This is a genomic window from Microbulbifer sp. S227A (assembly GCF_049800935.1).
This window is the reverse complement of record NZ_JBNAFZ010000008.1, coordinates 113,440-169,890: the sequence shown is the minus strand read 5'-3', so window position 1 is coordinate 169,890 and position 56,451 is coordinate 113,440. Positions and strand designations below refer to the sequence as shown.

Sequence of the window (56,451 nt, the reverse complement as noted above, 5' to 3'; positions counted from 1 at the left end):
CCTCGAGCGAGCGGAAGCTGGCATTCAGCTCATATCCTGTGCCCGCGCCGGAAAGCCCCGTAGCCTGACCGGCATACAAGGCAAAGGCGAGCGCCCCGGCAAGAACAGCACCGCCAACGGCGATTTCAGTTGTGTTATGCGACATGTCGCGCTCCGTTGATGTGACGGCCCTATTCCGGGGTCCACGCGTCATAGTCGCGCCGGGGTGCCGGTTCCGCCCGACGAAGCGATCCGGATGGCGCGTAGGCCAATGTGGTGCCAGTCAGGTTTTCTTGATGTGGTTTTTCCCAAGGTTTGTGCGCCAGCGGCCGGTCGGTAGGCGGTTCATTCCATGTGTGGTGCAGCCAACCGTGCCAATCCGGGCTAACCCGGCTTGCCTCGACTTCGCCATTGAAGATCACCCACCGTTTGCTGTCATCGCTGTTCCGATAGAACACATTACCCTGATCATCTTCGCCGACCCGAACGCCTTTGCGCCAGGTAAAGATCTGAGTGTTGAGTGTCTGCCCGTTCCACCAGGTCACGGCACGTAGCATTGAATTGAGGATACCCATGGAATTCTCCGTGAAGTCCCGTTTGGTATGCCGCATCCATCGAGAAAGGTCCAGATGCTCAGCGCGTAGTCCAGCATAAGGTCGCTTCTCCGGTGAAGCTCAATTGAACTGGTTGCAGCAGGATTCAGCCGACAAAGCCGCTTCGAAGCGGCTTTTCGGAAACGTCTTTAAAGACGTTTACACGCGAATTTCAATTCGCGTTGGCAAGCCCGTTCGAACGGGCTTGTTGCCATTGCAGGCCAAGCCCGTCACCTTGCAGTCACGAAGAAGCAGGAGCCCCCATGACCAAAACAAAAATCGGCATTATCGGCGGATCGGGAATTTATCAGATCGATGGGTTGCAAAATGCAGCATGGCATCAGGTCGATAGCCCATGGGGCTCGCCTTCCGACGCGATTTTGACTGGCGTTCTGGCAGGGGTCGACATGGTGTTCCTGCCTCGCCATGGGCGAGGCCACGTGCATTCTCCCAGCACGGTACCCTACCGGGCCAATATCGACGCCCTAAAGCGCCTGGGTGTTACCGACGTCATCAGCATCTCTGCCTGTGGTTCCTTCCGCGAGGAAATGGCTCCGGGTGATTTCGTGATCGTGGATCAATTCATCGACCGCACCATTGCCCGCGAGAAGTCTTTCTTCGGTTCTGGATGCGTGGGCCATGTTAGCCTCGCCCATCCGACTTGCCCTCGCCTGGGCGATGCCTGCGAAACCGCTGCGCGCGACACTGGCATCACGGTGCATCGCGGCGGCACCTACCTGGCCATGGAAGGACCGCAATTCTCCACATTGGCCGAATCACGCATGTACCGGGAAAGCTGGGGCTGCGATGTGATCGGTATGACAAACATGCCCGAGGCCAAGCTGGCCCGCGAAGCAGAGCTTTGCTATGCCTCCCTCGCCATGATCACAGATTATGACAGTTGGCATCCCGATCACGGAGAAGTCGACATCTCCGACATCATCGCCACTCTGACCGGCAATGCCGACAACGCCCGATCGCTGGTTCGCCGCCTGCCCGCCCTTGTCGGGGCCGAGCGCCAGCCCTGCCCCCACGGGTGCGACCGGGCGTTGGACCATGCGATTCTGACTGCCCCCGATGCACGTGACCCCGCATTGGTCGCGCGGCTGGACGCAGTGGCGGGCCGCGTTCTGAACCGCTGACCTCTGCGGCAGGCGCTGATTCGCCTAAGCAATTCTGAAACGGCGCTTGTCCGTGAGCAGGTTTTGAGGATCGATCAACTCTGACGCTCTGGACATCTTCGCCCCGGCGTGATGCCTTGCGCTGTCACGACTCGGAGAAGACCATGTCCTTTGATCTCTGGCTTGCCTTTGCCGCGGCCTCGACCGCCTTGTTGCTTATCCCCGGACCAACCGTGTTGTTGGTGCTGAGCTATGCGCTGTCCAAGGGGCGAAGCGTTGCAATTGCTTCGGCCAGCGGCGTTGCCCTGGGCGATCTGATTGCAATGACGGCCTCGCTCGCGGGCCTTGGGGCGCTGGTGGCGACCTCGGCAACGTTGTTCTCGATACTGAAATGGGTTGGAGCGGCCTATCTCGTGTATCTCGGCATCAAGCTGGTGCGCAGCGCACCATCGGAAGGGCTCGATACCATTGCAACCGAACGCAAAGTCACCCCCGGCAGCGTGTTCTTGCATGCTGCGGGCGTTACGGCGCTGAACCCGAAATCGATTGCCTTTTTCATCGCCTTCGTTCCGCAATTCATCCAGACCGGTGCGCCCATGCTGCCGCAATTCGCGATCCTCATCAGCACTTTTGTCGCGCTGGCCGCGATGAACGCGCTGGCCTATGCGCTGTTGGCGGACAAGCTGCGCAAAACCGTGCGCAAGCCAGGGGTGATCACCGCGTTGACGCGCGGCGGCGGTGTGACGCTGATCGGGATGGGCCTGTTCACCGCGTTGCTGCACCGTCCGACCTGAGCCAGCGGTTGCACCACATCGTGCAATAGGCCAAACGGTTGCCCAGCCACTGCAAACCGGAGCCGTCATGCCCAGGAACACCTCTGTCCGCGACTATATCCGCACGATCGTCGATTTCCCCAAAGAGGGAATCATGTTTCGCGACGTCACCACGCTCTTTGCCGACCCTCGCGGATTTCGCATGGCCATCGACCAGATGCTGCACCCCTATGCGGGCGAGCGGATTGACAAGGTTGTCGGCTTGGAAGCACGGGGGTTCATCCTTGGCGGTGCCATTGCCCATCAGCTCAGCGTCGGCTTCGTGCCCATCCGCAAGAAGGGCAAGCTGCCCGGCACCACGATCAGCCAAGATTACAAGCTGGAATACGGCGAGGCGATCGTTGAAATCCATGACGACGCCATCCGGTCCGGGGAAAAGATCCTGGTGGTCGATGACTTGCTTGCCACCGGAGGTACCGCGGCCGCCGGCATCAAGCTGATCGAGCGGCTGGGCGGAGAGATCGTCAGCTGCGCCTTTGTTGTCGATCTGCCCGACCTGGGTGGCCGAAAGGTACTGGAAGAGCTTGGCATGGATGTTCACGCGCTCTGCACCTTTGAGGGCGCGTGAACACGGATCATCACAACCTGTTGATTGGAAATCCCGAACCGCCCTTGCTTAGGCGCAAACCGGGCCGGGTCAAGGCGGATGGCATGGGAAAAACGCTGATCCGTTTGCAGCCAGGGCACGTAATCCTCGCGATGTCATTCACGGCATCGATCACAAACCGAGGATTTTGCCCATGTTCCGTACTACCGTTTTCTCGCTGACTTCTGCCATGCTGCTCGCCGGGACGGCGTTTGCCGACGGCCACGCCAAGGATATCGTGGACACCGCTGTCGGGGCCGACGACTTTACCACGCTGGTCGCCGCCGTCGAGGCCGCCGGGCTGGTTGAAACCTTGAAGGGCACCGGCCCGTTCACGGTTTTCGCGCCCACGGACGCAGCCTTTGCCGCCCTGCCCGAGGGCACCGTCGAAATGCTGCTCAAGCCCGAGAACAAGGATCAACTGGTTGCGATTCTCACCTATCACGTGGTAGCGGGCAAGGTCATGTCCAGCGATCTGGGCGACGACATGACCGCAACCACCGTTCAGGGCAGCGCCATCATGATCGACCTCGACAACGGCGTCATGGTCAACGATGCGACGGTTGTGTCCGCCGATATCGAGGCCGAGAATGGCGTCATCCACGTGATCGACAAAGTCATCATGCCCAAGTGACCCGGCGTGGCGGCAACAGATCGGCGACCCCAACCGGGTCGCCGGCTGTTGTCACGCCCGCAGCACCGCGCCCGGATTCATGATGCCCATCGGGTCCAGCGCCGCCTTGATGGCGCGCATGGCAGCGAGCTTGGCAGGATCGCCATAGCGTTCCAGATCCCCCACCTTGATCCGCCCGATCCCGTGTTCGGCGCTGATCGATCCATGGAACTCCGAGACCAGGTCATGCACCGCGCGCTTGACCTGGGGCGCTTGTTCGGCGAAATCCGCGCGGTTGGCACCCTTTGGCGGGAACACGTTGTAATGCAGGTTGCCGTCACCCACATGCCCAAAGCAGTTGATGCGGAAATCCCCGATCGCGGCAATCCGTTCCGCTCCGGTTTCGATAAAGCCGGGCAGCGCTCCCAGCGGGATCGAAACATCATGGCTCGACACCGAGCCGATCCTGCGGTTTGCCTCGGGGATCTGTTCGCGCAGGATCCAAAAGGCATCACGTTGGGATTCTGACTGGGCGATCAGCCCATCAACCACCAGCGCGCGCTCAAGCGCGGCCTCGAACAAGTGTGCAAGCTGCTCTTGCGGGTCAAGGTCGGCGACCAGGCCCAGATCGACCAACACGCACCATTCCGGCGGGGTGTCAAAGGGCTGGCGCACATCCGGCAAGGTCTCGGCCAGGAAATCGAAGCCGCGCCGGTGCAACAGTTCAAAGGCGCTGATCCCCTCTCCGACCCTGTCCCGCGCCAGCGACAATAGGTCGATCGCGGCGCGCGGCGAGGGCACAACGAAAATCGCGGTCCCGCTGCGTGCCGGGATCGGGGCCAGCTTGAGCGCCGCCGCAGTTATCACCCCCAGCGTGCCTTCGGACCCGATCAGCAGATTGCGTACATCATACCCGGTATTGTCCTTGCGCAGCCGGGTCAGCCCGTTCCAGACACGCCCGTCGGGCAGCACCGCTTCGAGCCCCAGACACAGATCGCGTGCATTGCCATAGCGCAACACATTGACGCCGCCCGCATTGGTGGCAAGGTTTCCGCCGATCCGTGCCGATCCTTCCGAGGCCAGCGACAACGGGAACAGGCGATCCGCCGCCAGCGCCGCCGCCTGGAGATCCGCCAGGATCGCGCCGGCCTCGGCGACGATGACATTCTCTTCGGGGTGAACCGCGCGTATGGCGCGCATCCGTTCCAGCGACAGGATCAGCGGTTTGGGGCCCTCGGTCATCACCTGCCCGCCGACAAGACCGGTGCCGCCGCCATAAGGCACAACCCCCACCCGCGCGGCATTGGCGGCCGCGAGCAGTACCGCGACCTCTTGCTTGTCATGCGGACAGGCGAGCACGCCGGCCCGCCCCTTGAGCCGCCCGCGCGGCTCTTCGAGATAGCGGGGTTCGATGTCGCGAAACACCGTGGGCGGCACCTTGCCATCCAGCGCGGCGACAAATTCGGCATCCGCCGGTTTCAACCCCATGCCAGGCCCCCACGCGCGACCGGCAGAGGATCAGTCATCGTCAGACAGGTAGGACGGCCGCAAGACAACAACCGTGGGCCGGTCCGGCAGGTCGCGCAGCGACAGTTCGATATGCGATGTGCCGGGGCGTTGGATTGCGAATTCATCTGCCATGCCACCCAGAAATGTGTCGAGGGTAAAGTTGCTGAACCAGTGCATCGGAATGACCACCGATGATTTGAGCCGCTTCAGGATACTGATCATCTCGGGGAGCGGCAACGTCATACCGCCATCCACCGGTGCCATGACCACGTCCAGCCGGCCAATGGCGGCGAATTGCGCGTCATTCGGAACGTGATGCAGATGACCCAGATGACCAATGCACAGCCCCGCCACCTCGAAAATGAAGATCGAGTTGCCGTTCTCTTCAACCCCGCTGAACTGCGAGCGGATGTCGGTGGAAACATTGCGAACCAGCATTTCGCCCAGGTCCAGATGATGCTCGATTCCTTCGCCAAACGGCCCCCAGCCGGGCAACACATGCGGGATCGCCGGATCGGGAAAGGCGGTCCAATGGGTTTCGTGCGCGTGGTTCATGGTGACCACGTCGGGGATCATCCGGGTCGCGCCGATAAAACCGGTGAAATCCGTCACCGCATTCAAGCCACCGGGGGTTTGCAGCAGGAAACTGGCATGGGCGACATAGGACAGCCGCACAGAGTATTCCGAGAGCGGCTCGCGCCACGCGGCCTTGTGCACATAGGCCAGACCGGGTGTGGCATCCGCGATGGCGATACAATGGCTTGGCCTGCGCTCCTGCGCCAGCAGGGGTGCCATACACAGAACCAGCAGCATCGACAATATGGCGCGCAGGATCAGCATCGACCGAAAGGATAGGCCAAGCGGAGAAAAAGTCAGCCCCCGTCGCAGGATTTTCGCCGCGGCCCCTATCCCGCGTCGGTGCGCCCGCGCCGGTCGCTGCGCAGCGAGGCATAGAGCACATGGGTGCGCCAGCGACCGTTGATCTGCAAATAGGATTGCGCCACGCCTTCGTATTTGAAGCCGGAATTCTCCAGCAACCCGCGCGAGGCGGCGTTTTCCGGCAGGCAGGCGGCTTCGATCCGGCTCAGGTCCAATTGCGAAAAGGCGTAGTGCACCACCGCTCCGATGGCCTCGCGCATGTAACCCTGGCGGGCAAAGGGTGCCCCGGTCCAGTAACCCAACGTGCCCGCCTGCGCCGGGCCGCGCCGGATATTGTCGAGCGTGATCGCGCCAACCAGCCTCTGGTCATCGCGGCGAAACAGGAACAGCGGCACCGCGGAACCGTTGCCGATGGATCGCTGCGCCCAGTACACCCGGTTGGTAAAGCCCTTGCGGCTCAGGTGGTCGGTTGCCCAGCTGGGTTCCCACGGAACCAGGAATTCGCGGCTGGCCGCGCGCATGTCCGCCCAGTCGCGGAAATCCGCATGCACCGGCGGGCGCAGGGTCAGCCGCTCGGTTTCCAGCTTGAGCTTGCGTTTGGCCAGCAGCATCAGAGCGTCATCAGGCGGCGCGCCTTCCCTGCAATTCGGCCAGGGTCGGGGCCGCATCGATCGGCCCGTATAGCGCCAGCGCAACACCCGCATGTGCGGCGATGGTCTCGGCAAATTCGCGCACATCCCCGGTCGAAACGGCGTCGATGCGGGCAACCGTATCATCCAGCGACGGAACCTCGTCCCAGATCTGGACCAGGCGCGCCAGCCGCTCGGCGCGGTTGGACGGGCTTTCCAGCCCCATCAGCATCCCGGCCTTCATCTGGGCGCGGGCACGGGCAACCTCTTGCGGGCTCATGTCCTCGGTGGCGCGTTTCATCTCGTCAAAGGTGATGTTGGCAAGTTCACCGATCTGTTCGGCGCTGGTTCCGGCATAAATCGTCGTCGTGCCGGTATCCGCATAGGCGCCGGTCTGGGCAAAGATGGTGTAACACAGGCCGCGCTTTTCGCGCACTTCCTGGAACAGCCGTGACGACATGCCGCCGCCCATCGCGCTGGAATAGATCTGCGCGGTATAGATGTCATCGTCGCGATAGCCGGGGCTTTCAAAGGCCAGCGCGAAATGCGCCTGCTCCAGTTCCTTGGAACGACGGGTTTCCCCACCGGTAAAGCGGGCGATTTCCGCCGCGAGCTGGGGCTTGGGATCGAGATGGCCAAACAGCTCTTCCGCCATGCGCACGATCTCGGCATGGTCGACCGCGCCGGCCGCCGACAGGATCATCTGGCCGGGCCCGTAATGCTCGGCCACGAAATCCGAGAGATCCGCACGCGAGAAGCTGCGCACCCGCTCGCTCGGCCCCAGTATCGTGCGCCCCAGCGGCTGATCGCGATAGCTGTCTTCCTGCAGCCAGTCAAAGATCACGTCATCGGGCGTATCATGGGCCTGGCCGATCTCTTGCAGGATCACTCCGCGCTCGACCTCGATTTCCCTGGGATCAAAGATCGGGTTGAGCACGATATCCGAGATCACATCCATCGCCAGCGGCACATCGCCCTGCAGGACGCGCGCATAATAGGCGGTTACTTCGCGGCTGGTATAGGCGTTGATATAGCCGCCCACATCCTCGATGGCCTCGGCAATCTGAACCGCCGTGCGCTTGCGCGTGCCCTTGAAGGCCATGTGTTCGAGGAAATGCGCGATGCCGTTCTGTTCGATCCGCTCATGGCGGCCACCGGCAGACACCCAGATGCCGATGGCGGCGGATTGCAGGCCGGGCATATGTTCGCTGACGATGCGAAACCCGTTGGCCAAAGTATGCTGTTCAACCGTCACTTGGCGATATGTCCCCTGATAAACTCTTTCATGGCCGCGAGATCATTGGCGATCCGCGTCACCCGTTCCGGCCTGTCATACAGATCGGACATGCGCGGGGGAAGAGGCGGATGAATGCCGCTGGCCTGCTCGACCGCAGCCGGGAATTTCGCCGGGTGCGCGGTGGCGAGCGTGATCATGGGCACCCCGGCGTCCCGCTGTTCATTGGCCACCTTGACGCCAACGGCGGAATGCGGGCACAGCAATTCGGTGCTTTGTGCCAGCGTCCCGGCAATGGTGGCCAGCGTTTCCTCTTCCGAGGCACGGCCGGATGCGAAATGCTCTTGCAGATAGCCAAGCGCGCCTTGCGAGATGTCAAAACCGCCCTGCCCCAGTTCGTCCATCAATTGCGACACCGCGCCGCCGTCGCGCCCATAGGCGTCAAACAGCACCCGTTCGAAATTGGAGCTGACCTGGATATCCATCGACGGGCTGATCGAAGGATGCGTCGGCCCCTTGTGATAGCCCTGCCCGCTCAGGCAACGATGCAGGATGTCGTTCTGGTTGGTCGCGACCACCAGTTGATCAATCGGCAACCCCATCTGCTTGGCGATATAGCCCGCGAAGATGTCGCCGAAATTGCCGGTCGGGACGGTAAAGCTCACCTTGCGATGCGGCGCCCCCAGGCTAACCGCCGCGCTGAAGTAATAGACCACCTGCGCCAGCACACGCGCCCAGTTGATCGAGTTCACACCGGCGAGTTTGACACCGTCGCGGAATTCGAAATCGTTGAACATGTCCTTGAGCGCGGCCTGGCAATCGTCAAAGTCGCCATCCACCGCCAGCGCGTGGACATTTGCGTCGGAGGGCGTGGTCATCTGGCGGCGCTGCACCTCGCTGACGCGGCCATGCGGAAACAGGATGAACACGTCGACATTGGACAACCCCTTGAACGCCTCGATCGCCGCAGAGCCGGTGTCGCCGCTGGTGGCGCCGACAATCGTCACCCGGTCGCCCCGCCGCGCCAGCGCCGCCTGGAACAACTGGCCGATCAGTTGCATGGCGAAATCCTTGAACGCCAGGGTCGGGCCGTGGAACAGTTCCAGCAGGAAATGGTTCGGGGACAGCTGCACCAGCGGCGCGCGGGCGGCATGACCGAAACCGGCATAGGCCCGTTCGATGATATCGCGAAACTCGTCATCGGTGAACGTGTCGCCAATAAAGGGCCGCATGACGCGGAACGCGGTTTCCTCATAGCTCAGCCCGGCCAGCGCCGCGATGTCATCGCGGCTCATCCGTGGCACATCCGATGGCACGTACAGCCCGCCATCGCGGGCCAGACCGGACAGCATCGCCTCTTCAAAGCTCAGTTCGGGCGCGCCAGCGCGCGTGGATACGTATTTCATTGGCCTCGGCTCTCGGGTTTTGCGCGGGTGCGCCACAGGAAATATGCGGTCATCGCAGCCCAGATCAGGGCCAGTGAAAACCAGGTGATTGCGTACTGCAAGTGATCGTTGGGCACCCCGGCGGAATCAACCGGCAACGGCGTGATACCGGGATCGGTTGGCGACCGTGCGATCAGCAGAACGGGTTCGGTGCCCAGGGCCTCGGCCATGCGCGGCACGTCTCGGGCGAACCAGGTGTTGCCAGCCACATCCGGCTCGGGCGTATAGCGGTCGATCTCGTCCGGCCAGTGCAGGTTGCCGGTGACCGTCATCGGGCCAATCCGGCGCGCGCGGTCCTTGTCCTCGGTGGCGACAAAACCGCGATCCAGCAGGATCATCCGCCCCGCCTCGGTCTTGAATGGCGCAATGATGCGGTAGCCGGGGCCCACATGCTTGACGGAAACAAGCACATGCAGTTCTGCCGCGCCCAGGCTTCCCGTGACGCCGACCGGCATGTACTTGTCGCTCTCGGCGGTCGGCGAGGCCGGCAGCGGCAGCGGATCGGCGGAGATGCGGCTGTCGATCTCGGCCAGAACGCCCCGCTTCCAGTCGAGCCGCTGCATCTGCCAGGTGCCGAGCGCAACCAGGATGGCGCATCCGGCGACACCAAAGAACAGCAGAAAGACAGTTCGAGCCATTGTCGGCACTACCCCGAAAAGAAAGATGGCGCGCGGTAAGCCCGCGCGCCATGCTTGATACGATCTGTCAGCGGAGATTCAACCGCAATCGACCTAGCCGAGATGCGAGGTACCCCAGATGTAGACCACGAAGAACAGGAACAGCCAGACCACGTCGACAAAGTGCCAGTACCAGGCCGCCGCTTCAAAGCCCACATGCTGCTTGGGCGTGAAATCCCCGCGCTTGGCGCGCACGAGACAGACAAACAGGAAGATGGTGCCGATGATCACGTGAAAGCCGTGAAAACCCGTCGCCATGAAGAAGTTGGAATAAAAGATGTCCTCGCCGAACTTCCAGCCTTCGTGCAGCAGGTGGATGTATTCATAGGCCTGCAAGCCGGTAAAGGCGACGCCCAGAACCACGGTCAATGCCAGCCCGGCAATCAGGTCCTTGCGGATGTTGCCATGCACCAGCGCGTGGTGTGCCCAGGTCACGGTGCAACCCGACAGCAGCAGGACGACGGTGTTGATCAGCGGCAGGTTGAACGGATCGACCGGGTAAATGACCGGGATCACGTATTCGCTGCCCTGATAGTCGCTCATCGAATAGATCAGGTGCTTGAACACCGACCAGAACCACGCGGCAAAGAACATCACCTCGGACATGATGAACAGGATAAAGCCATAGCGCAGGCCGATCTGGACAACCGGTGTGTGGTCGCCCACATGGCTTTCATGCACCACCTCGGCCCACCAGCCATACATGGTGTAAAGGACACCGGCCAGGCCGATCCAGAACAGGTAGGGCGTGACCGCGTGCATCCACAGAACGGCACCGAACAGCATGGCAAACCCGAACAGGGACCCAAGCAGCGGCCAGATGGACGGGGGCAGGATGTGGTAATCGTGGTTCTTTGCGTGTGCCATTGAGTGTCCCTTACCTTGCGGCGTTAGTTCGTGGTGTTATTGCCTGCCCCGGTATCAAGGGCGGCAAAGCCCTCTGGCAGGTCGATTTCGTAGAATGTGTATGACAACGTGATCGAATGCACGTGTTTTGCATCGCGATCGGTGACGATTTCGGGATCGACAAAGAAAGTCACCGGCATCTGGACCCGCTCGCCCGGTTCCAGCACCTGTTCGGTGAAACAGAAACATTCGATCTTGTTGAAAAAGCCGCCCGCCTCGTAGGGAAAGACGTTGTAGCTGGCCTGACCCGCAACCGGGCGATCGGTCGGATTGTAGGCTTCGTAAAAGGCCAGGCCGGTTTCGCCGATGCGGATTTCCATTTCGCGCTCGACCGGCTTGAAGGTCCAGGGCATGTCCCGTTCAAGCGAGGCATCGAACTTGATCTTGATGGTTTGTTCGAGCACGTCGCCGGACTCGGTGCTGGCAATGCCAGTGGTTCCGCCAAATCCGGTGACACGGCAGAACCAGTCGTAAAACGGCACTGACGCCCAGGCCAGCGCCCCCATGGTCACAACCACGGCGACCAGCTGCACAACCGTCTTGCCCAGCCCCGAAAGCGCCATCAGTTCAGCTCCCCGGTTGCGGTGACGGCTTCGAAATCGCCGCGCGTGACCTTGACCACCGTCAGACCAAAGACAATCACGACAAAGGCCACCAGGGCCAGGCCAACGCCCAGGTTGCGGCCAAACCGCCGGCTGTGGATCTCGTGGGTGCTGCGAATGCCCATTACCAGCCTCCCAGACCGTAGGGGCGCAGCAGCGCCTCGGCGAGGATCGCACCGAAATGAACGAAGAGATACAGCAGGGACAGGCGGAAGAACCTGCGCTCGGCGGCAAAATTGTCGGACTCGGAGTCGGTCTCGTCGCGCCGCCAGATGCGTATGGCCCCGAGCAGGAACATCACGTTCACCACCAACGACACCGCCAGATAGATCGGACCACCAATGGCGGTAAAGGCCGCGCCAATCGCCAGCACCGCCAGCAGAACGGTATAGACCAGGATATGCAGTCGCGTGGCCGGGCGGCCATGGGTCACGGTGAGCATCGGCACCCCCGCATCGTCATAGTCGCTGCGCATGAACAGGGCGAGCGCCCAGAAATGCGGCGGGGTCCACATGAAGATGATCGCGAACATCAGCCACGGCTCGACCGACATCGTCCCGGTCGCGGCCAGCCATCCGACAACCGGCGGGAATGCGCCCGCGGCACCGCCGATGACGATATTCTGCGGCGTCGACCGTTTGAGCCACATGGAATAGACAACGACATAGAAGAAGATGGTAAAGGCAAGCATCGCGCCCGCCATCAGGTTCGTCGCCAGCGCCAGCATCGTGACCGACAGCACCGACAGCGCCAGGCCGATCGCCATGGCATCGGACGCGGCAACCTTGCCCGACGGGATCGGCCGGTTGCGGGTGCGGCGCATCACGCGGTCGATATCCTCGTCCCACCACATGTTCAGCGCACCGGAGGCCCCGCCCCCGAGCGCAATGAACAGGATGGCGCAAAACCCGATCACCGGGTGCACCGGAACCGGCGCAGCCACCAGCCCGACAAAGGCCGTGAACACCACAAGCGTCATCACGCGCGGCTTGAGCAGCGCGAAGAAATCGCCAAAGCCCGCTTCGTCGTCGCGGATGGCGCTGTTGATGCTGACGTCGCTCATCGCTGGCTCCTTGCCGTAGCTAGCGGGCGGGTCGCCCCGCCCTTCACGTTCAGTTCGAGGCCAGCTTCAGGCTGCGCGGCGCTTCGGCATATTCCTCGATGGCGCCGGTCAGCCACTCTTCATAGGCTTCTTCGCTGACGACCTTGACGGTGATCGGCATATAGGCGTGGTCCTTGCCGCACAGCTCGGAACACTGGCCGAAATAGATGCCTTCCTTTTCCGCCGCGAACCACAGTTCTGCCAGACGACCGGGAACCGCGTCCTGCTTGACGCCAAAGGCGGGGATGGTCCACGAGTGAATCACGTCGGCGGCAGTGACCTGCATCACGACCGTCTTGCCGATCGGCACGACAACCGCGGTGTCGGTGGCCAGCAGGTACTCGTCTTCCCCGTAACCGTAGTCCGCCAGCTCTTCTTTCTCCAGCTTGAAGCTCTCGAAGCCGAATTCGTGATCGACATATTCATAGCCCCAGTACCACTGGTAGCCAGTGACCTTGATGGTGATGTCCGCCTCGGGGATTTCCTGTTGCTTGAACAGAACCGGCAGGCTGAAGGCACCGATGAAGATCAGGATCACGATCGGCACCACCGTCCAGGCAACCTCGAGCGGCGAATTGTGGGTGAACTTGGCCGGGGTCGGGTTGGAACGGCTGTTAAACCGAACGATCGCATAGATCAGCAGCGCCGTCACAAACAGGCAGATCACCGTGATGATGACCAGGATCAACCAGTCCAGCGACTGCTGGTCACGGGCCAGTTCCGAAGCGGCAGGTTGGAAACCCATCGCACCATCGACCGGCGCACCGACGATCTCGAGGCCGTCCTGCGCCATCGCGGGGAGGACCGATAGGGAGGTGAAAAGCCCTGCGAGCGTAAAAGCGTTCTTCATGTTCTATCCTGATCGGTTGATCGTTTCGTGGGGGCCGCCACTGGCATGATTCACCAAACGCACCTGCCCCGTTGTATTTGCTGCCTGTAGAAATCATATTCCGCGCAGCAGATAAACCCATCAGATTGCGTCAAAGAGCCGCTTTTTTTGATTCACATCACGGTACAAGGCCCGCCGCACATGCAAAATACACCGTTCCGACCGTTTGAAACCACCCTGCCGCGGGACCAGGCGCTGCGTGAATTGCGGTCTGCCACCCAGGGCGCCGATGATGGCGAGATTTTTGCCGAACGCCGCAAATCCGAAGCGCTGGTGTTTGATGACGGGCGGTTGCGCAGCGCCAGCTACGATGCTTCCGAAGGGTTCGGGCTGCGCGCGGTGAATGGCGAAGTCACTGGCTATGCCCATTCCACCGAGATGAGCGTCTCGGCCCTCAGACGCGCCGCCCAGACCGCGCGACTGGCGATTGGCGCGGGCGGCGGCACGCTCGCCGATGCCCCGGCACCGACCAACGCCCGGCTATATACCGATGCCGATCCCACGAGCGGTCAGCCCTTTCCGGTCAAGATCGACACCCTGCGCGAGATCGACGCCTTTGCGCGCGATCTCGATCCGCGCGTCGTACAGGTCTCGGCGACGCTTGCCGCGACCCTGCAGGAGGTCGAAATCCTGCGCCCCGATGGCGTGCAGGTGCGTGACGCGCGCCCGATGACACGGGTCAATGTCTCGGTCATCGTCGAACAGGACGGCCGCCGCGAAACCGGCAGCGCCGGCGGCGGCGGTCGCGTCGGGCTCGAAGGGCTGATTGCCGCCGCCGACTGGCAGGCCAAGACCCGCGAGGCGTTGCGCATCGCGCTGGTCAACCTCGAAGCCGTCCCCGCGCCCGCCGGCGTGATGGACGTCGCTCTTGGCCCCGGCTGGCCCGGTATCCTGCTGCACGAGGCCATCGGTCACGGGCTGGAGGGCGACTTCAACCGCAAGGGGGCGAGCGCCTTTGCGGGGCTGATGGGCAAACAAGTGGCGGCGCGCGGCGTGACAGTGCTTGATGACGGCACCCTGCCCGACCGGCGCGGCTCAATCACGGTGGATGACGAGGGGACCCCGTCGCGGCGCAATGTGCTGATCGAGGACGGAACCTTGGTCGGCTATATGCAGGATCGCCAGAACGCCCGGCTCATGGGGGTGCCCGCCACCGGTAATGGCCGCCGTCAAAGCTATGCCTACGCGCCGATGCCGCGCATGACCAATACCTATATGATGGGCGGCGACGCCGATCCCGCGGATCTTGTTTCCGAGATCAGGGACGGCATCTGGGCCGTGGGATTTGGCGGCGGACAGGTCGACATCACCAGCGGCAAGTTCGTGTTTTCCTGCACCGAGGCCTACCGGGTCGAGAACGGCAAGGTGGGCGCGCCGGTCAAGGGGGCGACGCTGATCGGCGACGGAGCCACCGCGCTCACCCGCATTCGCGGGCTTGGCAACGACATGCAGCTTGATCCCGGCATGGGAAACTGCGGCAAGGAAGGCCAGTGGGTGCCCGTTGGGGTCGGCCAGCCAACCGTGCTGATCGGGGGCCTGACCGTGGGCGGTTCCGCCGCGTGACAGGCAGGGCAGGACCGGCTCCCGGCGGCCCTGCGCCAATGGTGCGCCGGGTCATTGCTGAAATTTCTCGAAAATCCGAAAAGAATTTTCCACGCTTTACGTCCTGTTAACTGACCGGGCGCTACACCGGTCTTGCAACAAGGCGGAGCGACGGATGACCGAGGAAAACACTTCTTCCACTCACCCCCCACTCCTACCCACCACGGAAGACGATCGGTTCGCGTGGCTTCGCCTTTTGCGCTCTCGCAGGGTCGGTATCTCGACATTTTACCGCCTGTTGACGGAGCATGGCACAGCGCAGAAAGCGCTGGCCGCGTTGCCCGAAGTGGCGCGCGCCGCCGGAGTCCGGGACTATGAAATATGTCCTGCCGGTGTGATTGATGCCGAAATCAAGGCCGCAAAAGCCGCGCGTGCGCGGCTTTTGTGCCTTGGCGATCCGGATTACCCCACGCTTCTGGCGCAATTGGCGGATGCACCGCCGATGCTGTGGGCCGTCGGCAACCCGGCCCTGATGTCGCGCCCGGTCATCGCGCTGGTTGGCGCGCGCAATGCCTCGTCGCTGGGCACCCGCATGGCGCGGGCGCTGGCGCATGAGCTGGGCGAACATGGCTATTGCGTGGTCTCGGGCCTCGCCCGCGGTGTGGACACCGCCGCCCATATCGGCGCCATAGGCACCGGCACCATCGCCGTGCTGGCGGGCGGTGTCGATGTGATCTATCCCGCCGAAAACAGCGCATTGGCGCAGGATATTGCCGCCACAGGCCTGCTGGTCTCGGAGCAGGCAATGGGCACCACGCCGCAGGCGCGTCATTTCCCATGCCGCAACCGGATCATTTCCGGACTGGCGCAGGCTGTCGTGGTGGTCGAGGCGGCGGTGAAATCCGGCAGCCTGATCACCGCGCGCGATGCGCTTGACCAGGGGCGCGAGGTTCTTGCCGTTCCGGGGCATCCCTTTGACGCGCGCGCATCGGGGTGCAACCTGCTGATCCGCGATGGGGCGACGCTGGTGCGCAATGCGGAAGATGTCATCGCCGCCCTGCCCGACATGACCGAACCCGTCATACCGGCGCAGCGCGACCTGCTGTCCGACCTGCCCCCGCCGCCGCCCGAACGGCGCGGCCTTGCGGAAACCGCACGGCTGCACGAACAGATCCTGTCGCGTCTCGGCCCTTCCCCCGTGGCAGAGGATCAGTTGATTCGCGATCTGGACGAGTCGGCCGGAAATGTCGGCCCGGTGCTGGTCGATCTCGAACTTGATGGCAAGATTCGACGGCAATCGGGCGGGTTGCTCTCGCTGGAAACCTGACACAGACCGACGCGAATAAAGCACCTGAAATTCCCGCAAAACCTGTATTGCGCGGCCCATATCCGTCTGGCTTTCCACCAAATTTTCGCGATGCCACAAGAGTGTAGCCCATGCGCCCAAATCACGCGGATTGACATTCGCCCCTTGCACCCCACATCTTGCCTCGCCATAGAACGCGCATCAAACGTCGCATGAGGTTACTGGGTAAATGCCTGTAGTTGTTGTAGAATCACCAGCCAAAGCAAAAACGATCAACAAATATCTCGGCTCTGACTACACGGTTCTGGCGTCTTATGGGCATGTGCGCGACCTTCCGCCCAAGGACGGATCGGTCGATCCCGAGCATGAATTCGACATGAAATGGGAGGTCGCCAGTGACAGCAAGAAACATGTCAAGGCCATCGCGGACGCGCTTGCCCAGGACAATGCGCTGATCCTCGCGACCGACCCCGACCGCGAAGGCGAAGCCATCAGCTGGCATCTTCAGGAGGCCCTGACCAAGCGGCGATCGATCAAGAAGGATACCGCCGTCTCGCGGGTGACCTTCAACGCCATCACCAAGGATGCCGTTACCCAGGCGATGAAACAGCCCCGCCAGGTCGACATGCCCCTGGTCGAGGCCTATCTCGCCCGGCGCGCGCTGGATTATCTCGTGGGGTTCAACCTGTCGCCGGTGTTGTGGCGCAAGCTGCCCGGAGCCAAATCCGCCGGCCGGGTGCAATCGGTCTGTCTGCGCCTGATCGTCGAGCGGGAAATGGAGATCGAAGCCTTTCGGCCGCGCGAATACTGGTCGGTCAAGGTGCTGCTCGCCACGCCGCGCGGCCAGGAATTCGAAGCCCGGCTGACGATTCTGGCCGGCAAGAAGCTCGACAAGTTCGACATCGAGAACGAAACCCAGGCCGAGCTCGCCGTGCAGGCGATCAACAGTCGTGATCTCGACATCACCTCGGTCGAGGCCAAGCCGGCCAACCGCAATCCGAGCGCCCCCTTCATGACCTCGACCCTGCAACAGGAGGCCAGCCGCAAATTCGGCATGGGCGCACGCCAGACCATGAGCGTGGCGCAGCGGCTCTACGAGGCGGGTCACATTACCTATATGCGGACCGACGGCATCGACATGGCCCCCGAAGCGGTGCACGCGGCGCGCGATGCCATCCGGGATCGCTATGGCGCGGACTATGTCCCCGACAGCCCGCGCATGTACAAGAACAAGGCCAAGAACGCGCAGGAAGCCCACGAATGTATCCGCCCGACGGACATGACCCGCGACGCCGCGGCGCTCAGGCTGACCGACGCGGATCAGCGCAAGCTCTACGACCTGATCTGGAAACGGACTCTGGCCTGCCAGATGGCGGCGGCGCGACTTGAGCGGACCACCGTCGATATCGGCAGCAAGGACGGCCAGGTCGAGCTGCGCGCCACCGGCCAGGTGCTGTTGTTCGACGGGTTCCTGCGGGTCTACGAGGAAGGCCGCGATGACGCGGTCGTCGATGACGACGACAAGCGCCTGCCGCAGGTGGCCGTGGGCGAGCGCACCGACAAGCGCAGCGTGACACCAGAACAGCATTTCACCCAGCCGCCGCCGCGCTATACCGAAGCCACGCTGGTCAAGCGCATGGAAGAACTGGGCATCGGCCGCCCCTCGACCTATGCCAGCATCGTCACCACGATCCAGGATCGCGGCTATGTGCGCAAGGACAAGAACCGGCTGATCCCCGAGGACAAGGGCCGGCTGGTGATCGCCTTCCTGCAAAACTATTTCCGCAAATATGTCGGGTATGATTTCACCGCCGGGCTCGAAGACGAGCTGGACCAGGTCAGTGCCGGGGAGACCGACTACAAGGCGGTGCTGAACCGGTTCTGGCGCGATTTCTCCGCGGCCATTGCCGAGACCAGCGAATTGCGCATCACCGACGTGCTCGAAAAGATCAACGAGGTGCTGGAACCCCACCTGTTCCCGCCGACCGAAGATGGCAGCGACCCGCGCCTGTGCCCCAATTGCGGCGCCGGTCGTCTGAGCATGCGCACCGCGCGCTCGGGGGGCGCGTTTATCGGCTGTTCGAACTATCCGGATTGCCGCTATACCCGCGCCTTCGGCCCTCCGGGCACCGAAGAGGAAAGCTCGATCCCCCCCGAAGGCAAGCTGTTGGGCGAGGATGCCGGCGACGAGATCCGGGTGTTCAAGGGACGGTTCGGCCCCTATGTCCAGCGCGGCGCCGTCACCGAAGAGAACAAGAAACCGCCACGCCAGTCGGTGCCCAAGGAGTGGCCGCCGGAAGAACTGGAACTCGACCGCGCGTTGATGCTGCTGTCGCTGCCCCGCGAAATCGGGCCGCATCCCGAGGATGGCGTGATGGTCTGGGCCAATATCGGACGTTATGGCCCTTATCTGAAACATGCCGAAAGCACGTCGAACCGGGGCGGCACCAATGCCAATCTCGAAAGCCTTGACGAAGTGTTCACCGTCGGCATGAACCGTGCCGTGCAGCTGCTGGCGGAAAAGGTGGCCAGCCGGGGCCGGCGCGGCGTGGCCAAAACCCTGCGCTCGCTCGGAGATCACCCGGACGAAGGCGGACCGATCGACATCATGGAGGGCAAGTACGGCCCCTACGTGAAATGGGACAAGATCAACGCGACATTGCCCAAGGATGTCGAACCCGAGGCACTGACGCTCGAACAGGCCATCGAGCTGATTGCCGCCAAGGCTGCGACCAAGGGCAAGCGCAAGAAACCAGCAGCCAAGACAAAGAAGGCGACCGCCAAGAAATCCACCGCGAAAAAGAAGGCCGCTTCAAGCGAATCCTCCGCCGAATAGAACCTGCCCGAGCCGCCCCGTCGTGCTGCTTTGTTGACTCTCTCGCTGCAGCGCGTCAAAACCGCTGCGACACCGCATAGAGGGAGTTTTTCATGAAGAAGGTCTACGGCAGCGCGTCAGAAGCGCTAGAGGGTGTGCTGCACGATGGCATGCTGATAGCGGCTGGTGGATTTGGGCTTTGTGGCATACCGGAGTTGCTGATTTCCGCGATCCGGGATGCGGGGACCAAGGATCTGACGATTGCCAGCAACAATGCGGGTGTCGATGATTTCGGGCTGGGGCTGTTGTTGCAGACGCGGCAGGTCAAAAAGATGATCAGCTCATACGTAGGTGAAAACGCCGAATTCATGCGCCAGTACCTGTCGGGCGAGCTCGAGCTTGAATTCAACCCGCAGGGCACCCTTGCCGAGCGGATGCGCGCCGGGGGCTGTGGCATCCCGGGATTCTACACCAAGACCGGCGTGGGCACCGTCATCGCCGAGGGCAAGGACGTCAAGGAATTCGACGGCGAAGAGTACATCCTCGAGCGTGGCATCGTCGCGGACCTGGCCATCGTCAAGGCGTGGAAGGCGGATGACACCGGCAACCTGGTGTTCCGCAAGAGCGCGCGCAATTTCAACCCGCCGGCTGCGATGTGCGGCCGTGTATGCGTCGCCGAGGTCGAGGAAATCGTGCCACGCGGCAGCCTCGATCCCGACCATATCCACCTGCCGGGCATCTATGTGCACCGCCTGATCCAGGGTGAGCACGAAAAACGGATTGAACAACGTACGACGCGCAAGCGGGAGGAAGCCTGATGCCCTGGGATCGCAATCAGATGGCCGCACGGGCGGCGCAAGAGCTCGAAGACGGCATGTATGTGAACCTCGGCATCGGGATCCCGACGCTGGTGGCCAATTATGTCGGCGACAAGGACATCACGCTGCAATCGGAAAACGGCATGCTGGGCATGGGTCCGTTCCCGTTCGAGGGCGACGAGGATCCGGACCTGATCAACGCGGGCAAGCAGACGATTACCGAACTGGCGCGCACGTCCTATTTCGACAGCGCCACCAGCTTTGGCATGATCCGCGGCGGCAAGATCGCGGCGGCGATCCTGGGCGCGATGGAGGTGGCCGAGAACGGTGACCTGGCGAACTGGATGATCCCGGGCAAGCTGGTCAAGGGCATGGGCGGCGCGATGGATCTGGTCGCGGGTGTCGGGCGCGTGGTGGTGGTGATGGACCACACCAACAAGCACGGCGACAGCAAGGTGCTGCGCGAATGCACCCTGCCGCTGACCGGCAAGGGCGTGGTCGACCGCATCATCACCAACCTCGGCGTGCTGGACGTGGTTCAGGGCGGCCTCAAAATCGTCGAATGCGCCGACGGCGTCACAGAACAAGACCTCCGGGACGCAACGCTGGCAACGATCGTGGACTGATCTCCCGCATCAGGAGGTTTACGGCAACACCCGCCGGGCAGGAAACTGCCCGGCGTTTCTTTGTTCCGGTGGTCCCCCATCACGTAGCGGGCGGGGACCGCCCCGCGTGCCTTCAGTTCAGCGTTCGGAACACGCAACCGTCGCTGATCAATTCCGGCCGGGTCGTGCACAATCCGCTGGCAACCTGGAACGCCGCGAGGACCTTTGGCACATAGTCGCGTGTTTCCGCATAGGGTGGCACCCCCGCATGGGTCATCACCGATCCCTCGCCCGCGTTGTAGCCAGCCAGCACCAGGATTGGATCGCTGTTGAACTTGCCCATCAGCCAGTCGAGATATTTCACCCCTCCGGCGATATTCTGCGCGGGCACCATGCTGTCCGTGACCCCGAAACGCGCCGCCGTGTCGGGCATCAACTGCATCAGGCCCTGAGCCCCGGCGTGGCTCGTAACAGTTGCCCGGCCCGAGGATTCAACCGCGATAACTGCCAGCACCAGGGCGGGTGACACGCGCGTTCCCACGGTCGATCGCAATATCGACACACCCTGCTCGCGCGCGATTTCCTGCATCGCTTGCAGGCGCGGCGCAGTGATCTTGCCCGCATTGTTCAGGGTGATCAGCGCCTCTTCCAGACGGCCGGGGCGGGTATAGGCGATATCCGGCGAAACGCGTTCCCAGAACCAGGTGTATTTTCCGATAGCATCAACCGACGCAGGCGGGGACACCGCCACAGGTTCGGGCCTGGGCACGGGTGGCGGCGCCAGCTGTTGCAACTGTTCATCCGGATCGATCTGGATGGTTATGCGCCGAACCGTTCCCGGTTGCGGCGGCTTGACCCTGCGCGCCTTGAATTCCCGGAACGGGCGTGGCGCGGTGTGCGTGTCCGCGCTGTCCGCATCAGAGGGCAGTTCGGTTGACAGGTCGGTTTCGGGCGCATCATCGGTGACATCGCGAAAAACAAGGCGCTCTGCCCCGCCAGCGTCGGGATATAGGAGTACGAGTGCCAGAATCGCCGCGATCAGCACGGGCCCGTTCATGTCGTTGTCTCACTGCTCGTGTTTTGCGGCCAGTGTTCCCCCGGCCGGCCGATAACGCCAGACTTCTTGACCGGAATCTGTCATTTTTGCCCGATTTGACACCGATATGCATCGCATGACGATATGCGCCAGCGCTCGATCAGACATTTTTGCGTGCAAATTCAATGTACAAGGTGAAATTGAAACGAAAATTTAACCATGACCAAGAAAACCACTCGCGCGCCCAATTCATGACATTGGCCATTGGTTAAGTGTTCCTACACAACGGCAGACACGGGCCAGGTGAGAGACGGCCCACCGAACAGACGCCGCTTGATGTTCCAATTTGAGATCCTTTGGAGGGACGAAACAATGATCAAACTCTTGAAAAACTTCCGCAAAGACGAAGATGGCGCCGTCACCGTCGACTGGGTTGTTCTGACCGCGGCTGTCGTGGCACTGGCCGGTGCGGCCTATACCGCCATCGAAACCGGGTCGCAAACCCTGACCACCAATACCGGCACATTCATCACGGCACAGTCGCCAACGGCAGAGGCCGAAGAGTAAGCGCGGCGCGGCCTTCGCCCCGTGGGGTTGCCTCCTGACACCCGGAGGCAATCCCCGGAACAGCACAGCTCTCGCGTATTGCCGCACGGCACCACCGCCGACCGCCAAGCAACGCGGGCGCTTGCTGGCCACTTTTTGACAGAATCAGGCTGAGTGATTCGTAGCAAACTCAACCATCGGGACCTAATTCTGGCTGCCACACGGAGAGAAATCGCGAAAAAATCAATAAAAACCCCCTAAAAGCACCAAAATGGTGGATTGTAGTCAAATTGCTGCCTTATTCCGCCCCATTATTAGAGACAGCCAAATGAAATCCCGAGCCAACCGATCATTTGCACACACGGCCGGGACGGATGCGAACTCTAACAATGATCCTTTGAGGGGACAAAGCCATGATCAGACTGTTCAAGAAGTTCCGCAAGGACGAAGACGGTGCGGTCACCGTCGACTGGGTTGTTCTGACCGCGGCGGTCGTCGCGCTCGCCGGTGCCGCGTATACCGCGATCCAGGATGGTAGTGAGACCCTGAGCGAGAGCATCGAGTCAGAGTTGATCAGCATTACGCCTTCCGCCGATGGCGGCGGTGGCGGTGGCGGTGGCGGTGGCGACGGTGGCTGATCGCTAAGAGCCGAACAAATGACTATGTGGGGGCTGCGTCTTTTTACGTAAGGCGCGGCCTTTTTTCAAAGAAGGCCCGCCGCAGCAAACCTAGAGGTTTCCATGCGAAACAGTCTGAGAACATTCCTTCGGGACGAAAGCGGCGCGGTCACGGTTGATTGGGTCGTCCTGACCGCGGCGGTCGTGGCCCTTGCAACTGTCGCCTTTGCGTCATTGCAATCCGCATCCGGCGGCGTCGGCGTCAGCCTTGGCGAATACCTGTCGACACTGGAGGTCGGCGGCGAAGACTAGCCCGTCACGCCCCCATGACTGGTTTCGATCCTGATGCATTTTTCATGGCGCTGTTGACACAATCTTTGTAAATCGGGCCGATCGTGCATAAATAGGCACCGTTAGTTACCAGGGCTTTCGGTTCTCGGAGAGGTCGAAACGATGCGAGCGATATTCGGTTTGGTTCTGATTGTCGGCATCGTCCTTGCGGGCGGTGCGGTGATGATGGCCAAGAACTATATCTCGGCCTATCAGGTCGAGCTGCAGAGAGAGCGCCAGGCGCGCGCTGCGGTGGTTCCCACGGTCGATGTCTTTGTCGCGGCCCGCGCCTTGCGATACGGCGAGATTCTCGAACGCGACGATGTGCGCAAGGTGCGCTGGCCGCAAGACGCGATTCCCAAGGGTGCGTTCACCGATATCGCCAAGCTGTTTCCCCCGGAAGTGACCGAAAACCGCGTTGTCCTGCGTGCCATGGAACAGGACGAAGCCGTCCTGACACAGAAAGTGACCAAACCCGGCGAGGACGCCGGGCTGACCTCGCAACTGGCGCGCGGCATGCGGGCCTTTGCCATTCGTGTCGACGTGGCCTCCGGTGTCTCCGGCTTTCTGCGTCCGGGCGACCGGGTAGATGTCTATTGGACCGGAAGCGTCAACGGCGCGATCGAAGGAATACGGGGCGACGTGACACGGCTGATCGAAGCCAATGTCGCGCTGATCGCGGTGGATCAGACCGCAAGCGGCGATCTTGACGGCGCAACCATCGCCCGCACCGTCACCGTTGCCGCACGCCCGGAACAGGTGGCGGCCCTGGCGCAGGCGCAATCCACCGGCCGGTTGTCCCTGTCGCTGGTAGGCGCGCGCGACGACACGATTGCCTCGGCCATCGAGGTTAACCAGCGTTCGCTTCTGGGCCTCGGTGCCATCGAAGCCGCGCCGCAGCAGATCGAAGAAAAGGTTTGCACCATCCGCACCCGCCGCGGTGCAGAAGTGGTCGACATCCCGATTCCCTGCACAAACTAGGAATGATCGCAACGCGTTAGGCGCGGCTTGGGGGGCGATCGGTCCGGCACGGTTGTGGCTTTGTTGCCCTAACCCCACATTCAAATGCTGCCGGAAACCGTTGATTCTTGAAATAAAATGGGAACTGGCGCAGAGTATCCCAAATTTCGGGCGGCAAGACCCGACAAAGAGGCGTGATCGGAGAGGCAGGTCACATGACATTCGAAAAGATCCTGAAGGCAGCGGTCTTGGGAGTCGTATTGAGTTGCACGGCAATGACCGAGCCGGCCCCGGCCGAGGTGCTGACCGTTGTGCAAAACGGTTCGGAAAGCACGCTGGACATCCCGATGAACCGCGCCATCGTGGTGGAAAGCGAAGAACCGTTTGCCGAACTCAGCATCGCCAACCCCGGTATCGCCGATATTTCATCGCTGTCTGACCGGACGATCTATGTGCTTGGCAAGTCGCCGGGGTTGACAACCCTCACACTGCTTGACGCGACGGGACGGCTGATCACCAACGTCAATGTCAAGGTCGCCGCCGATGTCACCGAGTTCAAGGAACGGCTGCGCCAGATCCTGCCCGGCGAAAAGATCGAGGTGCGCACCGCCAATGACGGCATCGTCCTGTCGGGCGTCGTGTCAAGCTCGGCCCGCCTGCAACGGGCGCTTGACCTCGCGGAACGCTATGCCCCGGAGCGGGTTTCGAACCTGATGAGCGTCGGCGGCGTGCAACAGGTGATGCTCAAGGTGCGCTTTGCCGAGATGCAGCGTTCGGTCTCCAAATCGCTCAGCTCGTCGCTGGGCATGAACGGATCGATTTTTGGCGGCGACACCGGTTTGAATGGCGGCATTGGCACGCTGAACAACCAGGGCGCGCTCAGCAATGCCATGGCGGGCAACATTCCGCTGGCCAACGAAAACACCGGGGCGGTTCTGTTCGGGTTCAATGCGGGCTCGGTGCAGGTCGGGTTGCTGATCGAGGCTCTGGAACAAAAGGGCGTCGTCCGCACCCTGGCCGAACCCAATCTCAGCGCCCTGTCGGGGCAGGAAGCCAAGTTCCTCGCCGGCGGCGAATTCCCGATCCCGGTTGCACAGCGTGACGGTCTGTTCTCGGTCGAGTACAAAGCCTTCGGCATCGAACTGAACTTTATCCCGCGCGTGGTGGACAAGGGGGTGATCAACCTCGAACTGATGGCGGCGGTTTCCGACATCGACCCGACACAGGGCGCAATCATCAACGATTTGACGGTGCCGTCGTTTTCCCGCCGCGAAACCTCGACCACCGTCGAAATGCGCGACGGCGAAAGCTTTGCCATTGCCGGGCTGATCGAGGACGAATTCCTGGACAACGCGGCGCAAATGCCCTGGCTCGGCGATGTTCCGGTGCTTGGTGCCCTGTTTCGCAGCGCCGATTACGAACGCAAACAGACCGAACTTGTGATCATCGTGACGGCACATCTGGTCACCCCCACCTTGGGTGAGGCCCTGGCATTGCCGACCGACCGCATCACCCCTCCGAGCGAGAGCGACCTGTTCCTGTTCGGCCGGATGAGCAAGAACCTTCAGGGATCGACCCAGGGCGCGCAAGAGGTCGCGAAACAGGATTTCAGCGGCTCGTATGGCTATGTGATGGACTAGGCAAAAGGACGGGACGATGAGAGAATTGATCCTTGCGACCGGGCTGACCATCGCGCTGGCCGGATGCGACCAGGCCGCGGGCGATTTCGTCACGACAGGAGATTTCGGCGAGTCCACCCGCAACAACTCGCTGGTGATGCAGGGGGATCGCAGCTATGCGGTGGCCCTGGGCGAAAGGTTTGCCCGCGAAACGCCGACAACGGTGAATTTTGCCTTCAACAGCGACGTTCTGGATGCAACGGCACAGCAAATCCTTGATCGACAGGCAGACTGGATCCGGCAATTCCCCGAGGTGCGCTTCAACGTCTATGGCTATACCGACCTGGTCGGAACGGCAGCTTACAACTATGGCCTGGGCGAGCGTCGCGCGCGCGCCGTGGTGCGGTATCTGTCGACGCGCGGTATCAGCTCTTCGCGACTGCAAGCGCTTGTTTCATATGGCGAAACCCGCCCACTTGTCGACTCCCCGACGCCCGAGCGCGCCAACCGTCGCAGCGTCACCGGGGTAAGTGGCTTTCTGGCACGTCACCCGACGGTACTGGATGGAAAATACGCCGAAATCATCTATCGCGAATATGTCGAGAGCGCACGGCCCGTCGACGGGTTGACACGGCGCACCAATACGGGCGGATTTGGCGACGTACAATAGGCTGAATTTTCACGGATCGTGTCCCGTTTTCCAACAATTGGGTTTTTTTGGCCTAACTCTCGCCTAGATTATCGGCAATATTCATATGCATCAGGTGAAGTACGCCCGGTTTCGGGCGTGCGTCGGTGACGGTGGGGCAACACAAACGGGAAGGCATCCCGCCAGACGCCCTGGTTCCGATCGCAACGTAAGGATCACGGCAATGAGCAGTCGAATGCCACAAACCGAAATCAGCCCGATCGTCGCCTGCACGGTCAGCCGGAATATCCAGAATTTCGACCTGTTGATCGAGGACATGGAGGCGATGCTTGGCGAAAGCTGGGGCGACCTGGGCTTTGCCGAGGCACTGACGTTTCTCGACCAGCCCGACGCCAGGGCGCTCGATTTCCTGGCCGTGGCGCTGGACTCGCAGGACGAGGACAACCTGGCGTTGGTTGGTGAAATCATCACCCAGGCAAGGGCGCAGGGGGTTCGTGTCATCCTGATCGCCGAAGATGTCTCGCCAGCATCGCTTCACAAACTGCTGCGGCAGGGGGCCGACGAGTTTGTCCCCTACCCGCTCCCCGAGAATGAACTGCAGACCGCCATCGACCGGTTGAACGCACCGCCGCAGGCCGATGCCGCCCGCCATCACAAGACCCAGCTGCATTCAGGCACCTCGCGCGAGGGCGCGGTCATCGTGGTGCATGGCCTTGCCGGCGGTGTCGGTGCCACGACCCTGGCGGCAAACCTGGCCTGGGAACTGGCGACAACCAGCGGCGAAGACGCGCCGAGCGTGTGCCTGCTGGATCTGGACCTGCAATTCGGAACGATCGCCACCTATCTCGACCTGCCCCGGCGCGAAGCCATTCTCGAAATGCTGACCGACACCGAGAACATGGATGAAGAAGTGTTCGGCTATGCATTGCAGAGCTTTGAAGACAAGTTGCAGGTGCTGACCGCGCCGTCGGATATCGTGCCGCTCGACATCATTTCGAACGAGGATGTGGAACGGGTCATTTCGCTGGCGCGCAGTCATTTCGACTATGTGATCATCGACATGCCGACGACGCTGGTGCAATGGACGGAAACCGTGTTGCAGGCGGCGCATGTGTATTTCGCGCTGATTGAGCTCGACATGCGGTCGGCGCAGAATGCCTTGCGGATGAAACGGGCGCTGCAATCCGAGGATCTGCCGCTGCAGAAACTGCGCTTTGCGTTGAACCGCGCACCGAAATTCACCGACCTGTCGGGCAAGGGCCGGGTCAAGCGGATGGCCGAAAGCCTGAGCATCTCGATCGATCTGCAACTGCCCGAGGGCGGCAAGCAGGTGACACAATGCGGCGATCACGGGCATCCGATGGCGATGTCCGCTGCCAAGAACCCGCTGCGCAAGGAGATCGCCAAGCTTGCGCAATCGCTGCATCAACTCGGCCAGGCCGAGGCGGAAGCGGCGTAACAGCCCGGAGGACCTGCGCAGATGTTTTCCAGATACAAGAAACCCGATCCGAACAAGAAGACCGCGAAACCGGCCGCCAAGGTGACAAACCTGGCCGATGTCAAACCCGAGAGCGCCGCCCCGCCGCCGCAACCGTCCGCTTCGCTGCGCCGCCCGATGCCGGTCAAGCCCGCCGAAGCCGGGATCGCGGACAAGGATCGCAAACGCAAGGAACGGCTGGGTGAAATCAAGATCGAGCTGCACCGTTCGCTGCTCGACAATCTCAACCTCGCGGCGCTGGACCGGGCCAGCGAAGCCGAGCTGCGCAATGAAATCGGCAGCATCGCCGGCGAGATCCTCGAAGAACAGGGCATCGTCCTGAACCGCGAGGACCGGCAGACGCTGAACAAGGAGCTTTACGACGAGGTGCGCGGGCTTGGCCCGCTCGAAGCGCTGCTGCAGGATGAAACGATCAACGATATTCTCGTCAATGGGCCGCAACAGGTCTTTGTCGAGCGTAACGGCCGGCTCGAACTGAGCGAAGTGACCTTCAAGGACGAGCGCCACCTGCTGCGCATCATCGACAAGATCGTCAGCGCCGTCGGTCGCCGGGTGGATGAATCCAACCCCTATGTCGATGCCCGGCTGGCCGATGGGTCACGTTTCAACGCCATGGTGCCGCCGATCGCGGTGGATGGCAGCCTCGTGTCGATCCGCAAATTCCGCAAGGACAAGCTGGGAATCGACGACCTGGTGAATTTCGGTGCCTTTTCCGAGGAGATGGCCGCCTATCTGCAAGCGGCGGTGGCCACGCGGTTGAACATCATCGTGTCCGGCGGCACCGGGTCGGGCAAGACGACGACACTCAACGCGCTGTCTTCTTTCATCGACAATGCCGAGCGTATCCTGACCATCGAGGACACCGCCGAGCTGCAATTGCAGCAGACCCATGTGGGGCGCATGGAAAGCCGGCCACCGAATGTCGAGGGCAAGGGCGAGGTCAGCCCGCGGGACTGTCTGAAAAACGCGCTGCGGATGCGACCGGACCGGATCATCGTCGGCGAGACCCGCGGCGAAGAGGTCATCGACATGTTGCAGGCGATGAACACCGGCCATGACGGTTCGATGACCACGATCCACGCCAACAGCGCCCGCGACGGGATCAGCCGCCTGGAGAACATGATTGCCATGGCGGGCATCGAGATGCCGCTCAAGGCGATGCGCAGCCAGATTTCATCGGCGGTCAATCTGATCGTGCAGGTGTCGCGGCTTCAGGATGGCAGCCGCCGGATGACCTCGATCACCGAGATCACCGGCATGGAAGGCGACGTGATTTCGATGCAGGAAATCTTTCGCTACCAGCGCGTCGGCCTGACCCCGGACAACAAGATCATCGGCCATTTCACCGCCACCGGTGTGCGCAGCCATTTCTCCGAACGGTTCCGCATGTGGGGCTATGACCTGCCCGCCGCGATCTACGAACCCACGGTGATGGAGAGCTTCTGATGCAGGTCAGCGCCGAACCGATCATCTACGGGCTGATCTTTATCGGCGTTCTGGTGCTGGTCGAGGGCATTTACCTCGTGGCCTTTGGCAAATCCATCAGCCTGAACAGCAAGGTCAACCGCCGGCTCGAGATGCTGGACAAGGGAGCCGGGCGCGAACAGGTGCTCGAGCAGCTGCGCAAGGAAATGCGCCAGCACATGAAGGCGCGTTCGATCCCGCTCTATTCCCTGCTTGCGGACAAGGCGCAAAAGGCGGCGATTGCCTTCAGCCCAAGGCAATTGATCTTGATCATGGCCGGTCTCGCATTTGTTGCCTTTGTCGGCCTCAGCCTGGGCACGGCGGCGGAACTTGGTGTGCGGATCCTGGCCTCGGTGGTGATCGGCGTTGTCGCGGTCTATGTCTGGATCAATTCCAAGGCCAAGAAACGCCTTGGCATGATCGAGGAACAGCTGCCGGACGCCGTAGAGCTGATGGTGCGCAGCCTGCGCGTCGGGCATCCGTTTTCATCGGCGGTCGCCATCGTTTCCAAGGAAATCGAAGACCCGCTGGCAACCGAATTCGGCATCATCGCCGACGAAAACGCCTATGGCCGTGACATTGGCGAGGCGCTCAAGGAAATGGCCGAGCGGCTGGACATGCAGGATTTGCGCTTTCTGTCGGTGGCCGTGTCGATCCAGCAGCAATCCGGCGGCAACCTTGCCGAGATTCTCGCCGGCCTGGCAAAGGTGATCCGCGCCCGGTTCCGGCTGTTCCGGCGGGTGAATGCGATCACCGCCGAGGCCAAGTGGTCGGGCAAGTTCCTGTCGGGCTTTCCGCTGTTCTGCCTGATTGCCATCACGCTGAAAGATCCGCAATATTACGATCAGGTTCTGGACCACCCCTGGTTCATTCCGGCCTGTTTTCTGGTTGGCCTGTTGCTGATTGCGAACCTGATCGTGATGCGCATCCTGACCGACATCAAGGTATAGCGAGGAAGCGATGGAATTCATCTCCGAGATCAAGTCCCTGCTGACCGGTTCGCTTGGCGATTTTGGCCCGGTAATCGTGATCGGTGTGCTTGGCCTGTTCATGATCCTGCTGGCGATCCCGCTGATGCTGAACCAGCCGGAGGACCCGCTCAAGAAGCTCAAGCGCGCCAACACCCCCGAAAAGCGCGGCACACCGCAAAAGGAACGGCTGCGCCAACGCGGGCGCAATGTTCAGCTTGACAAGTTCGCGACCTTTCTGGAGCCCAAGAACCAGGCCGAACTGTCCGCCGTTCAGCTAAAGCTGCGGCAGGCGGGGTATCAATCCAAGGACGCGGTGCGCCTCTATCATTTTGCCCAGTTCGCGCTTGGCATTTTCGGGCTCATCATCGGCACCGCCTATGTGATCCTGCTGACCTCGCAGGGGCAAATCATCGACAACCAACGCATGGTGCTCTACGTGCTGGGTCCGGGCGGCGCGGGCTACCTGCTGCCGAAATACTGGGTGACGCGGCGCGTGCAGGCCCGCAAAGAGGCCATCGAGCGCGCCTTTCCCGATGCGCTGGACATGATGCTGGTCTGTGTCGAGGCGGGCCAGTCGCTGGATCAATCCATCGTGAGGGTCGCCGCCGAGCTGCGCGCCTCCTATCCGGAACTGGCCGAGGAATTCGAGATCGTCGCCTACGAGATGAAGGCCGGCAAAGAGAAATCCGCGGTTCTGCGGGATCTCGGGACGCGCTGTGGCGTGCAGGACGTGTCGTCCTTTGTCACCGTGTTGATCCAGTCGGCCTCGTTTGGCACTTCGATCGCTGACGCCCTGCGGGTCTATGCCAGCGAAATGCGCGACAAGCGCGTGATGCGCGCCGAAGAGGCCGCCAACAAGCTGCCCACCAAGATGACGCTGGCGACGATGACGCTCACCGTGCCGCCCCTGTTGATTATCCTGGTCGGCCCGTCGGCGCAGGGCATCGCCAACCTTGGCAACATGGGCAAGTGACGGATGGCATCGCTGCGCGCGCGGTATGGGGCGATGCCGCAGGGGCTGGGTATCGTCATGGCAGTCGCTCTATGCCTCCCGGCCTGTGACACGTTCCGCGCGTCCAAAGCCCCCGATCGCGTCTATGCGCCCGGTATCGATCTGAAGAAAGAGGCGGCGGACGGGCTGGCGGTCGGAAACCGCCTGCTCGCCGCATCTGAATACGAGCTTGCGCTTGACGCCTTTACCCGCGCCGCGCTGGAACGCGGGCTGACCCCCGAGATCCTGACCGGCATGGGCACCGCGAACCTGGGCCTTGGCCGGTTGGGACAATCCGAGCAATTGCTCCGCCGCGCGGTCGAGGCGGCGCCGGACTGGCCCGAGGCGTGGAACAATCTTGGGGTGGTCCTGCTCGAACAGGGCGAGACCGGAGAGGCCGAACAGGTCTTTCGCAAGGCCTATGCGCTGGACAATGGCGAAAGTGACGCAATCCGCGACAATCTGCGCTTAGCGCTCGCAAAAACGGAAAACTTCGGTCATACTGAGGCGCAAAACCAAGAATACAAAGTGGTGCGGCGGGGCAGCAGCGATTACCTGATCCGCAAGACACCGTGACAGAGGCAAAGCAGCAGTAAAGGACGCAAGCAATGCGCCACCTCACCCTGATTCCGGTCGCACTTGTCGGGAGCCTGGCCCTGTCGGCCTGTGCCAAAAAGCCGGATGAGACCGTTGAACGGGCGTTTCAAGAGGTCAACGTTGTCGATGAAAACGACCTGAACGATGTCATGCTGACGGTTGCCGACCCGAATGAAGCGGTCACCTATTTCACCCGCAGCCTCAAGCAACATCCCACCCGGATCGACCTGCAACGCGGGCTTGCGCTGTCGCTGGTGCGGGCCAAGCGCAATGTCGAGGGCGTCGCTGCCTGGAAAAAAGTAACCGGCATGAGCGGCGCCAAATCCGAAGACAAGGTGGCGCTTGCCGATGCGCAGATCCGCGTGGGCGAATGGGACGCCGCGGAAAAGACGCTGGACAGCGTGCCGCCCACCTACGAGACCTTCCGGCGATACCGGCTCGAAGGCATGGTGGCCGATGCCAACAAGGAATGGACCAAGGCCGACAGCTATTATGAAACCGCGCTCGGCCTGACCACCAAGCCGGCCGGTGTCATGAACAACTGGGGCTATTCCAAGCTGTCGCGCGGGGATTTCGCCGGGGCCGAGCGCCTGTTCAGCCAGGCGATCCGTCAGGATCCCGGCCTGTTCACCGCCAAGAACAACCTCGTGCTGGCACGGGGGGCACAGCGCAACTATTCGCTGCCCGTCATCCCGATGGACCAGATCGAGCGCGCCGAATTGCTGCATACGATGGCATTGACGGCGATCAAACAGGGGGATGTGCAAACCGGAGAGGCCCTGCTGCGCGAAGCGATCGACACCCATCCACAGCATTTCGAAGCCGCCACGCGGTCGCTGCGCGCCATCGAAAACGGCTAGGTCGGATGTCGGTTTCCGCGGCGGCGGCGCTCTGGTTTCTGCCCTTTGTCCTGCCGATCTGCTTTTTCGTGGCGCTGTCGGATCTGCGGGACATGCGCATCCCCAACCAATCGGTGCTGCTGCTTGCGGCGATCTTTCTGATCGTGGGGCTCTTTGTACTGCCGCTCTCGACCTATGGCACCCGCCTGCTGCAACTTGGCCTTGTCCTGATCATCGGCATCGTGCTCAACGCTGCCGGGGCGGTCGGGGCTGGTGATGCCAAGTTCGCGGCCGCCGCCGCCCCCTATGTGGCGGTTGGCGATCTGCGGCTTCTGATCGCGATCTTTGCCGCCAACCTGCTCGCGGCCTTTGCCACCCATCGGCTTGTCAAATACACCCCGCTGCGTCGCATCGCGCCCAATTGGAAAAGCTGGGACGTGGGCTGGAAATTTCCAATGGGCCTGTCGCTGGGCGCGACATTGGCGATCTATCTGATCTTCGGCGCGATGTTCGGCAGCTGACCCGGCATCCGGACAATCCGCATCATTCGGCGGATGGGATGCCGCAATCTTGCCAGAAACAATCGCTAGTCGTGTACCCGGTCACAGCATTCAACCACAGCACAGGCAGTCGAAATGAACATGCAGGCAAGTGCGGTCAGCGCACCCCCTAGGCCCACCACCATCGATGACATGCGGCTGCCGCTGGTGATGATGCGTGACATTCTGCTCAAGACGATCTTTCGCAAGAACGTCGAAACCGTGACCGAAATCGCCGCTGCTATCTGCCTGCCGATGCAGACGACTCAGGAGCTGGTCGATCTTGCCCGCGAACAGCGGCTGCTTCAGGCAACCGGAACGCTCAATGCCAATAGCGGCAATGAAATGGGCTACCAGCTTACCGATGCCGGGAAATCCCGCGCGCTGGATGCGTTGTCGCAATCGGAGTATTTCGGCGCGATGCCGGTGCCGCTTGACGTCTATCGCGAACAGGTCGCCCGCCAATCGATCCGCAACATTCAGATCACCCGCGACCAGCTGACCCGCGCAATGGGGCACCTGATCCTGCCCGATGCGCTGCTGGACCATCTCGGCCCCGCGGTCAGCGCCGGGCGTTCGATCCTGATGTATGGCCCCCCCGGCAACGGCAAATCGTCTATTTCCAACGGCATCCGCGACGCGTTGGGCGACCGTATCTATGTGCCCCGCGCCATCGAATATTCCGGGCAGGTCATCACGGTCTATGATCCGATCGTGCATACTGCCATCCAGGATGCCCCGGATGATCCGAATGCCCTGCGCCGGGCAAAACGGTTTGACTCGCGCTATGTCTGTTGCGAGCGGCCCACCGTGGTGACGGGCGGAGAGCTGTCGCTCAGGATGCTCGACCTTGTCTACAACCCCACCGCGCGGACCTACCAGGCGCCGCTGCAAATGAAATCGACGGGCGGCATCTTTATCGTCGACGACCTTGGCCGGCAGGAAGAACCGCCACAGGCATTGATCAACCGATGGATCGTGCCGCTTGAAGAAGGCAAGGATATTCTCGGGCTGCAATCGGGCGAAAAATTCGAGGTGCCGTTTGACACGTTGGTGATCTTTTCGACCAATTTCCACCCCAACGAGATTTTCGATCAGGCGGCGCTGCGGCGGATTTTCTTCAAGATCAAGATCGACGGCCCCAGCCAGGAAAACTTTCTCAGGATCTTTGCGCTGGTTGCCCGCAAAAAGGGCATGCCGCTGGACGAGGCCGCGCTGGTGCATCTGCTCAAGGTCAAATACCCGAGCATCGACAACGTCTATGCAAATTACCAACCGGTATTCCTGATCGATCAGATGATCGCCATTTGTGAATTCGAGGGCCTCCCCTATCAGATGAGCCCAGACCTGATCGACCGCGCCTGGGCCAACATGTTCGTGCGCGACGAAATGATCGTGAAATAGCCCGATCGCGGCGCGCCCCGGCTGGTCCCTGCGCAGAGGGACGCTAGACTGTGGGTCATGACACTTCCACCACGGATTCAGGCATGGTTTGACGACAAGGGCTGGTCTGCGCATCCGCACCAGCTGGCGATGCTTGCGCGCGCCGATGCCCCCGCCACGCTGTTGATCGCCCCTACCGGCGGCGGCAAGACATTGGCCGGTTTCCTGCCGACCCTTGCCGACCTGGCACATGACCCACATGAAGGATTGCACACGCTGTATGTCAGCCCGCTCAAGGCGCTGGCGGCGGACATCAAGCGGAACCTGCGCGCGCCCGTCGATGAAATCGGGTTGGACATCCGGATCGAAGACCGCACCGGCGATACATCGGCCACGCAAAAACAACGCCAGCGCGTGGACCCGCCGCATATCCTGCTGACCACTCCCGAGAGCCTGGCCTTGCTGATTTCCTACGAAGACGCGCCGCGCATTTTCAGGGGGCTGAAACGGATCGTGGTCGATGAAATCCACGCCCTCGCCGAGAGCAAGCGCGGCGATCAACTGATGCTCGCGCTGTCGCGGATCAACGCGCTATGTCCCGGGCTGCGCCGCGTTGGCCTGTCGGCGACGGTCGAGGACCCGGCCGCCATTGCAAGCCTGCTTGCCCGTCACCCCGACCGTTGCGACATCCTGATGGCCGATCCCGGCCCGGCCCCCGATATCGCCATGCTTGAGACCCGCGAAGCGCCCCCTTGGGCGGGTGGCGGCGCGGCCTATGCGATCCCGGCGGTGATGGAGCAGATCCGGCGGCACAAGACGACGCTGATCTTTCACAACACCCGTGCCCAGGCCGAGATCTTCTTTCACAATCTCTGGCTCGCAAATCCCGACGCCCTGCCCATCGGCATCCATCACGGCAGTCTTGACCGCCAGCAACGCGAACGGGTCGAGGCGGCGATGGTGCGTGGTGAATTGCGCGCGATCGTCTGTACCGGCAGCCTTGATCTCGGGATCGATTGGGGCGACGTGGATCTGGTGATCCAGATCGGCGCCCCCAAGAACGTCAAGCGGCTGATCCAGCGCATCGGCCGGGCCAATCACCAGTATAACGCTCCCTCCAAGGCGCTGCTGGTTCCGGCCAACCGGTTCGAGGTTGTCGAATGCATCGCTGCACTTCAGGCGGTACAGGAGGGCGATCTGGATGGCGAGCCGCGCGGGCCCGGCCCCCTGGACGTGCTGTGCCAGCATATCCTGATCGCGGCCTGCTCGGGGCCGTTCCATGCCGACGACCTGTTTGCCGAGATCACGACCGTCGGGGCCTATGCCGATCTGTCACGCGGCGATTTCGACCGCTGTCTCGAATTTGCCGCCACCGGAGGTTACGCGTTGCGGGCCTATGATCGCTGGCAACGTCTGCTGCACCGCGAGGATGGGCAGTGGCAATTGCGCGACCCGCGCGCCAGCCGCGACATCCGCATGAATATCGGCACCATTCAGGACAGCGACACGCTCAAGGTCAGGCTCAGGCGCAATCGCGGCGGCAAACCGCTGGGCGAGGTCGAAGAAGCCTTTGCCGCCACCCTGACGGCGGGCGATACCTTTCTCATCGGTGGACAGATCGTGCGCTTTGAGGGGCTGCGCGAGATGACGGTGGAAGTGTCGCGCGATGCCGCACGCAAGCCGCGCATCGCGACGTTTTCCGGCACCAAATTCGCCACCTCGACACAGCTGAGCGCCCGCATCCTTGCCCTGTTCCGGCAGCCGGGCTGGCCGCAACTGCCTGACCACACGGCAGACTGGCTGACCCTGCAACGCGAGAACAGCCGCCTGCCCGAAGCCGGCCGGTTGTTGATCGAGAGCTTTCCGCATGACGGGCGTGAACATTGCTGTGTCTACGGGTTCGCCGGGCGCAACGCGCAACAAACACTGGGATTGCTGCTGACCAAGCAGATGGAAGACCTGGGCCTGCACCCGCTGGGCTTTGTCGCGACCGACTATGCGACCCTGATCTGGGGGCTGGAACCGCTGCGGGATGCCGCCCCGCTTTTTGCCCGCGCGACGCTGCGCGACGGTTTGGCCAGCTGGCTGGCCGGGAATGCGGTGATGAAACGCACATTTCGCGCCAGCGCCACAATCGCCGGACTGATTCAGCGCAACAGCCCACAGGCGCGCAAGACCGGGCGGCAGGCCACGTTTTCGTCGGACATCCTCTATGACACGTTGCAGAAATACGATCCGGGCCACCTGATGCTCGACATCACCCGCGCCGAGGCTCAGCGCGGGTTGGTGGATTTTGGCCGTATCGAAGACCTGCTGGACCGCGTCGGCGACCGGCTCGACCTGCTGCGGCTTGACCGGGTCACCCCCCTCGCCGCGCCTCTGCTGCTCGAAGTGGGCAAGGTGCCGATCAAGGGGGCCGCGGAAGAGCGCCTTGTGGCCGAGGAATCCCGGCGGCTGATGCAGGATGCGGGCCTTGCGATGATCTGAGCCGGCCAATCTGCCGGCGGCCCGGCGGGTCAAATGGGGTGTTTCAAGCCCTGGCCGAAACGCGCTAGACCCCCTGTCATGAACGGTCACAGTATTAGATTATCCGGGGCCGACCTGGTGGCCCTGGGCTCCGGCGCCCTGTGGTGGCCCGCGCGTGGGCTGCTCTGCGTCTCGGACCTGCATCTGGGCAAATCCGAACGGATCGCCCGGCGCGGAGGCGGGCCGCTGCCACCCTATGACACCCGCGCGACGCTGGACCGGCTGGCGGCGGATCTGGCGGCCTGCAATCCGCGCATCGTGGCCTGCATCGGCGACAGTTTTGATGACCTCGAGGCCGCAAGCACCCTGCCCGAGGACGAGCGGCTCTGGATTGCCCGCCTGCAGGCCGGGCGCGAATGGATCTGGATCGAAGGCAATCACGATCCCGGACCGGTTGCATTGGGCGGCGCGCATCTGGCCGAGTTGCAGGTCGGCGCGCTGACCTTGCGGCATATCGCCGATCCCGCAACGAGTGGCGAGGTTTCAGGCCACTATCACCCCAAGATCCGCCTGCGCCTGCGCGGTCGTTCCATCGCGCGTCCGGCGTTCCTCGTGGATCGTGATCGCATGATTCTGCCGGCCTATGGGGCCTATACCGGCGGGTTGCACAGCCATGACGCGGCCTTGTGCGATCTCATGCGGCCCGACGCGATTGCCCTTGTCACCGGACCATCGGTACATCCGGTGCCGATGCCGCGCGGTTGAACCGCTCCCGGCTCAGAACCTGACCACCCCCGCCTCTTCCAGCGCGGGGCGATACTTGCGGCTGACCGGCACCTGATCGCCATTTGTCAGCACGAGATACAGCTTGCCGCCGTCCCGCCCTCCGTCAACGATGGCGTCCCGTGCCACCCAATGCGACCGATGGGTGGTAAACCCGACCACGGTGTCCATCTCGTCAATGGCGTCGGCAAAGCGCATGCGGATGGTTTCGACCGCGCTCGCGGAAATCACGTCGACAAAATGATCTCGGACAGACAACCGCAGGATCGGCCCTTCGAACCCGGCGGACAGCCGGCGGCCCAGCCGGGGACGTTCGGGCTGGTCTTCGGCCTCGGCGCGCAGATAGCTGACCGGCTCCATCCCCGGAATGATCCGCCGCAGGGCGCATATGCACAGCGTGATCGCCGCCACGTAATACCCCATTTTCAACAGTGTCGGGCCAAGTGACGGGTCGCGAACCGCCAGTTGGCGGGTCAGGAACCAAAGCGGTGGCGAAAAACAGAACACCGTGAGAGCGATCATTGTCAAATCCTGTACCACCGGATGGGCGTCGTCGACATAGTGCCGCGTCATCCGGTAACAGGCCCCGCCGATCAGGATCGAGGCAGCCGAGACGCTTGACCAATAGAACAACCGGTGCAGGAATGAATGGGTTTCGTAGGTTCCGAACGGCCCCATGATCGCGCCCAGAAACGACACGAGCAGCAATATCGAAATGTTGAACCGCCGTGTCAGCGGCAACCAGAACTCTTTGACAACCTTTATCATCTAACGGGAAAAATTCTCAATTACTCAGTTACTGCAAAGGCTTCTAGAAATCCCGTCCGGGAATGTCAGGGGGCAAATCCGACCGACTTTCCCCGCGCGAAGCCGTTCGAAGTTTAGGCAGCCCGCGCAATAATCGCAAAGCCAACCACGTGGAATTGACATAATCGTGTGCCAAGTGACGTAACGGCACAGAGCGACGTGATGCAATTTGCGCAGCAGCGCGCGCCCGCCACCGGTGTCTAGCCTGCCCAGGGGGCCTGTGTCGGCACAAACAGGCGCATCCGGTCACCCACGGTCAAGGGCCCGGGATACTCGACCCAGGCGGTAACGCCCCGCCGCCCGTCCGCAGCGGGTTTGAACGCCTTGCCAAGCCCCGGATGATCCCGCTCGACCTCGCGGCCGGGCAAGACACAGGGCAGGTTTTCCATATCGACCGTCAGGGTCAGCCCCGACGGCCCCTGCAACCGCGAGGAAGGCGGCACATGGCTGAGATCCGGGATGCCACGCAGCACGATCGAAGCGCCAAGCCAGGCCGGATCAAACCTGTCCAGCCCCATCCTGCCGGCCATCACGTCGAGATCTTCCTGCCCCAGGATCGAGACCTGCCGCACATTCCGAATGGCCGTTCCCTTGGCATAGAGCATCGTGACCCGCACACAGGAGTCGCGCATCTCGCCGTGGTGATGCTCTCCCTTGGCGCCCCCCATGTCAAAATCCAGCGATTGCCGTGGTTCGGCATGGATACGGTTGTCGGCGATGCCCGCCGGCACCACCCCGAGCCACGTCACCTCGCCCTGATAGCTCACTTCTTTCATGGTGCTCATGTGGCAACCCTCCTGATCCGTCGCGCAGATTTGCAAAGGCCGGTCGAATGGGCAAGGGGCAGCCCCGGATATGCAAACACCCGGAGGCCTATCGGGCGCTCCGGGTGTTCTGTTTCGTGGTCAGGCGATCGCTCAGGCGGAGGGTTCCGGCTCGAGCCCGCCATCATCGGGCGACGATTTCTTGGGCTTGGTCTTGGGAATCGCGGTGACGCTGGGTGCGTTGCCCTCGTCGGCGGCATCATCCCCGTCGTCATCTGATTGCGGCGGATCTCCGGCCATGACGCGCTTGATCTCGTCGCCGGTCAGGGTCTCGTATTCCAGCAAGCCCTGAGCAAGCCGTTCCCATTCCTCGTTCTTGTCCTGAAGAATGGAATAGGCGCGCTGATAGGCATCCTCGATAAAGCGTTTGACCTCTTCCTCGATCAATTCCTTGGTATGGGCAGAGACCGAAAAGCCTGGGGTCTGGCCGGAATAGCCCTCATGCGCCTCGGCATAGTCGATATTGCCGACCTTGTCGGACATACCCCACCGCAGCACCATGGCACGCGCCAGCGCGCTGGCCTGCTGGATGTCGCCGGCCGGGCCATTGGACACGGCGTCCTCGCCCCATTTCAGGATCTCGGCGGCCTTGCCCGCCATGGTCATGGCCAGCTTCTGTTCGCATTCGGACTTGTGCCAGTTCAACCGGTCGATTTCCGGCAGGCTGACCACCATGCCCAATGCGCCGCCGCGCGGGATGATCGTTGCCTTGTAGACCGGATCACATTCCGGCAGCGCCAGCCCCACCACCGCGTGGCCGGCTTCGTGATAGGCGGTCTTTTCCTTCTGCTCGGCGGTCAGGACCATGCTGCGGCGCTCGGCCCCCATCATCACCTTGTCCTTGGCGTTCTCGAAATCTTCCATGGTGACAAAGCGACGGCCCACCCGCGCCGCCATCAGCGCCGCCTCGTTCACGAGGTTCGCCAGATCGGCCCCCGAAAAGCCGGGAGTCCCGCGCGCGATGATGCGCAGGTCGACATCCGGCCCAAGCGGGGTCTTGCGGGCATGCACGCCCAGGATTTTCTCGCGGCCCTTGATGTCGGGATTGCCCACCGTGACCTGGCGGTCAAAGCGGCCGGGGCGCAGCAGCGCGGGGTCCAACACGTCCTTGCGGTTGGTGGCGGCGAGAATGATCACACCCTCGTTGGCCTCGAACCCGTCCATTTCAACCAGCAACTGGTTCAGGGTCTGTTCGCGCTCGTCATTGCCGCCGCCATACCCGGCACCGCGATGACGGCCCACGGCATCAATTTCGTCGATAAAGACGATACAGGGCGCGTTTTTCTTGGCCTGTTCGAACATGTCGCGCACGCGCGAAGCCCCCACACCCACGAACATCTCGACGAAATCCGAGCCCGAGATGGTAAAGAACGGCACGCCCGCCTCGCCCGCGATGGCACGCGCCAGAAGCGTCTTGCCGGTGCCCGGAGGACCGACCAGCAATGCGCCCTTGGGGATCTTGCCGCCCAGACGGCTGAACTTCTGTGGATTGCGCAGGAATTCGACAATCTCTTCCAGCTCTTCCTTGGCCTCGTCGATGCCGGCCACGTCGTCAAAGGTCACGCGGCCATGTTTCTCGGTCAGCATCTTGGCCTTGGACTTGCCAAAGCCCATCGCACCGCCCTTGCCGCCGCCTTGCATCCGGTTCATGAAATAGACCCAGACACCGATCAGCAAGAGGAAGGGCAACAATGTCACCAGGAAGGACTGGAACCCGGATTGCTGCTGTTTCTCCGCACGCACCGGAATGTTGTTTTCAATCAGCAGATCGGTGATGCCGGCATCTTCCGGTTTAATCGCGACATAGTCGCTGCCATCTGCCCCGCGGAACCGTATCTGTTCGCCATCCAGTGTCACCTGGCTGACATCGCCGGCCTCGACCGAGGCGACAAATTGCGAATACGGGATTTCACGGCTTTGCATCGTGCCGCCCGACCCGCTGAACAGGTTGAACAGCGCCAGGATCAACAGGAACAGAACGACCCAAAAGGCGATATTGCGTGCATTTCCCAAGGAAACTCTCCTAAATTCTGGATCGAACAGGCTCTCGATCCGCTTCTGTATAAAATAGAGATGAAATGGCGAGGTTCAATGCGATATTAGCGTCGCATAGAACTCCTCTTCGCCCGCATTCAGCCGCGCCGTCCAGCCATCGGATTTGCCCGCCAGCGGTGCCGCGATCAGGCGCTCGCCCTGCCAGACCGCCGGCGAGGCGACAAGCGCGGCCAGGGGCCTACCGGTAGAACGCCAATCCGGGCACTCGCCCAGCCCGTCCTGCCCCAGGGCCCGCAATTCCAGCCCCGGAATATCCGGCCCGAGCAATTGCCAACGCCTGTCCCACAGCTTGTCAGCCGCGCAGCGTTCGGCGCGAATCGCATTGTATTCCCGGCAGACCCAGACCCGGTTGTTGTGCCGCAGCACGGTGCAGCCCCCCAACGTGGCAGAGCGCCCTGCCCGGATGCTGTCCAGCGCGAGGCCAACCGGCGCACGGCGCGGGCCGCGCAGGTTTCCGCTGATCCAGGCCACCGAACGCACCAGAAGGCGGCGGGCGATCTCACCGGGCAGTGCACGGAACTGGCGCAGGTCAAAGACGACATTGCCGCCATCCACCTCGGCCAGATCGCGCGCGGCCAGAAAGCTGTACCAGTCCAGCGCCTCGCGTGCCTGCTCCATGTTGCTCGCCACTTCCGAGAGCACCGTCGCCGTGATCCCCAGCGGGGCCAGCAGCCGCAGTGCCTCGCGCGTTCTGACCCGTTCATAGGCGGTATCGTCATTGCTCGGGTCTTCGGCCCAGACCACGCCCTGTTGCGTCAGGTAGCGGCGCAGCTCCTGCCGGGTCACGCCAAGCAGCGGGCGCACCAGCGTGATACCGAACATCGTGCGATTGAGCGGCATCGCCGCAAGCCCGTCCACCCCGGACGAGCGGGCCAGCCGCATCAACATGGTTTCCGCCTGATCGTCGGCGGTATGCCCCACCGCGAACACGGCCACGTCGCGGGTTCTTGCCCAATCGCTGATCAAGCGATAGCGCGCCTCGCGTGCGTGTTCCTGAAGATTGCCGACGCCATCCCAGCCGGACCAGCGCAGCGTGGTATGCGGCACCATGAGATCATCGCACAGGGCCCGCACCCGCAGCGCCTCGTCCGCCGCTTCCGGACGCAGCCCATGATCGACAGTCACCGCAAAAAGCTCAACCGAACCGGGCGCAAAACACTGCGTCAGCACATGCAACAGCGCGATGGAATCGCCGCCCCCCGACACCGCCACCCCAAGACGGGCGGGCGGGGCGTTCCCGAAGGCTGATCTGACCTGCGCCAGAATATCGGCGTCGGTCTTGCTCAAGAGCAGCCCAGGGTCGCCATTTCCTGTTGCGCGGAAGACACCATATCGGAGGACGGAAACCGAACCTCGACCTCGGCCAGCGTCAGACAGGCCTGGCTGGTCTGTCCCAGGGTCCCGAGCGCCGCGCCAAGTTCGAACAGTGCAACCGGGGCATCAGGGCCGGTGCCATCGGCGGAAAAGCTGGCGAGATAGGCGCGTGCCGCCTCGCGCGTGTCACCGGTGGCGGCCAGCGCACGACCACGGTTCAACTCGGCCTTGGCGGCCAGCGGACTGCCGGGATAGGACTGGTTGAACGCCGCGAACAATTCCGCGGCGCGGGCATTGTCACCGCCCTGCAAGGCTTGCGTCGCGGCCTGAAAATCCGCCTCTTCCCCGACCGCCAGTTCGCCGCCGGGCGTCACGCCCGGATCTGCCGGAACCGGGGCGGCAACCGCCGGGGCCGCTGCGGCCACGTCACCGCCCAGCGTGGTGGTTTCGCCAAGCTGGCTGACATCGCCGCCTTCCAGTTCGACCAGCCGGAATTCGAGATCGCCAATCCGGTTGGTGCCATCGGCCACGACACGATTGACGCGGTTCTCAAGCTCTTCGGATTTCGCGGTCAGCCGCTGCAACTCGGACTCCATCGCCGCAACCCGGTCCAGAACGCTGTCACCGGCCACGTCCACCGACGGTCCGCCGGTGGTCGAAAGTTCACGCTTGAGCTTTTGCACCTCGACATAAAGCACGGTCAGCTCTTGCCGGATATCGGCAAGGGTTTGCTGATCCTGTGCCCACGCGCCGGTCGACAGCGGCGCAGAGAGCAGCGCAACCGTGACCCCGAGTTTCAGAACGCGCATCATCCGCCCTACCCGGTCAAGCCACCCGCGAGCACCGTCACCGCACGGCGATTGCGTGCATAGCAGCTTTCCTCGCTACAGATTTCAATCGGCCGTTCCTTGCCATAGGTCACGGTCCTGAGGCGATTTCCCGCGACGCCGCGCGACACCAGGTATTCCCGCACCGCATTGGCCCGCCGCGCCCCAAGCGCGAGGTTGTATTCGCGGGTGCCCTTTTCATCCGCGTGCCCTTCGATCACCGCCGTGTAATCCGCGTTGGCTTTCAACCAGTTGGCCTGTGCATCCAGGGTTGTCCGGCCCTGTGCCGAGATAGTCGACTGGTCCACCGCAAAGAGCACACGATCCCCGACCGCCTGCTGGAAATAGGCAACCGACGTGGGGTCAGACACCGATCCCGCGGCCCCGACACCGCCCGGCCCTGTGCCAGAGCCGCCGACACCACCACCAAGCCGTGATGGGTCGTTACACGCCGCCAGCGCCAGCAGCGCGCCGACCGCCAGGAATTTCTTGAAATAACTCATGCCCGATGCCTCACCATTATATTTTGTTAACACTTTCTAGCACAGCTCGATTTCATTGTGAACGCGCGATCAATTCTGCAAGGGCGACCAGGCGGGGTCCGAGCCGCCATCCGGCGTGCGGACCGGCCGCAGGTTGCGCCCGGAAATATCCACCGAATAGAGCGAGGAACGCCCCGAGGCCCCCTGTGTCTCGCGCGCGAACATCAGCACCCGGCCATTGGGGGCCCATGTGGGGCCTTCGTCAAGAAAGGACGCGGTCAACAGCCGCTCTTCGCTGCCATCCACGCGCATGACCCCGATGTGGAACCGGCCATTGTTCTGCTTGGTAAAGGCGATCATGTCACCGCGCGGCGACCAGACCGGCGTCCCATAACGGCCCTGTCCAAAGCTGATCCGGCGCGCCTCGCCGCCTCGGGCAGGCATGACATAAAGCTGCTGATTGCCCGACCGGTCGCTTTCGAACACGATCTGCGAGCCGTCCGGCGAATAGCTGGGCGCGGTCTCGATTGATGGCGCATTGGTCAGCCGCGTGCGGTTGCCACTCGCCAGGTCAAGCGCATAGAGATCGGTGTTGCCGCCCTGTTCGAGCGAATAGACCACGGTCCGTCCATCGGGCGCGAAACGCGGCGCAAAGCTCATCGTGCCCTCGGATTGCTCAAGCACCCGTTGCTGCACCTGCCCCACGTCGAGAACATGGATATGCGGAAATCCGCTCTCATAGCTGGTATAAAGCACCTTGTCGCCGTTGGGCGAAAAACGCGGGGCCAGCACGATCGACGAACTGTCGGTCAGGTATTGCACATTCGCGCCATCGTAATCCATGATCGCCAGGCGCTTGCGCCGGTCGTCCTTGGGGCCGGTTTCCGACACGAACACCACGCGGCTGTCAAAATAACCGCCCTCGCCAGTGATCCGGCTGTAGACCTGATCAGCCACCTTGTGCGCCATCCGCCGCCAGCCATCGGTCGAGCCGACAAATTGCAGACCGCTGCCCAGTTCGGCCCCCGAGAACACGTCCCAGACCCGGAACCGCACCGTCAGCTTATTGCCCGACACCCCGACAGACCCGGTGATCAGCGCCTGCGCATTGATCGCCTTCCAGTCGGCATATTGTATCGGGGCGGAGAAATCGTTGATCTTGCCGATATGCGCATCCGCCGTGATTTCCCGGAACAACCCGGTGCCGGTCAGGTCGGCGGCAATCACCTGGGTCAGCTGCGCGGCCTGTGTGGCGGCGGCGGGCGTGTCGGGCACAAAGGCCGGCGCGGCAAACGGGAGCGGCTCGATGACACCTTCGGTGATCTCGATCCTCAACGGCCCGTCCTGCGCCGCGACGGGCGAAGAGAACAGGGTCGCACCAAGCAGGAGGCTGGCCAGAATTTTCTTCATTTGATCCGCATCCTTTCAGGATTGAACGTCATCTCGATCTCGCGCCACTGGGCATATTTCTCGGCGGGCAGATCATACCCGTCCTTCTGACATCGCAGAATGGCCCGGCGCGCGGCCTGATAGGCGGTCTGGACCGACTGGTCATTGCCGCCCTGCGAGTCCACCAGCCGGACACTGTTGGCGGCCACCTTGCCCGATTGCTCCAGCGATACCGCCACCGTCACCACAACCTGCGAAGACCGCCCGCCCACGTCAACATTCCAGCATTGCGACACCGCCACGCGCAGCGCGTCCTTTTCCCCCGCCGACAAGGGCGGGCCAACCGGGGCATCAGGCTCCGGGGCCGGTCCGGCCAGCGCCTCGGCCAGTGCGGCATCCACTGCGCTTGCCGTATCGGGAACCGGGTCGGATTGCGGTTCCGGTTCCGGTTCCGGCTCGGGCGCGGTCTGGGCAACCGGCGTCGGCGGCGTTGGTCGCGTGCGGGGCGGGCGCGGCGAGCGCGTCGGTGCGGTTTCGACCGCCTCGGTCACGATCCGGTCCGTCGCCTGTTCGGGTGCCGTTGCCTCCTGCGCCTCTTGCGGGGTCTCCGCCCCCTCATCGGGCGTGACCTCGGCCTGCTCGACCACATCGGGCCGGGCATTCTGGGGTGGCGTGATCACCGGCTCGGGCGCGACCCTGTCGATATCGGGCGGCGCGACATCCTCGGGTTCTTGCGGCACCGGGGCCGGTTCGGGTTGCGGCGGCACCGGCTCGGGCTCTGGCCGCGCGACCGGCTTGGGCGTTTCGGCCACGGGTTCGGGCGGTTCGGCCACAGGTTCGGGCGGTACCGGAGCACTTGGCTGCTCGGCAATTTCAGGAGGCCGGCTCGGATCGGTAAGCGCCGCGTAATCCTCGGAGGAAATCACCGACACCTCATGCACCTCAAAAGGCAGCGGGTCGCTGCGAAACGCGCCGCCGAACACGGCGACCGCGATCAGCCCGAGATGGGCAATACCCGAAATCTTGGTGCCGGTCTGCAATCCGCCACCTCACTACTTGTCGTCATCCAGCGTCGGGCCACCCACATCGGTCACCAGCCCGACATTGGAAAACCCGCCCGCATTCAACGCGCCCATGATCTGCATCACGTCTTCATAGGGAATGCCGCCATCCGCCCGCAAAAACACCCGGTCGGTCTCGCGTTCGGCCGCAATCGCCCGCAGCTTGCCAACCAGTTCCCCGCGCGGCGTGGCGGTGGTCTGGATCTGCACCTCGCCGGTTGCGGTGATGGTAACGGTCAACGGTTCCTCGGAATCTGTCGGCAATGCGTTCGCCGCCGTCTTGGGCAGGTCCACGGGAACACCGACGGTCAACAACGGCGCCGCCACCATGAAAATGATCAGCAACACCAGCATCACATCGACAAACGGCGTGACGTTGATCTCGGACATCGGCCGCGTGCGGCTGCGCCCGCGACCGCGGCGACGCCCGCCCCGCTCTGATTGCTGAACCGCGGCCCCCATCGCTCAGTTATCCAACTGGCGCGACAGGATCGTCGCGAACTCGTCGGCAAAGGCTTCATACCCCGACACGATGCGTTCGCTATCCGCGCTGAGCTTGTTGTAGAAAATCACCGCAGGGATCGCCGCCAACAGGCCCAGGCCGGTCGCCAGCAACGCCTCGGCAATCCCCGGCGCAACCACCGCAAGATTGGTGTTCTGCTGCTCCGCGATCTCGATAAAGGCGTTCATGATCCCCATCACGGTCCCGAACAGCCCGACAAACGGCGCGGTCGATCCGATGGTCGCCAGGATCGGCAAGCCCTTTTGCAGGGTCTCCGCCTCCTTGTTGATCGCAACATCCATCGACCGGTCGATGCGCGACTGCGCCCCCGCGATCAGCCCGCCATCGCTGCGATGACTGCGCCGCCACTCGATCATCCCGGCGGCAAACACCTTTTCCGAACTGCCATCCGGCTGCGCTCCGATCTGGTCGAACAGCCCGTCCAGCGGCTCGCCCGACCAAAAGGCGCGGTCAAAGATACCGGCCTCACTGCGCGCAGCCCGATAGGCAATCATTTTCTGGATGATGATCGCCCATGACCAGAACGACGCCAGGATCAGCATCAGCATGACCAGCTTTACGGTAAAGGTTGCACGCGCGAATAGGCCCCACAGGGAGAAATCAATCTCCTGCGCCAGCGCAAGGGTTTCTGCTTCCATCTGCCTGCTCTTTGCTCGCGACCGTTTGCATCCGGCCTTTTTCTTGCGCCGAGTCTATCCGATGTGATCGGCGAATGCCAACAGAACCGGCATTCACAAACGTATCATCGCATCAATGCGCGAATCTCCGCTGGCAAGCGGACAGGCTGCCCCTTTTCATTCATGCAGACCGCCGTCACCATCGCGGTGAAAATCGGCACATCATCCCGCTTTACCACCTGCTCCATCACCAGCCGCGCCGGTGTCACCTTGCGCAGCGTGCTCTCGACGATCAACGCATCCTCGAACCGCGCCGTCGACAGGTATTCCGCCTCGATCCTGCGCACCACCCAGACCAGCCCGCCATTGCGCATCGCGTTCTGGTCATTGCCCAATTGCCGGACCCACGCGCTGCGCGCCCGTTCGATATACCGCAGATAGTTGGCGTGATAGACGATACCGCCCATATCGGTGTCTTCGTAATAGACCTGCACCGCAAAACGATGGGTCATCCGCCGCACCCCATGCGCGCGGACAGGCGCAAGGCGTGCGACGCATCTGTCGCTGTCGCCGGCATCACCGGGTCATAGGCGGCCCGGATCACGTTGGCGATCTCCGGGCGCAGGATCGTCCTGTCCCCCGCCAGCGCCAATGGCGAGCGGGCACCGAACGCGGCATCCGACCACAACAGCATGACCTGCACCACCTGCCCAAGCGCCAGGGTCTCTGCCGGCAATGCCGCGAGTGAATCATCCATCCGCAAGAACACGAAAGCCGCCTTGATCGCCCCATCGGCATCAAAACGGAACAACCGGTATTGATTGGCATCCGCCGCCTGCAACCGCGCAACCAGCGGCTCCAACTCGGGTATAAGCCGCTCCAGATCGCGGACCGCCAGCAACTCCGCCCAGTCCCGGAAAAAGAACATCATGCAATTGCTGCCCAGCTCCGGATCCGTCTCGGCCATCTGGTGCCCCGCAAGCGCGCAAACCGCCTCGAACGCGCCCTTGATGACCGGTAACGTCTCGTCCTGAACCCCGAAAATCACCGGCACAATCGGCCGCCCCCACCGCGCGAACCGGAATGCGCCCGCCGCCGAGGAAAAATGCGCTTCGATCTCGTCTGGTGTCACGCCCGTTCCTTCATCTTTGTCCAAATACTCCCGCCGGAGGCACCCGACATTTACCCGAAAAGATCACTTTGCGCCCTGGGCGGTGCCATTCCCAGGTGGCTCCACGCCTTGTGCGCCAACATCCGCCCGCGCGGTGTGCGCTGGATCAAACCCTGCTGCAACAGGAAGGGCTCGATCACGTCCTCCAGCGAATCGCGGCTTTCGCTCAGCGCCGCGGACAGGGTCTCGATCCCCACCGGCCCCCCGTGATAGTTCTCCGCGATCAGCCGCAGATACCGCCTGTCCGCGCCATCCAGCCCCAGGTGGTCGACCCCGAGACGCGTCAACGCGCCGTCCGCCAGGTCGCGTGTAATGGTTCCATCGCCCTCGACCACGGCAAAATCGACCACCCGCCGCAGCAACCGGCCGGCGATACGCGGCGTCCCACGGGCCCGCCGCGCGATCTCGCGCGCGCCATCGGCATCCGCCGGCGCGCCCAGCTTGCGCGCGTTGCGGCTGACGATCTCGTGCAACTCATCGACCGTATAGAACTGCAACCGCGTCGGAATGCCAAACCGGTCGCGCAGCGGCGTGGTCAGCAACCCCATCCGCGTCGTCGCCCCGACCAGGGTAAAGGGCTGCAACTCGATCCGCACCGTGCGCGCCGCGGGGCCTTCACCGATCACGAGATCCAGCTCGAAATCCTCCAGCGCCGGATAGAGCACTTCTTCGACCGCCGGGTTCAGCCGGTGAATCTCGTCGATGAACAGCACGTCGCGCGCTTCGAGATTGGTCAGGATCGCCGCCAGGTCCCCGGCCTTGGCCAGGACCGGCCCGCTGGTCATGCGGAAACTGACCCCCAGCTCTCGGGCCATGATCTGCGCCAGCGTAGTCTTGCCCAGCCCCGGCGGCCCGTGAAACAGCGTGTGATCCATCGCCTCGCCCCGACGGCGCGCGGATTCGATGAATATCCGCAGGTTCGCACGGGCTTCGGCCTGGCCAATGAATTCCTCCAGCGCCTGCGGCCGCAGCGCCCGGTCATTGTCTTCGGGCAGCGGCTCGGGCCGGATGGTCGGGTCCGTATCCATCATGCGACATCTCCGGTATGGCGGATGGGTTCAACCATTCCGCCCTAACCTTTCGGGGCCAGCAGTTTCAAGGCGGCGCGGATCAGTTCCGCCTCGCTGGCATCGGGCGCGGCCCCGGCGGCCTCGGCCACCGCCCCCGCCGCGTCACCGGGCGAATAGCCCAGGTTTGACAGCGCCGACAACGCGTCCGCCTGTGCCGACATCGCGGTGGCGGGTTTGGGCGCCGGCGCGGTCACTGCAACCGGTTCGGTTTCGACCACCGGCTCTGGCCCTTCGACCGCTTCGATCACCGTGCCGCCCATGGCCATGACACCGGGGGCCTTGTCCTTGAGATCCAGCACCACCCGTTGCGCGGTCTTCTGGCCGACCCCCTTGGCCACGGTCACGCTCTTCCAGTCGCCAAGCGCAATCGCCCGGCCCACCCCGTCCGCGCCTAGCGCGCCAAGAATGGAGAGCGACGCCTTGGCACCGATCCCCTGCACGCTCATCAACAGGCGATGCCATTCCTTTTCGACCAGGCTGGGAAAACCGAAGAGCTGCATCAGGTCTTCGCGCACCACCAGGTCGGTGAACAACGCCACCGGCGCGCCCGGACCGGGCAAGGTGGCAAGGGTGCGGTCCGAGCAATAGACGATATAACCCACCCCCTGCACGTCGATGAGAACGTGGTCGGTGCCACGATATTGCAGCCGTCCGCGCAGATATCCGATCATGCCCGCACCTCCCGTCGTTCGATGGCCGCCGCCGGACCGTAATAGGCGTGGCAAATCGCGATCGCCAGCGCATCCGCCGCATCCGGCCCCGCCGGTTCGCAGCCGGGCAATTGCAGGCGCACCATGTGCAGCACCTGCGCCTTGTCCGCGTGCCCCACGCCCACCACCGTTTTCTTCACCCGGTTGGGCGCATATTCCCCGATTGTCAGCCCCGCCTGCGCCGGCACCAGCAGGGCAATCCCCCGCGCCTGGCCCAGCTTCAGCGTGCCGGCACCGTCCTTGTTGACAAAGGTCTGTTCGACGGCGGCGGCGTCGGGACCATAACGGTGCAGCACATCCTGCAGCTGGTCATGCAGCGACAGCAGCCGAACCGGCAGGTCCTTGCCCTCGGAATGAATTTGCCCGTTCGCGACATGGCTCAGCTTCGACCCCTGCGAGTCGATGATTCCCCATCCCAGGGTTCGAAGCCCCGGATCAATGCCCAAAATCCGCATGCCCTGCCCGATCCTGCCTGTCTGCCCGCTCTGATGCGCGGGCTTGTTGCTTTTTTGACGCAATAGCACGAAAGGCGAACATGGTCCACGCGTTTTACATCTGATCGCCAAAAACGACATCGGTAAATCCACCAACGACCCGGTGGCAGAATACCGACATCGCATGGCCTGAAAACGACGGGAGAAATCACCGTTTTATTGTTAAATTGCAGAGCATTACACGCAATACGACACTTGCAGAAAACGCATGGAACCCATGCGTTTTTGTCGCTTGCGCGGCGTGGAATGCCCCCCTATCTGCGCTCGGACGAAACGAGCAACTGAACCATCAAATCAGAGGACAAGGATATGGCTGCTTTTGACACCAACCGCACCACCCATGGCGCATTCGGCCTGATCGGCCGTATCGGGACCCTTATCGTGGCGACGCGCGACGCCGTGGTCGCGTGGAATGACGCACGCATGACCCGCAACTCGCTGGCAAGCCTGACCAATCGTGAACTGGACGATATCGGGCTTGTGCGCGGCGATATCGACGCGGTTGCGACACGCACCTGCCGCTACTGATCGTTACCACACCACTCATGACTATCAGGACGCCGTGGCCCAGCCGGGTCGCGGCGTCGCTGTATTCAAAGGGAAAATTCGGCGCGTGCGCTCAGTGCAACAGGGGTCGCAGGCGGTGGGCGAGGAATTGCGATACCGGATCAGCCTGCATAACCACCGCGCCCGCATGTTCCACCGGGTTTCCCTGACGCAGCTGGGCAATCCGCCCATCATAGGTCCCCTGCCCCGCGGCGGCGATCAGGACCGCCTTGAACAGCACAAACAGAACCGCCAGCATCAGGTAGGGGCGTATAGCCGTGCGCGGGCGTATCCGCATCGGCCCGGCCAACACCAGGCCATCCTGTTGCCTGACACTGGACCCGCCTTGCGTCATGGACTCGTATTTCTGGTTCAGGCGGTACAGGCGCTGCTCAAACTGAATCTGGCTCTGGTTCACGGTAGGCTCCGAAAGGCTGGCCCCCACCAACGCTAACAACTAGGATTGAGCTTACAGTGACCTGCGATCCGGCCGGATTTTGAGACGAGTTTTAGGCGATTTTTTGAAGAATGAGCGTGGACCAGTCACCAATCTCTTCATGCGAGACCAGATTGGTTCCATTTTCAAGATAAACGCCGATCACCTCGGCCGCCTGTTCGTTCAGGATGCCCGAGAGGATCGCATGCCCCCCATCCTCCAGATGCGCCACGATATCCGGGGCCAGCGCCACAAGCGGGCCTTTCAGGATATTGGCAAAGACCAGATCATAGGGGGCGTTTTCATGCAGCGACGGATGATCGAACCCGGCGGCCTCGACACAGTCGACACCGTTCTCGATGCCATTCGCGCGCAGGTTTGCCCTGGCCACGTCAACCGCCACCTGGTCGATGTCGCTCGCCAGGATGGTCGCGTCCCACACCCGCGCCGCCGCCATGGCCAGAACCGCCGTCCCGCACCCGATATCGGCCACGCGCCTGGCCTCGATCCCCTGTGCGATCAGGGTCTCGAGCGCCATGAGACAGCCCAGCGTCGTCCCGTGATGGCCGGTGCCAAAGGCCATCGCCGCCTCGATCAGCAGGGGCTCCACCCCCTCGGGCACCTTGTCGGCATCATGGCTGCCATAGACAAAAAACCGTCCGGCCCGGACCGGGGCCAGTTCCCGGCGCACATGGGCCACCCAGTCGGTTTCCGGCAGTTCGGACACCACAAAGGGATTGGCACCAAATGCCACCGCCAGCACCGCAAGCGCGGCCTGATCCGGGGCGCCTTCGAAATAGCCACCCACTTCCCAGAGACCCGAGCCGTCCTCGACCTCGAACACCCCGACCCCGGTGGGTTCCGGCGACAGGCGTTCCATCGCTTCACCGAGTGCTTCGGCGTCCTTCTTGCCCTTTAGTGTCGTCAGCGCGGTAAAGGTTGGCATCATCGTCTCCTGAATCGGTCCGCATGCGCGTAGGGGCGTGGCGGCACAAGGTCAAGCGGAGGAACCATGCGCCGTTGCAATCCGACGACATAGCGCCACCCCCAGATCGCCGCGAAAAGCCCGACCATCGCGCTCGCCGCGGCCTGTGCATAGATCACGCCATTTGCCCCGAACCACGCTGCAAAGAGCAGCGCCAAGGGCAGGGTCAGCACCCCGTCGCGCATCCAGTTGGTCAGGGTCGAACGTGTCGGCCTGCCCAATGCGTTGAATGCCGAATTGGCCACGAACAGCGCCGAACCAAGCACAAAGCCCCCTGCACCGATATTGGTAAAGGCGCGTACCACCTCGATCCCCTGCGGTGTCAGCTCGAACACCCCGGCGATGCTGTGGCCAAGCGCGGCCAGGATCGCCCATGTCACCACCGTATAGGACAGGCCGAAAATCACCGCGTCGCGATAGGTGGTCCGCACCCGGTCATATTCGCAGGCCCCGAAATTCTGGCCGAAAATGCCGCCAATCGCGCCAGCGAGCGAGAATATCCCGCCAAAGGCAACTACCGTCAGCCGTCCGACCACCGCCCAGCCCGCCATCGCATCGTCGCCATAGGGAGCCATTACCGTCGTGGCGAGGAAGTTCCCCACCGGCGTCGCCAGCTGGGTCAGGATGGCAGGCACCGCAATCGCGAGATAGGGGCGCAGGGTGGCGCGGATATCGGCCAGCGCCGGGCGCGCCATCAGGTCATGGGTGCCGATCGCGAATTTCAGCGCCAGCGCCAGCATCACGAACCGGAACAGCGTGATCCCGTAGGCGGCACCGTCAAGCCCCAGGCCCAGCCCGTAGATCAGCACCGGGTCCACCACCATCGCCACCGCGCCCGACAGCAGCGTCACCATCATCGACCGCCGCCCGTCCCCCTCGGCGCGCAGGGCCCCATTGGCGATCATGCTGACCGCCATGACCCCGAGCGACGGCAGCGAAATCGCCAGGTAGCGCGCCGCAAGCTCCGCCGTTTCGCCGGTTGCGCCGATCATCGCAACGATGTCATGGCGAAACAGGATGATCAGGGCGGCAACGGTGAATTGCCATGCCCCGGCGATCATTGCCGCGCTGGTCGCCTGCCGCCGTGCCAGATCGCGATTATCCGCCCCGATGCTGCGCGCGATCAACGCGGTTGAGGCGATCATCAGGCCGATCCCCGAGGACACCGAAAAGAACTGAACCGCAAAGGCAAAGCCCACGGCAGCGAGCAGCTGCGGATCACCCAGCCGGGCAATCCAGTAGAGGTTCGCCGCATCCACCACGAAGACAAAGGTGATGCCCATGGCCCCGGCCATCGTCATGCGAACCACGTGCCCCATGGTCGACCCGGTCAGGAATCGCCCCTTGCCCGCCAAGCCCGCCGCCTATTCCGCGGGCGCAGGCAGGCCGCGCGCAAAGATGGTTTCATGCCCCGGCTCGGGATCGCGCGGGATCATCATGGCCAGCGACAGCGACACCAACGCCATTGCCGCGGCCAGGCCGAACACCGCCGCCGGCGACACCACCCACAGCAGCCCCAGCAGCACCGGCAGGAACACCGCCGCGATATGGTTGATGGTAAAGGCGACCGCCGCCGTCGGGGCGATGTCCCGCGGGTCGGCGATTTTTTGGAAATAGGTCTTGAGCGCCAGCGCCAGGCCAAACAGGATATGATCGACCACATAGAGCGTCGCCGCCAGCGCCACGCCCCAGCCGAACCAATAGACGCCACCGTAAAGCGTGAACACCAGCGTCAGGCCGACATATTCCCAGATCAGCGTGCGGCGCTCGCCAAACAGGCTGACCGCCTTGCCCAGGAAGGGTGCCGCGAGCATGTTGATGATCAGGTTGATCAGGTAGAGCCCGGTCAGCTCGTGCACCTCGAAGCCAAAGCGTTCGACCATCATGAAACCGGCAAAGACCATGAAGATCTGACGCCGCGCGCCCGACATGAACTGCAAGGCGTAATACAACCAATATCGGCGGCGCAGCACCATCTTCTTGATCTGCGGATGCGGCGCTTCGAATTGCGGATAGGCGATCATGCAGAACACCGCCAGCCCAAAGGTCACGCCGCCCGCCACCATGAAGACGAGGTTATAGCTCAGCCCCAGCGGCTCCCACATGATCACGATCAGCACAAAGACCAGCAGCGTCACCGCCGATCCGGCCCCCATGATCCAGCCGAGGATCTGAGGCGCGCGGTCCTTGGGCAGCCATTGCAATTGCAGCGACTGGTTGACGGTTTCGTAATAGTGGAAACCGATCGAGCTGAGCAGGGTCAGGAACAACAGCCCGCCAAGGCTGGGAAACCACGCGGTAAAGGCCGTGGCTACGCCCAGCAGCGCCAGTGAAATCAGCCCCAGCACCTGTTCGCGGACAAAGATGATGATCGCGATGACCCCGACCGCCAGGAAACCGGGAATCTCGCGCACCGTGTGCAACAGCCCGATATCCGCGCCGTCAAAGCCGGCGACCTCGACAACAAAATTGTTGAGCAGCGCATACCACGTATAGAACGCCACCGGCATGGTCATCGCCATCACAAAGAGCAGTGACGTCGGACGCCGCCAGAACGGCATGCTCCGCGCCTCGGATATGGGAATAGTGCTGGCCATGGGATTGCCATACGCCCGTTCACGGAAATTGGCGAGAAAAAAACTTCACAATTTAATCTGTACCCGCGCGCGCCGGATCGGTCGGGATGCCGGCTGCGTCAGAAAAAGCTCTGGGGGTCGATATCGATGCTCAGGCGCAGGTCCCCCCTGAGCCGCAGCGGCGCGGTCCAGCGCGCCAATGCCTCTTGCAACGGAGCGCCCTTGGACGCCTTGACAAGCAACCGGATCCGATGCCGCCCCCGGATCCGCGCGATCGGGGCCGGAGCCGGGCCAAAGACCTGCGCCCCGATTTCACGCAGCGGCGCATCCGAGCGCGCCAGCGCATTCCCCAGATCAAAGACCTGTGCCACATCCGTGCCCGACAGGATGATCCCGGCCATGCGCCCAAAGGGCGGCACCCCCGCTGCCTCGCGCTCGGCGGCCTCGGCCCGCCAGAACCCCTCTTCGTCACCCGACAGGATGGCGCGGATGACCGGATGTTCCGGCTGAAATGTCTGCAACAGCGCGGTGCCGGGTTTGTCCGCCCGCCCGGCCCGTCCGGCCACCTGGCGCATCAGCTGAAACGTCCGCTC

The 56,451-nt window shown here is 62.7% G+C and carries 60 protein-coding genes (2 of these 60 cut by a window edge); 26 read left to right on the top strand and 34 right to left on the bottom strand.

From position 1 onward, the window contains the following. Both mlaD and ACP15R_RS18840 read right to left on the bottom strand, forming a co-directional pair. On the bottom strand, positions 1-145 hold the beginning of the coding sequence (gene mlaD, locus ACP15R_RS18845) for an outer membrane lipid asymmetry maintenance protein MlaD (protein WP_424987771.1). Its footprint begins 308 nt before the window's first position; 145 of the gene's 453 nt are visible here — the first part of the coding sequence; its start codon is at positions 143-145; its stop codon lies off the left edge, out of view. A gap of 25 nt (positions 146-170) precedes the next feature. Beyond that, positions 171-554 carry an NADH:ubiquinone oxidoreductase subunit NDUFA12 gene (locus ACP15R_RS18840; protein WP_424987770.1) on the bottom strand — a complete coding sequence of 128 codons (384 nt, stop codon included), beginning with the start codon at positions 552-554 and terminating at the stop codon, positions 171-173. Positions 555-835: 281 nt separating this feature from the next. Here ACP15R_RS18840 and ACP15R_RS18835 point away from each other — a divergent pair, with 281 nt between their 5' ends. The 4 genes from ACP15R_RS18835 (at position 836) to ACP15R_RS18820 (ending at position 3,746) form a co-directional block, all read left to right on the top strand. Next, positions 836-1,714, top strand: a complete 879-nt coding sequence (locus ACP15R_RS18835) for an S-methyl-5'-thioadenosine phosphorylase (protein ID WP_424987769.1) — start codon at positions 836-838, stop codon at positions 1,712-1,714. Between the two features lie 143 nt (positions 1,715-1,857). Continuing rightward, on the top strand, positions 1,858-2,487 hold the full coding sequence (locus ACP15R_RS18830) for a LysE family translocator (RefSeq protein WP_424987768.1): 630 nt from the start codon (positions 1,858-1,860) through the stop codon (positions 2,485-2,487). A gap of 67 nt (positions 2,488-2,554) precedes the next feature. Then, positions 2,555-3,094 (top strand): adenine phosphoribosyltransferase, encoded by a 540-nt coding sequence (locus tag ACP15R_RS18825; protein WP_424987767.1) that lies wholly within the window; start codon positions 2,555-2,557, stop codon positions 3,092-3,094. 172 nt (positions 3,095-3,266) lie between these two features. Further along, a complete protein-coding gene (locus ACP15R_RS18820) occupies positions 3,267-3,746 on the top strand; it encodes a fasciclin domain-containing protein (RefSeq protein WP_424987766.1) in 480 nt (159 codons plus the stop codon). A 51-nt stretch (positions 3,747-3,797) separates the two neighbouring features. Here ACP15R_RS18820 and ACP15R_RS18815 read toward each other — a convergent pair whose 3' ends face one another. From ACP15R_RS18815 to coxB, 11 genes are all read right to left on the bottom strand, one after another. Beyond that, the gene (locus ACP15R_RS18815) at positions 3,798-5,213 is read right to left on the bottom strand and encodes an FAD-binding oxidoreductase (RefSeq protein WP_424987765.1); all 1,416 of its coding nucleotides are present in this window, start codon (positions 5,211-5,213) and stop codon (positions 3,798-3,800) included. 30 nt (positions 5,214-5,243) lie between these two features. Beyond that, positions 5,244-6,074 carry an MBL fold metallo-hydrolase gene (locus tag ACP15R_RS18810; RefSeq protein ID WP_424987764.1) on the bottom strand — a complete coding sequence of 277 codons (831 nt, stop codon included), beginning with the start codon at positions 6,072-6,074 and terminating at the stop codon, positions 5,244-5,246. Positions 6,075-6,139: 65 nt separating this feature from the next. Then, positions 6,140-6,724 (bottom strand): GNAT family N-acetyltransferase, encoded by a 585-nt coding sequence (locus tag ACP15R_RS18805; RefSeq protein ID WP_424987763.1) that lies wholly within the window; start codon positions 6,722-6,724, stop codon positions 6,140-6,142. A 10-nt stretch (positions 6,725-6,734) separates the two neighbouring features. After that, positions 6,735-7,997: a M16 family metallopeptidase gene (locus ACP15R_RS18800; protein ID WP_424987762.1), complete on the bottom strand. Its 1,263-nt coding sequence runs from the start codon at positions 7,995-7,997 to the stop codon at positions 6,735-6,737. After that, positions 7,994-9,382: a threonine synthase gene (gene thrC, locus ACP15R_RS18795; RefSeq protein WP_424987761.1), complete on the bottom strand. Its 1,389-nt coding sequence runs from the start codon at positions 9,380-9,382 to the stop codon at positions 7,994-7,996. Before thrC ends, ACP15R_RS18800 begins: the two co-directional genes overlap by 4 nt. After that, positions 9,379-10,059, bottom strand: a complete 681-nt coding sequence (locus ACP15R_RS18790; RefSeq protein ID WP_424987760.1) for an SURF1 family protein — start codon at positions 10,057-10,059, stop codon at positions 9,379-9,381. Before ACP15R_RS18790 ends, thrC begins: the two co-directional genes overlap by 4 nt. A gap of 93 nt (positions 10,060-10,152) precedes the next feature. Further along, positions 10,153-10,965 (bottom strand): cytochrome c oxidase subunit 3, encoded by an 813-nt coding sequence (locus tag ACP15R_RS18785; protein ID WP_424987759.1) that lies wholly within the window; start codon positions 10,963-10,965, stop codon positions 10,153-10,155. A 23-nt stretch (positions 10,966-10,988) separates the two neighbouring features. Then, positions 10,989-11,567 carry a cytochrome c oxidase assembly protein gene (locus ACP15R_RS18780; RefSeq protein WP_424987758.1) on the bottom strand — a complete coding sequence of 193 codons (579 nt, stop codon included), beginning with the start codon at positions 11,565-11,567 and terminating at the stop codon, positions 10,989-10,991. Next, positions 11,567-11,731, bottom strand: coding sequence for a hypothetical protein (locus ACP15R_RS18775; protein ID WP_424987757.1), 165 nt, complete (start codon positions 11,729-11,731; stop codon positions 11,567-11,569). Before ACP15R_RS18775 ends, ACP15R_RS18780 begins: the two co-directional genes overlap by 1 nt. Further along, positions 11,731-12,669, bottom strand: a complete 939-nt coding sequence (gene cyoE, locus ACP15R_RS18770) for a heme o synthase (protein ID WP_424987756.1) — start codon at positions 12,667-12,669, stop codon at positions 11,731-11,733. Before cyoE ends, ACP15R_RS18775 begins: the two co-directional genes overlap by 1 nt. A 49-nt stretch (positions 12,670-12,718) precedes the next feature. Next, positions 12,719-13,558, bottom strand: a complete 840-nt coding sequence (gene coxB, locus ACP15R_RS18765; RefSeq protein ID WP_424987755.1) for a cytochrome c oxidase subunit II — start codon at positions 13,556-13,558, stop codon at positions 12,719-12,721. A gap of 180 nt (positions 13,559-13,738) precedes the next feature. On the opposite strand from coxB, the gene tldD reads away from it, so the two are divergent. The 5 genes from tldD (at position 13,739) to ACP15R_RS18740 (ending at position 20,704) form a co-directional block, all read left to right on the top strand. Continuing rightward, positions 13,739-15,160 (top strand): metalloprotease TldD, encoded by a 1,422-nt coding sequence (tldD, locus tag ACP15R_RS18760; RefSeq protein WP_424987754.1) that lies wholly within the window; start codon positions 13,739-13,741, stop codon positions 15,158-15,160. 154 nt (positions 15,161-15,314) lie between these two features. Then, positions 15,315-16,466 carry a DNA-processing protein DprA gene (dprA, locus tag ACP15R_RS18755; RefSeq protein ID WP_424987752.1) on the top strand — a complete coding sequence of 384 codons (1,152 nt, stop codon included), beginning with the start codon at positions 15,315-15,317 and terminating at the stop codon, positions 16,464-16,466. A gap of 208 nt (positions 16,467-16,674) precedes the next feature. Continuing rightward, on the top strand, positions 16,675-19,281 hold the full coding sequence (gene topA, locus ACP15R_RS18750; protein WP_424987750.1) for a type I DNA topoisomerase: 2,607 nt from the start codon (positions 16,675-16,677) through the stop codon (positions 19,279-19,281). Positions 19,282-19,373: 92 nt separating this feature from the next. Continuing rightward, complete coding sequence (locus ACP15R_RS18745) at positions 19,374-20,078, top strand: CoA transferase subunit A (RefSeq protein WP_424987748.1); 705 nt, start codon at positions 19,374-19,376, stop codon at positions 20,076-20,078. Beyond that, complete coding sequence (locus ACP15R_RS18740; protein ID WP_424987747.1) at positions 20,078-20,704, top strand: 3-oxoacid CoA-transferase subunit B; 627 nt, start codon at positions 20,078-20,080, stop codon at positions 20,702-20,704. The genes ACP15R_RS18745 and ACP15R_RS18740 overlap by 1 nt, the downstream gene beginning before the upstream one ends. Positions 20,705-20,816: 112 nt before the next feature. Here the strand turns inward: ACP15R_RS18740 and ACP15R_RS18735 are convergent, their stop codons facing one another. Further along, positions 20,817-21,740 carry a lytic transglycosylase domain-containing protein gene (locus ACP15R_RS18735; protein WP_424987746.1) on the bottom strand — a complete coding sequence of 308 codons (924 nt, stop codon included), beginning with the start codon at positions 21,738-21,740 and terminating at the stop codon, positions 20,817-20,819. A gap of 351 nt (positions 21,741-22,091) precedes the next feature. Between ACP15R_RS18735 and ACP15R_RS18730 the strand changes: the two genes are divergently transcribed. The 16 genes from ACP15R_RS18730 (at position 22,092) to pdeM (ending at position 37,953) form a co-directional block, all read left to right on the top strand. Next, complete coding sequence (locus ACP15R_RS18730) at positions 22,092-22,286, top strand: hypothetical protein (RefSeq protein ID WP_424987745.1); 195 nt, start codon at positions 22,092-22,094, stop codon at positions 22,284-22,286. A 392-nt stretch (positions 22,287-22,678) separates the two neighbouring features. Then, positions 22,679-22,903 carry a hypothetical protein gene (locus ACP15R_RS18725; RefSeq protein ID WP_424987744.1) on the top strand — a complete coding sequence of 75 codons (225 nt, stop codon included), beginning with the start codon at positions 22,679-22,681 and terminating at the stop codon, positions 22,901-22,903. A 102-nt stretch (positions 22,904-23,005) separates the two neighbouring features. Next, positions 23,006-23,194: a hypothetical protein gene (locus ACP15R_RS18720; RefSeq protein ID WP_424987743.1), complete on the top strand. Its 189-nt coding sequence runs from the start codon at positions 23,006-23,008 to the stop codon at positions 23,192-23,194. Positions 23,195-23,335: 141 nt separating this feature from the next. Continuing rightward, positions 23,336-24,193, top strand: a complete 858-nt coding sequence (gene cpaB / locus ACP15R_RS18715; protein WP_424987742.1) for a Flp pilus assembly protein CpaB — start codon at positions 23,336-23,338, stop codon at positions 24,191-24,193. Positions 24,194-24,387: 194 nt separating this feature from the next. Further along, positions 24,388-25,812: a type II and III secretion system protein family protein gene (locus tag ACP15R_RS18710; protein WP_424987741.1), complete on the top strand. Its 1,425-nt coding sequence runs from the start codon at positions 24,388-24,390 to the stop codon at positions 25,810-25,812. Positions 25,813-25,828: 16 nt separating this feature from the next. Then, on the top strand, positions 25,829-26,461 hold the full coding sequence (locus tag ACP15R_RS18705) for an OmpA family protein (RefSeq protein WP_424987740.1): 633 nt from the start codon (positions 25,829-25,831) through the stop codon (positions 26,459-26,461). Positions 26,462-26,675: 214 nt separating this feature from the next. Beyond that, the gene (locus tag ACP15R_RS18700) at positions 26,676-27,899 is read left to right on the top strand and encodes an AAA family ATPase (protein ID WP_424987739.1); all 1,224 of its coding nucleotides are present in this window, start codon (positions 26,676-26,678) and stop codon (positions 27,897-27,899) included. A gap of 21 nt (positions 27,900-27,920) precedes the next feature. Next, positions 27,921-29,384, top strand: coding sequence for a CpaF family protein (locus tag ACP15R_RS18695; protein WP_424987738.1), 1,464 nt, complete (start codon positions 27,921-27,923; stop codon positions 29,382-29,384). After that, the gene (locus tag ACP15R_RS18690; protein WP_424987737.1) at positions 29,384-30,352 is read left to right on the top strand and encodes a type II secretion system F family protein; all 969 of its coding nucleotides are present in this window, start codon (positions 29,384-29,386) and stop codon (positions 30,350-30,352) included. Before ACP15R_RS18695 ends, ACP15R_RS18690 begins: the two co-directional genes overlap by 1 nt. 10 nt (positions 30,353-30,362) lie before the next feature. Then, positions 30,363-31,346: a type II secretion system F family protein gene (locus ACP15R_RS18685; protein ID WP_424987736.1), complete on the top strand. Its 984-nt coding sequence runs from the start codon at positions 30,363-30,365 to the stop codon at positions 31,344-31,346. A gap of 3 nt (positions 31,347-31,349) precedes the next feature. Then, the gene (locus ACP15R_RS18680; RefSeq protein WP_424987735.1) at positions 31,350-31,940 is read left to right on the top strand and encodes a tetratricopeptide repeat protein; all 591 of its coding nucleotides are present in this window, start codon (positions 31,350-31,352) and stop codon (positions 31,938-31,940) included. 32 nt (positions 31,941-31,972) lie between these two features. Further along, positions 31,973-32,821, top strand: a complete 849-nt coding sequence (locus ACP15R_RS18675) for a hypothetical protein (RefSeq protein ID WP_424987734.1) — start codon at positions 31,973-31,975, stop codon at positions 32,819-32,821. Positions 32,822-32,826: 5 nt separating this feature from the next. After that, positions 32,827-33,321 (top strand): prepilin peptidase, encoded by a 495-nt coding sequence (locus tag ACP15R_RS18670; protein ID WP_424987733.1) that lies wholly within the window; start codon positions 32,827-32,829, stop codon positions 33,319-33,321. A gap of 114 nt (positions 33,322-33,435) precedes the next feature. After that, positions 33,436-34,743, top strand: a complete 1,308-nt coding sequence (locus tag ACP15R_RS18665) for a hypothetical protein (RefSeq protein ID WP_424987732.1) — start codon at positions 33,436-33,438, stop codon at positions 34,741-34,743. Positions 34,744-34,800: 57 nt separating this feature from the next. Then, positions 34,801-37,209, top strand: coding sequence for a ligase-associated DNA damage response DEXH box helicase (locus ACP15R_RS18660; protein WP_424987731.1), 2,409 nt, complete (start codon positions 34,801-34,803; stop codon positions 37,207-37,209). A gap of 78 nt (positions 37,210-37,287) precedes the next feature. After that, positions 37,288-37,953 carry a ligase-associated DNA damage response endonuclease PdeM gene (gene pdeM / locus ACP15R_RS18655; protein ID WP_424987730.1) on the top strand — a complete coding sequence of 222 codons (666 nt, stop codon included), beginning with the start codon at positions 37,288-37,290 and terminating at the stop codon, positions 37,951-37,953. A gap of 12 nt (positions 37,954-37,965) precedes the next feature. Here pdeM and ACP15R_RS18650 read toward each other — a convergent pair whose 3' ends face one another. The 15 genes from ACP15R_RS18650 to ruvC all read right to left on the bottom strand — a co-directional run bounded on the left by ACP15R_RS18650 (position 37,966) and on the right by ruvC (position 51,276). Further along, positions 37,966-38,739: a LytTR family DNA-binding domain-containing protein gene (locus ACP15R_RS18650; protein ID WP_424987729.1), complete on the bottom strand. Its 774-nt coding sequence runs from the start codon at positions 38,737-38,739 to the stop codon at positions 37,966-37,968. A 239-nt stretch (positions 38,740-38,978) separates the two neighbouring features. After that, positions 38,979-39,563 (bottom strand): MOSC domain-containing protein, encoded by a 585-nt coding sequence (locus ACP15R_RS18645; RefSeq protein WP_424987728.1) that lies wholly within the window; start codon positions 39,561-39,563, stop codon positions 38,979-38,981. Positions 39,564-39,695: 132 nt separating this feature from the next. After that, positions 39,696-41,615: an ATP-dependent zinc metalloprotease FtsH gene (gene ftsH, locus ACP15R_RS18640; protein WP_424987727.1), complete on the bottom strand. Its 1,920-nt coding sequence runs from the start codon at positions 41,613-41,615 to the stop codon at positions 39,696-39,698. 75 nt (positions 41,616-41,690) lie between these two features. Further along, the gene (tilS, locus tag ACP15R_RS18635) at positions 41,691-42,944 is read right to left on the bottom strand and encodes a tRNA lysidine(34) synthetase TilS (protein WP_424987726.1); all 1,254 of its coding nucleotides are present in this window, start codon (positions 42,942-42,944) and stop codon (positions 41,691-41,693) included. Beyond that, the gene (gene ybgF / locus ACP15R_RS18630) at positions 42,941-43,783 is read right to left on the bottom strand and encodes a tol-pal system protein YbgF (protein ID WP_424987725.1); all 843 of its coding nucleotides are present in this window, start codon (positions 43,781-43,783) and stop codon (positions 42,941-42,943) included. Before ybgF ends, tilS begins: the two co-directional genes overlap by 4 nt. Before the next feature lie 5 nt (positions 43,784-43,788). Then, positions 43,789-44,301: a peptidoglycan-associated lipoprotein Pal gene (gene pal, locus ACP15R_RS18625; RefSeq protein ID WP_424987724.1), complete on the bottom strand. Its 513-nt coding sequence runs from the start codon at positions 44,299-44,301 to the stop codon at positions 43,789-43,791. 69 nt (positions 44,302-44,370) lie between these two features. After that, positions 44,371-45,690 (bottom strand): Tol-Pal system beta propeller repeat protein TolB, encoded by a 1,320-nt coding sequence (gene tolB / locus ACP15R_RS18620; RefSeq protein WP_424987723.1) that lies wholly within the window; start codon positions 45,688-45,690, stop codon positions 44,371-44,373. Beyond that, positions 45,687-46,709 carry a hypothetical protein gene (locus tag ACP15R_RS18615; RefSeq protein WP_424987722.1) on the bottom strand — a complete coding sequence of 341 codons (1,023 nt, stop codon included), beginning with the start codon at positions 46,707-46,709 and terminating at the stop codon, positions 45,687-45,689. The genes tolB and ACP15R_RS18615 overlap by 4 nt, the downstream gene beginning before the upstream one ends. Positions 46,710-46,721: 12 nt before the next feature. Beyond that, complete coding sequence (gene tolR, locus ACP15R_RS18610; protein ID WP_424987721.1) at positions 46,722-47,192, bottom strand: protein TolR; 471 nt, start codon at positions 47,190-47,192, stop codon at positions 46,722-46,724. A 3-nt stretch (positions 47,193-47,195) separates the two neighbouring features. Further along, on the bottom strand, positions 47,196-47,891 hold the full coding sequence (gene tolQ, locus ACP15R_RS18605; RefSeq protein WP_424987719.1) for a protein TolQ: 696 nt from the start codon (positions 47,889-47,891) through the stop codon (positions 47,196-47,198). A gap of 104 nt (positions 47,892-47,995) precedes the next feature. Continuing rightward, positions 47,996-48,382, bottom strand: coding sequence for a tol-pal system-associated acyl-CoA thioesterase (ybgC, locus tag ACP15R_RS18600; RefSeq protein ID WP_424987718.1), 387 nt, complete (start codon positions 48,380-48,382; stop codon positions 47,996-47,998). Beyond that, positions 48,379-49,002 carry a hypothetical protein gene (locus ACP15R_RS18595; RefSeq protein WP_424987717.1) on the bottom strand — a complete coding sequence of 208 codons (624 nt, stop codon included), beginning with the start codon at positions 49,000-49,002 and terminating at the stop codon, positions 48,379-48,381. The genes ybgC and ACP15R_RS18595 overlap by 4 nt, the downstream gene beginning before the upstream one ends. 50 nt (positions 49,003-49,052) lie before the next feature. Beyond that, on the bottom strand, positions 49,053-50,072 hold the full coding sequence (gene ruvB, locus ACP15R_RS18590) for a Holliday junction branch migration DNA helicase RuvB (RefSeq protein WP_424987716.1): 1,020 nt from the start codon (positions 50,070-50,072) through the stop codon (positions 49,053-49,055). A gap of 41 nt (positions 50,073-50,113) precedes the next feature. Next, positions 50,114-50,782 (bottom strand): Holliday junction branch migration protein RuvA, encoded by a 669-nt coding sequence (ruvA, locus tag ACP15R_RS18585; RefSeq protein ID WP_424987714.1) that lies wholly within the window; start codon positions 50,780-50,782, stop codon positions 50,114-50,116. Then, positions 50,779-51,276 (bottom strand): crossover junction endodeoxyribonuclease RuvC, encoded by a 498-nt coding sequence (gene ruvC, locus ACP15R_RS18580; protein ID WP_424987713.1) that lies wholly within the window; start codon positions 51,274-51,276, stop codon positions 50,779-50,781. The genes ruvA and ruvC overlap by 4 nt, the downstream gene beginning before the upstream one ends. A 348-nt stretch (positions 51,277-51,624) precedes the next feature. Here ruvC and ACP15R_RS18575 point away from each other — a divergent pair, with 348 nt between their 5' ends. Next, entirely contained in the window at positions 51,625-51,843 is a 219-nt protein-coding gene (locus ACP15R_RS18575) for a DUF1127 domain-containing protein (protein WP_424987711.1), read from the top strand. 91 nt (positions 51,844-51,934) lie between these two features. Here ACP15R_RS18575 and ACP15R_RS18570 read toward each other — a convergent pair whose 3' ends face one another. The 5 genes from ACP15R_RS18570 to ACP15R_RS18550 all read right to left on the bottom strand — a co-directional run. Then, on the bottom strand, positions 51,935-52,279 hold the full coding sequence (locus ACP15R_RS18570) for a hypothetical protein (RefSeq protein WP_424987710.1): 345 nt from the start codon (positions 52,277-52,279) through the stop codon (positions 51,935-51,937). A gap of 91 nt (positions 52,280-52,370) precedes the next feature. After that, complete coding sequence (locus ACP15R_RS18565) at positions 52,371-53,243, bottom strand: 50S ribosomal protein L11 methyltransferase (protein WP_424987709.1); 873 nt, start codon at positions 53,241-53,243, stop codon at positions 52,371-52,373. Next, entirely contained in the window at positions 53,243-54,637 is a 1,395-nt protein-coding gene (locus ACP15R_RS18560) for an MATE family efflux transporter (RefSeq protein ID WP_424987708.1), read from the bottom strand. The genes ACP15R_RS18565 and ACP15R_RS18560 overlap by 1 nt, the downstream gene beginning before the upstream one ends. Positions 54,638-54,646: 9 nt before the next feature. Beyond that, complete coding sequence (locus ACP15R_RS18555; protein ID WP_424987706.1) at positions 54,647-55,879, bottom strand: MFS transporter; 1,233 nt, start codon at positions 55,877-55,879, stop codon at positions 54,647-54,649. Between the two features lie 98 nt (positions 55,880-55,977). After that, positions 55,978-56,451, bottom strand: partial view of a primosomal protein N' gene (locus ACP15R_RS18550; protein ID WP_424987705.1) — the end only. 1,734 nt of this gene lie beyond the right edge of the window; the window shows 474 of its 2,208 coding nt (coding positions 1,735-2,208); its start codon lies beyond the right edge, outside the window; its stop codon occupies positions 55,978-55,980.

Coding starts and splice junctions, on each gene's coding strand:
- ACP15R_RS18840 (WP_424987770.1), bottom strand. CDS start 554: ATGGGTATCCTCAATTCAATGCTACGTGCCGTGACCTGGTGGAACGGG.
- ACP15R_RS18835 (WP_424987769.1), top strand. CDS start 836: ATGACCAAAACAAAAATCGGCATTATCGGCGGATCGGGAATTTATCAG.
- ACP15R_RS18830 (WP_424987768.1), top strand. CDS start 1,858: ATGTCCTTTGATCTCTGGCTTGCCTTTGCCGCGGCCTCGACCGCCTTG.
- ACP15R_RS18825 (WP_424987767.1), top strand. CDS start 2,555: ATGCCCAGGAACACCTCTGTCCGCGACTATATCCGCACGATCGTCGAT.
- ACP15R_RS18820 (WP_424987766.1), top strand. CDS start 3,267: ATGTTCCGTACTACCGTTTTCTCGCTGACTTCTGCCATGCTGCTCGCC.
- ACP15R_RS18815 (WP_424987765.1), bottom strand. CDS start 5,213: ATGGGGTTGAAACCGGCGGATGCCGAATTTGTCGCCGCGCTGGATGGC.
- ACP15R_RS18810 (WP_424987764.1), bottom strand. CDS start 6,074: ATGCTGATCCTGCGCGCCATATTGTCGATGCTGCTGGTTCTGTGTATG.
- ACP15R_RS18805 (WP_424987763.1), bottom strand. CDS start 6,724: ATGCTGCTGGCCAAACGCAAGCTCAAGCTGGAAACCGAGCGGCTGACC.
- thrC (WP_424987761.1), bottom strand. CDS start 9,382: ATGAAATACGTATCCACGCGCGCTGGCGCGCCCGAACTGAGCTTTGAA.
- ACP15R_RS18790 (WP_424987760.1), bottom strand. CDS start 10,059: ATGGCTCGAACTGTCTTTCTGCTGTTCTTTGGTGTCGCCGGATGCGCC.
- ACP15R_RS18785 (WP_424987759.1), bottom strand. CDS start 10,965: ATGGCACACGCAAAGAACCACGATTACCACATCCTGCCCCCGTCCATC.
- ACP15R_RS18780 (WP_424987758.1), bottom strand. CDS start 11,567: ATGGCGCTTTCGGGGCTGGGCAAGACGGTTGTGCAGCTGGTCGCCGTG.
- ACP15R_RS18775 (WP_424987757.1), bottom strand. CDS start 11,731: ATGGGCATTCGCAGCACCCACGAGATCCACAGCCGGCGGTTTGGCCGC.
- cyoE (WP_424987756.1), bottom strand. CDS start 12,669: ATGAGCGACGTCAGCATCAACAGCGCCATCCGCGACGACGAAGCGGGC.
- coxB (WP_424987755.1), bottom strand. CDS start 13,558: ATGAAGAACGCTTTTACGCTCGCAGGGCTTTTCACCTCCCTATCGGTC.
- tldD (WP_424987754.1), top strand. CDS start 13,739: ATGCAAAATACACCGTTCCGACCGTTTGAAACCACCCTGCCGCGGGAC.
- dprA (WP_424987752.1), top strand. CDS start 15,315: ATGACCGAGGAAAACACTTCTTCCACTCACCCCCCACTCCTACCCACC.
- topA (WP_424987750.1), top strand. CDS start 16,675: ATGCCTGTAGTTGTTGTAGAATCACCAGCCAAAGCAAAAACGATCAAC.
- ACP15R_RS18745 (WP_424987748.1), top strand. CDS start 19,374: ATGAAGAAGGTCTACGGCAGCGCGTCAGAAGCGCTAGAGGGTGTGCTG.
- ACP15R_RS18740 (WP_424987747.1), top strand. CDS start 20,078: ATGCCCTGGGATCGCAATCAGATGGCCGCACGGGCGGCGCAAGAGCTC.
- ACP15R_RS18735 (WP_424987746.1), bottom strand. CDS start 21,740: ATGAACGGGCCCGTGCTGATCGCGGCGATTCTGGCACTCGTACTCCTA.
- ACP15R_RS18730 (WP_424987745.1), top strand. CDS start 22,092: ATGATCAAACTCTTGAAAAACTTCCGCAAAGACGAAGATGGCGCCGTC.
- ACP15R_RS18725 (WP_424987744.1), top strand. CDS start 22,679: ATGATCAGACTGTTCAAGAAGTTCCGCAAGGACGAAGACGGTGCGGTC.
- ACP15R_RS18720 (WP_424987743.1), top strand. CDS start 23,006: ATGCGAAACAGTCTGAGAACATTCCTTCGGGACGAAAGCGGCGCGGTC.
- cpaB (WP_424987742.1), top strand. CDS start 23,336: ATGCGAGCGATATTCGGTTTGGTTCTGATTGTCGGCATCGTCCTTGCG.
- ACP15R_RS18710 (WP_424987741.1), top strand. CDS start 24,388: ATGACATTCGAAAAGATCCTGAAGGCAGCGGTCTTGGGAGTCGTATTG.
- ACP15R_RS18705 (WP_424987740.1), top strand. CDS start 25,829: ATGAGAGAATTGATCCTTGCGACCGGGCTGACCATCGCGCTGGCCGGA.
- ACP15R_RS18700 (WP_424987739.1), top strand. CDS start 26,676: ATGCCACAAACCGAAATCAGCCCGATCGTCGCCTGCACGGTCAGCCGG.
- ACP15R_RS18695 (WP_424987738.1), top strand. CDS start 27,921: ATGTTTTCCAGATACAAGAAACCCGATCCGAACAAGAAGACCGCGAAA.
- ACP15R_RS18690 (WP_424987737.1), top strand. CDS start 29,384: ATGCAGGTCAGCGCCGAACCGATCATCTACGGGCTGATCTTTATCGGC.
- ACP15R_RS18685 (WP_424987736.1), top strand. CDS start 30,363: ATGGAATTCATCTCCGAGATCAAGTCCCTGCTGACCGGTTCGCTTGGC.
- ACP15R_RS18680 (WP_424987735.1), top strand. CDS start 31,350: ATGGCATCGCTGCGCGCGCGGTATGGGGCGATGCCGCAGGGGCTGGGT.
- ACP15R_RS18675 (WP_424987734.1), top strand. CDS start 31,973: ATGCGCCACCTCACCCTGATTCCGGTCGCACTTGTCGGGAGCCTGGCC.
- ACP15R_RS18670 (WP_424987733.1), top strand. CDS start 32,827: ATGTCGGTTTCCGCGGCGGCGGCGCTCTGGTTTCTGCCCTTTGTCCTG.
- ACP15R_RS18665 (WP_424987732.1), top strand. CDS start 33,436: ATGAACATGCAGGCAAGTGCGGTCAGCGCACCCCCTAGGCCCACCACC.
- ACP15R_RS18660 (WP_424987731.1), top strand. CDS start 34,801: ATGACACTTCCACCACGGATTCAGGCATGGTTTGACGACAAGGGCTGG.
- pdeM (WP_424987730.1), top strand. CDS start 37,288: ATGAACGGTCACAGTATTAGATTATCCGGGGCCGACCTGGTGGCCCTG.
- ACP15R_RS18650 (WP_424987729.1), bottom strand. CDS start 38,739: ATGATAAAGGTTGTCAAAGAGTTCTGGTTGCCGCTGACACGGCGGTTC.
- ACP15R_RS18645 (WP_424987728.1), bottom strand. CDS start 39,563: ATGAGCACCATGAAAGAAGTGAGCTATCAGGGCGAGGTGACGTGGCTC.
- ybgF (WP_424987725.1), bottom strand. CDS start 43,783: ATGATGCGCGTTCTGAAACTCGGGGTCACGGTTGCGCTGCTCTCTGCG.
- pal (WP_424987724.1), bottom strand. CDS start 44,301: ATGAGTTATTTCAAGAAATTCCTGGCGGTCGGCGCGCTGCTGGCGCTG.
- tolB (WP_424987723.1), bottom strand. CDS start 45,690: ATGAAGAAAATTCTGGCCAGCCTCCTGCTTGGTGCGACCCTGTTCTCT.
- tolR (WP_424987721.1), bottom strand. CDS start 47,192: ATGGGGGCCGCGGTTCAGCAATCAGAGCGGGGCGGGCGTCGCCGCGGT.
- tolQ (WP_424987719.1), bottom strand. CDS start 47,891: ATGGAAGCAGAAACCCTTGCGCTGGCGCAGGAGATTGATTTCTCCCTG.
- ybgC (WP_424987718.1), bottom strand. CDS start 48,382: ATGACCCATCGTTTTGCGGTGCAGGTCTATTACGAAGACACCGATATG.
- ruvB (WP_424987716.1), bottom strand. CDS start 50,072: ATGATGGATACGGACCCGACCATCCGGCCCGAGCCGCTGCCCGAAGAC.
- ruvA (WP_424987714.1), bottom strand. CDS start 50,782: ATGATCGGATATCTGCGCGGACGGCTGCAATATCGTGGCACCGACCAC.
- ruvC (WP_424987713.1), bottom strand. CDS start 51,276: ATGCGGATTTTGGGCATTGATCCGGGGCTTCGAACCCTGGGATGGGGA.
- ACP15R_RS18575 (WP_424987711.1), top strand. CDS start 51,625: ATGGCTGCTTTTGACACCAACCGCACCACCCATGGCGCATTCGGCCTG.
- ACP15R_RS18565 (WP_424987709.1), bottom strand. CDS start 53,243: ATGCCAACCTTTACCGCGCTGACGACACTAAAGGGCAAGAAGGACGCC.
- ACP15R_RS18555 (WP_424987706.1), bottom strand. CDS start 55,879: ATGGCCAGCACTATTCCCATATCCGAGGCGCGGAGCATGCCGTTCTGG.